Source organism: Algoriphagus marinus, from assembly GCF_001936475.1.
Classification (GTDB): Bacteria; Bacteroidota; Bacteroidia; order Cytophagales; family Cyclobacteriaceae; genus Algoriphagus; species Algoriphagus marinus.
Window position 1 is genome coordinate 1 of the sequence record NZ_MSPQ01000017.1, and the last position, 57,671, is coordinate 57,671.

Below are 57,671 nucleotides of genomic sequence, written 5' to 3' on the forward strand. Positions count from 1 at the left end.
TTTTCAACCACATTGATATTTACTTCTGCAGAAACAGTAGCTGTTCCTTTGTTATCCGTTGCCTTTGCAGTCAAAGTGAAGTTTCCTACCGAAAGGTTTGTCCAGGCAAAGCTGTAAGGAGAAGTGGTATCCGTTCCCAACAAAGTGGTTCCGTTGTAGAATTCAACTTTGGTGATCGTTCCGTCTGAATCTGCTGCAGTTGCAGTAATGCTTGCATTGTCGCCTTGAGTGAACTGAGCATTAGTTTTTGGAGCAGTGATGCTTACAGTTGGTGCTACGTTTGGAGTATCTACTACACTAAAGGTAATAGTTCGAATCGGCCCTTGCTCCCCTCCTCTATTTGATCCTGAGTAAGTAACCGCTGTAAGAGTATAAGCTCCTACAGGAAGATCCATACCAAAGTAGACTCCATTATTATCTCCATAAAGTGCATATGGTGCAGCATTCTCTAATCTAGTTAGGTTGACTTGACCTGACAAAGTAAAATAAACACTTCCTACTACAGATGGATTTGTATTGGCCCTGATGTTCACTTTTTTGTCTGAAACAATGCTTCCTTCCATCTGCATTCCGTTTGTCAGGTTAAACAAATCCAGATTTGTATCTGCATTGATTAGAGTAAAGCTTTCTACCTGTGTCACGTTTGACTTTTCAACCACATTGATATTTACCTGTGCAGAAACAGTAGCCGTTCCTTTGTTGTCCGTTGCCTTTGCGGTCAAAGTGAAGTTTCCTACCGGAAGGTTTGTCCAGGCAAAGCTGTAAGGAGAAGTGGTATCCGTTCCCAACAAAGTAGTTCCGTTGTAGAATTCAACTTTGGTAACCGTTCCGTCCGCATCGGCGGCTATTGCAGTGATGCTTGCATTATCGCCCTGTGTAAACTGAGCATTTGAGTTTGGAGCAGTAAGGCTTACTGTTGGTGCTACATTTGATTTTTCAGCTACATTGATATTTACCTGAGCAGAAACAGTTGCTGTTCCTTTGTCGTCAGTTGCCTTTGCAGTCAAAGTGAAGTTTCCTATTGGAAGGTTTGTCCAGGCAAAGCTGTAAGGAGAAGCGGTATCCGTTCCCAACAAAGTGGTTCCGTTGTAGAATTCAACTTTGGTGATAGTTCCGTCCGCATCGCTAGCTGTTGCAGTGATGTTGGCATTGTCGCCTTGTGTGAACTGTGCATTTGCGTTTGGAGCAGTGATACTTACAGTTGGTGCTACGTTTGGCATTTCAACCACATTGATGTTTGTTTGGGATGAAACAGTAGCTGCTCCTTTGTTATCTGTTGCCTTTGCAGTCAAAGTGAAGTTTCCTACCGGAAGGTTTGTCCAGGCAAAGCTATAAGGAGATGTAGTATCAGTTCCCAACAAAGTGTTTCCGTTGTAGAATTCAACTTTAGTGATCGTTCCGTCTGTATCTGTGGCATTTACGGTAACATTTACATTATCTCCCTTCAAAAACTGAGAATTAGAGTTTGGACTGATAATGCTAATTGTAGGAGCTACGTTGGAATTTTGAATATTAACTATGCTTACTTTCGAGGTAGCCGACTGACCTGTATTGTCGGTTGCAACAGCTTTCAAATTATATTTACCTTCTGAATAATTTTTCAATTCATATTTATAGGGCAACACAAAGGAAGTATAGACAAGATTATCATTTATAAATAATTCTACCTTTTCAACTTGTCCTAAAGTACTATTGGCCTCAATATCAACACTTATGACATCAGAAGTAGTATAAACAGAATTTTCAACAGGGGACTTAATTTGAACAGATGGGACATCAATTTGAATGTAATTAGCTGAAACTAATACATCTTTTTCTGGCATCAAAAATTCATACACAATGTTCTCACTAACAGATTTGCCGTCAATACTCCAATGACTAAACAAATATCCCAAGAAGGGTTCTGCTACAAGCTGAACGAAATTGTTTGATTTAATTTCATAAACCTGGGAATTGAATAAATCTTCATTAAAATCAACAGTATTCAATAATAATTTTGGAACACCTGTTACAAAATCAGTATTCTTAGATACAAAAGGCGTTTTTAATATAATGTCCGAATCTTCAGCTATAAAACTATTCAAATTAGTATTGATTGATAAATGAGATCCAGAAGCTTCCATTAAAGAAATACTAACTCCAAAAAGAGCTATAAGAGACAAGAAGTATTTAGTAAATGTTTTTTTCATCTATATGTATTTTATACTTAGAATACTGCCTATTAAATATTGAATTTTATATTTCATGATTTTAAATATATTTTCATGTTTCAATCAAACAGTAAAATGTATTTCGTCTAAGAGACATCATGTTTTGAAACAAGCAAAATATTTTATTAAAAAACAAAATTACGATTGATGAAAATTATCATGAAAAAATATGAACATTGAATTAAAATACTTCAAACAAACATGTGTGTATTTAATATTCATATTTTTGCCGATGGAATAATTTTTTCTATTTTTTTTTTTTTAAAATAATTTTTAACACTAAAATGGATTAGCCCTAACTAGAGTACAGAAAGGGTAAAATGATAGAATCTCAAAGGATTGCAATTCAAATGGTAAGAATTAGAAAACTCAAATGCACACCATTTGGAATGAAAACATGGATTTTTAGACTACTAAGAGACAGGATTTAAAGGACAGAATCCTATCAATTCTTATAATCCATTACTTAAATGACATTATAAAGCCTTACAGTATTTGACCAAATCAGTGAATTAGATCATCTTGTTTTCATTATCACTAATAAATCGATAACTCAAAAATGAGTTATAAACATACTAAGCCAGAAAACAGATAAAATTCTATTTTTGAATCACGATTGAAGATCAAAATTTAGAATTCAACCTGAAGATGATTGCAATTCCACATTTAATGGGTGATGAAAAAATTATATCCTAGGACTATGCCAATACTAGCCTAAATGGAAATGTTTTAATCCTATATATATTTTTGGATTTCTTAATTAGTAAAATGCATTTTAAAAAGGAATGTTAAATTTAAAATATTGAAGCCTGAATTTGAGTTGCCCAATATGTCAACATTTTGATTAGGAAGTACACACCACAAAAAGTTAAACAGTTAACGTAAAAAAATACCTATCAAACCTAATTTTATAGGTTATAAAAAAGATCATTTAAAAAATTGATATCAGTTTTAAATAAGTAATAAAAATTGAATCAAACTCATTTGATATAGGAAATTATTTCTATTATAAAAAACTACAAACCTCTAGTATCATTAAAAACCAGAAGAGAGCAGAAGTTATCTATTCGTAAAAACTCTAACAAACGTTAAATATGAATGACATAATAAAATGATTAAAAATTAATCATCTAAAAATTAGATTTTAGATAATCAGAATCATAGATTAAAATTTGTTCAACAAACAATTTCGCAATTAAGGATGATATCTCTTTGAAATAAAAAAAATTCGATTAATTACTTTTCATTTCTTATCCCGAATTATACTAATTAGATAAGGATACAGAATTTCATTAACAATATTTTTCCACAAACTCTTCTCCATTTCTTTTTGAATTTGTTTGGAATCGTATGAATCAAGCTTTTTAGAAATCTCAAATATTCCTTTTGAAATAGCTTCCACATTGTCTTCAATTAAAATTCCATTTGATCTATTGACAATTTTTGCATTTGCATGCGTATTAGTAGCTAATACAGGAAGTCCGGACAACAAATACTCATATGTTTTAGTAGGGGGTTGGTTTTGAAAATAGGGGGTAATTGGAACATATGAAACACCACAAGATGCTTTTTCAACGTAATTACACAACTTATCATTTTGAATATACCCAGTTGTAAACACACGATCCTTTAAATCATTATCATTAATATATTGATGTATTATCTGGAGTTCATTATTAAATCCATCACCAATGATCGTAAGTGTAGAAATCCTTTCTAAAGGATAGTTCTGGATATAGGCATGGAAACCAATAACTAAATTCAGAATATTTCTATTCGAAAGAGTTCCTACATAAATGAGGTTAAGATTTTCTAAAGAAATGTCAGATTTAACAAGACTATCTCCACCTAATGGCAAAACAAAAAAATCTCTTATCTTTATTTGCTTACCGGTTTCTTCACTGATTACGGATATATTTTTAAAAATTAGAGATTCAAACTTAAGCAGATTATCAAGTAAATAATTTTTAATTCTACTCTCAGTAACAGCAATAGTTCTAATATCTAAATTAAAACAATAATTTACATTTAATAATTTAAGAAGGCTACACCCAGGAAAATATACAACAAAAACTAGATCAAATTTATTTTGAGTTATTTTCATATTAACACTTTTCAAAAGTATTGAAAATCTGTTAAACAAACTCCCTTGTCTTTTCAAATAAATACAGTTAACTCCCTCAGTAACTATTCTTTTTTTATTCTCATCCCAACATATATATGTAATATTAAATTTATCAGACAAATACGTACAATACTTATAAGTATCGATATGATAGCCGTATTGCTCTTTATTTACAATCAAAATATTATTCATAAAAATTTTCTTAGAATTTATTGTAAAAAATCAAACAACGTAACAACAATTTACTTTCAGGAAAGGATTCATCTGTAATGAATGAATTTTTTTTATTTAAATAAAAAAGAAAAGTTTGGGGCCCGATTGAAGATGATTTTTTACAAACTGAAAAAAACACTGATGCTAATACTTTATCAAATGAATTTTCATCATATATTTTGAATTTTGAATTTTTATTTTTTAGATAAATAAGCCAATCATAAACTTCTTTTAATTTTGAAAAACTTGATATTAATTCAGTAGAAGCACAACTATAATGTAATTCAAAATTTTTTTCTAAATGGGGAATATCAAACTTATCAAAAGCCTTTGAATAAATCATTTTATGAAAATCAAATAATTGTTTCCGGCGATCACTATAGACTTTCATAATACTTGATTCTGAAGCCCTATAATAATAAAGAACCTGATCAAGATTCTTTATAGGAAAATGAAAACTGGCATCAAAAAAAAAGTCGTAATCTTCAGCCACTGCAAGTTTTACATTATAGGTTAGTTTTGCCTCTCTTATCATCTTCATTCGATACATAGTAGTAGCGGACAAAAGCGAATTATAAAATAACAGTGAAGCTTTTATTAATGATGGTTCTAAAAATTTTCTCGAAATATATGGCTTTCCTTCACCAAATCTTTGCAGAGCTGTCCCACAAATTCCTACCTCCAAATTTTCACGCAAATAATTAATTTGGACTTCAAATCTATTTGGCTCGATTAAGTCATCACAATCCATCCAAGCTAGGTACTCTCCTTTTGCCTCTTTCAGACCAACATTTCGAGTATATGCAACGCCTTGATTTTTTTCATTTCTAATTAATCGTATTCTTGAATCTTTTATCGATTGGATAATTTTGACAGAAGAATCTGATGATCCATCATCTATGATCAGTAATTCATAATCAGTAAAAGTCTGACTCAATACGTTAGAAATAGCTTCTTCCAAGTATTTTTCACCATTATAAACTGGCATGATCACTGAGAGTGGTAATAAATTCATCTATTAATTGAATTAAAATACTGTTTCTTTATTATGTTTTTTTCGAAAAATTTATCCCCCCTACCTTTTGAAAAGGAACAGTGTCAAATTTAAAAAATAAAGCGCCAAAATCGAAAATATTCTAAAATTGTAAACTTTGTTACTGTTTTTTAACAAGGATTTTGCTTTGGATTATAAACAACTAACCAACAAAATCAAATTTCAAGAATGCGCATTTTCCTCAAAAAATTACGCCATACTACCCAAAAATCTAAATTTCCTAGCCTTGCTGTTTTCTACTTTCCAGCTAATTTTGAAAAATTCGCCTATCAATGTAGATTTTTAAATACCATAAATCTATCTTTTTGATAGCAATTATTGAAAAAATAATATTTGCTCAGCCCTCAATTTATCACAAAGCCTGTTTGATGGGATTATTACATCATCATAAGTCAATACTTGGTCTTTTGAAATATCATTTTTCAACAAACACCCTTCTGCTAGACCTATTGGCAATAAGTTTTCCTTTATGGAAACCTCATAATTTTCACATAAACCATAAGTCATATAACCCCCAAGATCATCAATTTTTTCACCCTTTTTAAGATCGACTTTTGCGGTAGCGACAACATCTACCATGGGTTTCCCTAGAGGAGCGAGAGCAGCATCATGAAAAAGAACAGCCCGGGCAACAGTTAAAGGAACTTCAAAATGGCAAAGATGATAGGGAGTATAAAAAAGATATAAGGGCCCCTTCCCTAGCTTATATAAATTAAGATAATGCTGTTGCTTGGGATCATCATGTGTACCAAGGACAAAAACTCCTGGCCCTGGATCAGCTCCTACCACATAATCAACTATACCATTGCCTTCTAAAAGTACTTCCAAGGGATATAAATCCTGAAATACATCCTTCAGAGGGGTTCCGCTTGCTACAGTTGGACCAAACATTCCTCTTTTTGCCACCTTCATTCCAGTTCCATTTGCAACGATTGCCTGTTCAAAAGATATTTTAGTTCCATCTGCAAAGGAGGTAACCATTTTAGGGTTTTGTCCCCATTGTTTGGCAAAACCTTCTTGCGTGGTTGGATTTCTATAGGGGTCATGTAGGCCTTTAATATTCCCACATAAAACTGGTTTTACTCCTATAGACTTAACAAATCGATAAAGATTCATTTCAACTCCTGGCTGATCGCCATCAGCATTAGTAAGGATTACCCCCGCCCTATCCGCATATACTTTTAAAATGGGGCCTATTGTACCATCAACTTCAGCATTCATCAAGATGACATGTTTCTTATGATCAAAGGCTTTGAGAATTATACGTGCTGAGAACTCTATAGCTCCCGTAACTTCAATAATAGCATCTATTCCTTTAGCCTCACAGAGGATATCCGCATAATCTGTAATGCTGAATTTCCCATTCCTGATATTATTTTCTAATTCACTTCTATTGTCAGTATACAATGGATCCGGGATTCCAGCCTCAAAAAAAACATCTCTTGCCTTTTCAACATTTCTATTAAAAATTGCAACTAAACGCATTCCGGGGACAGAATTGACAATTTGATTGGCTATTCCCCGAGCCATAAAACCTGCCCCAATCATTGCAACTTTTATAGGGTTATTTTCAGCGTGTCTTTTCTTTAATGCATTATCAATAATTACCATATAGAGTTATTTTAAAAATTAGGGTGATTTCTATCTTTTTCAGATATGATTTCAGGGTTCATTGGCCATTCAATTTTAAATTCAGGATCATTCCACCTAATCCCCGCTTCAGCACCTGGGGTATAAAACTGAGTTACTAAATAAGAAACTTCACAATTGTCCTCCAGCGTGATGAAGCCATGGGCAAAATCCTCAGGAACATAAAGCATTTTATAATTGTCTTGGGTCAATTCAACACCCACCCATTGTTTATAAGTTGGAGAATTCTTCCTGAGATCTATAATTACGTCATAAATTGCTCCTCTTGTACATCGAATTAATTTTGTCTCCTGAAAAGGATCATTTTGATAATGCATGCCTCTTATCGTTCCTTTCTTAAGACTTAAGGAAGTATTTGCTTGTTTGATGTCATGTTTCAAACCATGTGCGGCTAATTCTTTAGCGCACCATGACCTTCCAAAAAATCCTCTTTCATCTTCTAATTTCTTGATTTCAAGAATAAAAGCACCTTTAAGTTTTGTTTCAGTAAATATCATATTTATTAATTTTCACCAATTCCAAGAAAGGTCCTCAATCAGAAAATTTTTACTTTGTAGATTATTTAAAACTTCAAGCCTCATATACTGAGATTTTCTATACTGATGATCATTAAAATTCATTTCAGTAAGGTTGGAGTATAAATCTTTAATAGTTCTATTAAGGTCAAAAACAGGGAGGTAATCCGGTGCCAACTCTGCAAATAAATCAAAATTGACTTTGTATGACCTTTTATCAGGTTGGGCATTCGGATTTACAGATACTTTAACGCCGGGTATCACTTCTGCTACGGCCTCTGCCAGTTCGACAACCTGATAATTCCAAGTATTTGTACCTGTGTTTACTACTAAAAACCCTCCTCCTTTACTTGCATTTCGGCTAATTCCAAAGTCAATCGCCCTAGCCATATCTAATACATTGATTAGAGGTCGCCAAGGAGTACCATCACTCAAAATGGATATTTCCTTTGAAGTGACAGCCCCAGCTACAAAATCATTCAATACCAAATCCAATCTTAGACGGTCAGAATGACCACAGGCTGTTGCAAAACGAAAGCAGGTTACAACAAAGTTTTCACTTGCAAGCGAAATTAATCCATTTTCAGCCTCCACTTTGGATTTAGCATAAGCAGTAAGTGGGTTAAGTCTGTCAGTTTCTACTTTTGGATAGTCATCTGCTTCCCCATAAATACTACAGCTTGAGGCAAATACAAACGATTTTACTCCATTCTTCTTGGCTGATTCCGCCATTCTAATAGCTGACTTACAATTAACATCCATAGTTACTTTTTCAAATTTATTTCCCATTGGATCATTTGAAATCGCTGCCAGATAGACCACAGAATCAATACCTTCAAACAAGCTTTCATGAAAATGTCTTACATCTCCAAAAATCTGCTTATTTAATTGATTATCAGGTAAAAAATTAACATTTGTTAAGCACTTGGCAAAATACCCCATATCATAGCCTATTAGCTCAGCATGGGGATGTGATTGACGTAGTTTACTTATTAATCCGGGACCTACGTATCCCATATTTCCTGTTATTAGAATTTTCATGTGATCTTTTTTCAAGAAGTTGTACAAAATAATTTCAATTTTCAGTTGGAGCTAAATATATCCTAAGTAAAATTCAAATTACCATATTTTCCATGGCGCTTTATTGGCATTGCACAAGTTCTCGAGAACTTGCTTATCTCTTAGAGTATCCATAGGATGCCAAAAACCAAAATGCTTAAAGGCAGAAAGTTGGTCAATTTCTGCAAGTTTCTCAAGAGGATCTTTTTCCCAAACGGTTTGATCATCGGAAATAAAATCCAAAGCTTCAGGCTCCACAACAAAAAAACCTCCATTTATCCATGCATTTTCGGAGCCACCGCCCTTAGGTTTTTCTTTGAAACTTTCAATTCTTGTACTTTCATCTCCTAATGTAAAAATCCCAAATCGACCAGGTTGCTGCACCGCAGTCAGAGTAACTAGAGTCTTTTGCTTTTTGTGAAATGCAATAGAAGCGGAAATATTTACGTCGCTAACTCCATCGCCATAGGTAAGACAAAACGTTTCAGATTTCACATAATTAGCAACCCTTTTGATTCTCCCGCCTGTCATGGTATTTTCACCAGTATCCACCAAAGTCACTTTCCATGGCTCACTATTTTTACGGTGAATCTCCATGGAATTATTTCTGAGGTCAAAAGTCACATCTGACATATGTAAAAAATAATTTGAGAAATATTCTTTAATCATGTGTCCTTTATATCCACAACAAATTACGAAATCATTGATTCCATGAGCAGAGTAGATTTTCATAATGTGCCAAAGGATCGGTTTCCCACCTATTTCAACCATTGGCTTGGGACGAACCCCACTTTCTTCGCTGATCCGAGTACCAAAACCTCCTGCTAAAATTACTGCTTTCATAGTTATTGCTTAAGTTTAGATGTAAAAATTTTATTTAAAGTATTAAAAATATTTCATTAGAAAAACTAGGTTTAATAAAAAGCAAAAATAAATATTCAAAATATGAAATTTTTTGAAAGGCTTATATTTATCCTGCGCAACAAACAACTTTGATAGCTTTTAAATTAGGTTAGTAAAAAAAACAAATAAAAATATGATTTGAAGGGTTTGAAAAAGATACTTAAAATAGAAATTTATTAGATATAAGCCTTGAAAAACAAATGGATTCAAAATTTTTTTATTAAAATATATATGCTAGTCCCATGACAAACCATAATAATCTGTAAATTAAGTAAATACGAATTTTAAAACTATAATAATCATCAATTCCATCAGTTAGTTTCTATACAAAATCCTAAGTATTCAATTTTCCAAAGAGTAAAATTTGTTATGGAATATCTTCAAATCTTGTTCTGAATTTACTCCTTGGAGACTCAAAAAACTTCAAACTCTATTTATTTATATAAAGAATGAACATCAAGAATAAATAGTAATAACTATATGAGACTTCTATTCAGAAAAAATCTATTCTCAAAAAAAAGTCCCTCTTTGGTAAATATCAAAGAGGGACTTTAAACTTTGTTTTAATTCAATTAATAAGCATTTTCGCTTTTAAAGATTAAACTGTAGAATGTCAACAAAATTATTTTAATGTCAAACAAGAAACTCCAATTTTTGATATAAAATAAGTCATATCTCAAACGAGCATTCATATCGAATGAATCATTAATTTCTCCCCGAAAGCCTTTCGCTTGTGCAAGACCTGTAATTCCAGGCTTTACCATGTGTCGAAACATAAAATTCTCGATTTTTTCAGCAAACTCTCTATTCATTGGAATAGCATGAGGTCTTGGTCCCACTATCGCCATTTCTCCCATTAAAACATTCAATAATTGAGGTAACTCATCCAAACTACTCTTTCTTAGAAAAGCACCAACTTTAGTGACTCTATCATCATTTTTCGTAGCCTGCTTGAACTTACTTTCTGGTTCAAATTTCATACTTCTAAACTTGAGACAATAAAAAGGCACATTATTCTGACCATGTCTAAGCTGCTTGTAAAAAACCGGTCCTTTCGATTCCATTTTAATGAGTAATGCAATAATTGGAAACAACCAACTTGCAATTAAGATAAGGAATACACTAACCGAAACAATTTCGAAGATCCTCTTAGCAATAACCTGGGAGTTATCACGAAGATTTACCGAATACCTGTGGAGAATAAAATCGGCACTAATCGAAAAGTTTTCAACGCTGTTAAGATTTGATGTTGTAGTAGCCATGATGATAACTATTTTTTTTTTTTTGAAAAACTGTCCCAAACCAAGTCAGGATAAATACCCCTTTTATTTGTTGATGTAAATTTAGATAATAAATCAGTGAATTTCCAATTGAATTACATTTTTTTTTATTTGAAATACATTTTTTGTAAGTAAAAGAGAATTAATTCGGACAGATTTGAATTAAAAAAAGCTTCCAAATCACCCCAATACTGCCTTGTAAAACCCTGAATTCCTGAATTTTGAGCCGCAACAACCTTGAGTCATTTTTTTCTCAGCGCCAACTTTTGCTGATCAAAATCTTTAAAAAAATTAATCTGAATGAAATGCAACTCCCTTTCCAGAGAAGCAATTCTCTCTTTACTAAGGTGTGTATTAGCAGAAAACTTTGATTATGAGACAAGCAGACTAGGTAGGTAGAAACCAAATGAATTTTAAAAAATCTCATTACCAAAAACTGCTTTCAATCTTATACCCTCATAAAAGTGTGGAAAGATCCATTATTTAAACCTTAGAAATCACCACTATAGACCATATTATACTGCCAAAAATTATTTCCTTCCAATATCTTCCTGGCTCTAACCTAAACTAGACACCTATTAAAAAAACTCTGAGAAATTTCAGGCCTGACATATCCGATCAAACTATCGAAGACCATGAAATCGCAAAACCTTATTGGTTAAACTTGGAAGATAAAAATATTCCCATTCCATCACTAAGGAACCTGACACAATCTGATTTAGGAAAATCTAACCAAAGTAAGTCTAACAAATGCTTCATTAAACCATAGGAAACAGTTCTCCCCCAAAATTACTCTTCTTAGATCCGCGTCTCCTGAGATCATGAATAAAAGCAGCATTGGACGTACAATCTAGGATTAAACACCCAACTAAGAACTGAGGAAAAATTTGGAACATTGACACGAAAAATTTCACTAACTTTAGCTAAGATTTTAAACTTTATTAGTTAATTGATAGGGAGTATATCTATCGAAAAAACAATAATAATAACTGAGAATAGTCAAGATTAGAAGAAAATAAAAACTAAGTTTTCTTAGTATTTTTCAAAAAAGGGCCATTGGGATCTAACCAAAAGGTTTAAAACGATAGGTAAACCTCTCAAATTTCCGCCTAGCTCTATCTATTAATGAACAGTTCTCCTAACAAATAATAAGGCTATGAATGTATTCCCACATTTCAGGATTTCTCAATTTACAGAATTATCAAATTCGCTGAATTTTCGCCCTGAATATCGAATCGAAATTTAAACCGGTCTTTTAGTTTATTTTTGTTTTACATACATTTATTTGCTTTTTAAACATTATTTAAAGTACTTTGCAGTAATTAAGGACGATCACCTCAGTATCAAAAGAATAGATTTTAATAAAAACAATAAAACACACTTGACAACATGGTAAAAGTTGCTTTAATCGGAGCAGGAAAGATGGGGTTGTCTCATCTTTCAATTTTAGGAGCACATCCAAAAGTAGAAATCGTAGGAGTTTGCGATACCTCAAAAATGGTTGTGGAAGTTCTTGAAAGATATAGTGGTTACAAATGTTATTCTGATTATCTCAAAATGGTAGAAGAGTCCCGCCCTGATGCAGTATTTGTTTCAGTGCCCACAAAGTACCATTATCCAATGGTCAAGGAGCTTTTAAATAAAGGAGTCCATGTTTTCACTGAAAAACCATTTTGCCTGAATCCTGAGGAAAGTAATGAATTGACACAGCTGGCTAAGAAAATAGGCGTTGTAAATCAGGTAGGATACCACAATAAATTTGTGGGGACTTTTAGAGAGGTCAAAGACCTTGTGAAAAATGGAGCTATTGGTGAAATAACGCATTTTCAAGGTGAAGCTTATGGTCCGGTGGTGATAAAGAAAAAAAGTGAAACATGGAGATCCGATCCTACTGAGGGAGGTGGATGCTTAATGGACTACGCTTCTCATGTAATCGATCTGATCAATGATATCATCTCTCCTATTGATTCTTGCAAAGGCTCAATGCTTAAATCAATCTATTCAAAAAATGTGGATGATTCCGTTTATGCCTTAGTAGGTTCTAATTCGGGAGCTTCCGGGGTTATTTCTGTAAATTGGAGTGACGAAACTTACCGAAAAATGTCGACCTCTATCACAATTATAGGAACTAAAGGTAAAATTATATCTGATGCAAACGAATTGAAAGTGTATTTTAAAGGTGATGGGTTTCCAAAAGGATACTCAAAAGGATGGAATGTAAAGTATGTGACAGATCTTACCGAGGAGGTAAACTTCTACCTTAGAGGGGAAGAATACTCTGCTCAAATTGATTACTTCATAAAATCCGTTCTCGGAGAAAATAATAGATCCATCAACACCTTTGAAAGTGCCTGGAAAACAGACAAATCAATTTCATTAATTAAAAACCAATCAAGCCTTTAATAGTATGGAAAGAATAATTTTTGGAGACAATCAGTTTTTTGCAGTAAATCATATTTCAGACGAAAAATCTCGTGCCCAGTCAATTAAATTCAAAGATGATTCTGCAATCATCAAAACATTGGACATTGCAATAGCATCAGGCATAAATACATTCATGTGTACGACCCATGATAGAATTGCCAATATTTGCGAAATTATCAGAAAAGACCCTGAAAAATATAAAGACTTTAAGATATACCCTTGCATGCCATATGCACACAAGTACGCTAATGCTGTAACTGACCTTGGTATTGCAGGAACGTTAAAACAATACGTGCCAGGTAATTTTCTGGGATCATTACTAAAAGGTGGCGTCGCATATTTATCCAAAGATTACATTTCTATTATGGAATTGTTGGTTGATGCTGAAATGAAAATGTTTAAGGGAATCAATACGCCTGTAATTTTTCTCCAGAATGTAATCACTGATCTATTATTGGGACTTGGAATGGATGAGTTTCTGGTCGCTTTTGCAAAATACATCAAGGAGAAATACAATGCAGAGCCAGGTTTTATAACAATGAACTTACCAAAACTTTTAGAAGTATTGGAAAAGAACGGTATTAATAATCCTATTATTTGTGCTTCAATAAATAAAGTGAATTTCAGGATGTCAGGTGGTAAAGATTTGTACGAGAAAACTTTAAACGAAGGAAGGTGTAGAATAATAGCAATGCAAGTTCTTGGTGGTGGAGCTATTCCAGCTGGTGAGGCTTTAGAATATGTAAGTAATCTCCCAAATGTAGAATCAATTCTCTTTGGAGCCTCTTCCAAACAGAATATCGAAAACACAGTGGAAACCATAAAATATCACGATCAAAAAAAGAAAGCATCATCAATTATCGGCTAATTAAAACTGATTTGTTAATTAATAACCGAGCTAAAAAATGATCTTTCCAAATTAAAAATGCATAAGTGATCCCTTTTTTCAGAAAAAAATTGGGAACACTCCTGCTAAACAGTCTTAAAAACCTTAAGCTAGAAAGTAATTAAGTAGTTTTTCTACACCTAAAATTTTCCCCTAACCTTATAAATATCAGACACCAATAGTTTACTGTTTAAAAAAAGTAACTACTTGAATCTAATTAACCATTTAAAAACTAGTAGGGAAATAAAATCCCGATCTCCTCTTTCTTGGATTTTGCAATTAATCCCCTTTTTTTTCTCGAAATATGGGGTAACAAAATTTAAACTTATCAAAATGATTTAGTTATTTATTTTGAGTCAAAGGAATTCATCTAAGGGTTTTTAACTATCCAAAGAATAGTAAAGACTCAAACTATTACATAGTCCAAGTTTAGTTGAAAAGAAAACAAATTATTTAAACAAATCTTAAAATCAAAAATTATCCATAAAGATATTAAAAGATATTAAATAACATAAAATTGTATATAAAACACCATATATAGCGTTGAGTTAAAACTGATTTTATTGTAGTTCAGGAATAGCCTTCAAACCTAGTAGTTAGCATCAAGCCATATAACAAAAAGAAATATTGTGATTGAAAGCTTCATTTACGCAAAACCTTCTGATATCCAACCTATTAAATACTCTATTAAACTCATTATCAGACCCTTAAAAAACTATTTTGAAACCTTGATTACAGAGGCAATTGATCATCAAGTAAGAAAGATTTGATACAAATCAATTCATATTGGTTTTTCAACTAATTAATGCTTAAATTATTTTCTGCTATTTATATTTCATCAATTAACAAGAATTATCTTTATCTCACAAAATATCCTGTTAAATTAAGGAACCCGTCAATAAACCTCTTCTTAAATACAATACAATCCTGTATGAAAAATGTAATCTTATCCCTTGTAATTACATCCCTTTTCTTTTTTTCCTGTACAAAAAGAAACCTAGTTTATTTGTCTGATTTAGATCCAGTCAATGGCTATTCCTCAAACATCACCACACTTTCGGAGCCAAGGATACAAGAAGATGATCTGTTAAGCATAACTGTAACGAGCCTCAATCCGGAATCTAATATGCTATTCAATGCAGGAGTGATTATGCCATCACAAGGAAATGTCAACACGGTGGTCTCCTCTCCCATAAATGAGAATTATCTTGTCGACAAGGATGGATTCATTAATTATCCAGTAGTTGGCAAAATAAACCTTCGAGGGCTTACCAAACAGGAAGCAGTTGCAAAAGTCACAGAGGTTTTGGATGAATATGTAAAGGATCCTATCATTAACATTAGGTTTATGAACTTTAAAGTCACTGTCATTGGTGAAGTACAGCAACCCTCCTCTTTTATTATCCCCACTGAAAAAATAACGATCCTCGAGGCCCTTGGACTTGCAGGTGATATGACAGCTTACGGAAAAAGGGAGAATGTCCTAGTAATTAGGGAAAAAGATGGAGTGAGGAGTGCAAACAGGTTGAATCTAAATGAAAAAAACGTGCTTGACTCCCCATTTTATTACCTTCAACAGAATGATATTGTTTACGTTGAGCCGTATAAAACTAAGTCTATCCAAGCAGACAATAACCCAACGACAGTAGCCTTGATAAGTACCGCCCTAACCCTAGCTACTGTTTTGATACTTAATTTCAACAATATCTTTTAAATTTGTTGATAAAACTTCAGCCAAATAATTGACAACTAAGACCAAACATGGAAATTAAAGATCTACTCAAGGAGCTTGAAAAAGAAGAAGAAAAGGAGAATAGTAGTGAGCAGCTTAGTTATAAAATGATTTTCTTCAAATATTCTCAGAAATGGTACTGGTTTGCTATCGGTCTTTTTCTGTGCATGTCTTTAGCTTTTACATACATCTATTTTGCCACCCCTCAATATGAAATAAAAAGCACTTTGCTCCTTAAAGACGAAAACAAAGGTTCCGACTTTAACTCTAATGCAGTGCTTACAAACATTCAAGGGTATGGTTCTACCTCATCTGTTGAGAACGAAGTAGAGGTTCTGAGAGCAGAGCATTTAATGATCAAAGCTTTTGATGAACTTGGGTTTTCAACAGCATACTTTATTCCTAATGGACCATATAGATGGAAAGAGATATATGGAAATGAAGTACCCTTTACTATAACTACTTTGGAAAAAAATGAATTCTTCAAGGTAGATGACAACAACGTCAACATTCTTATCAAAAATGAAGAAGAGTTTCAATTAATCAACCCTTCTGGACAAACTCAAGACTTCAAATTCGGTCAGAAAATTCAAAACTTCTATGGTACTTTTTCAATAAACCGAAACCAAGAATTCATCCCGTCTTCAGATTACGTATCCAGTGAACCTATTAGAATTTCCTTTTTAGACTCCTCAGTGGCAAGAGGTGAAGCACAAAACCTTAAAGTGGAAATAGTAAACAAACTAGCCAGTGTAATTGAACTTTCAATACTTGCAGAACATCCTAAAAAAGGAAGAGATTTAATTGAAAAACTTATAGAAGTTTACAATAGTGAAGCAGACAATGAGAAAAACATAACTGCAAAAAACACAATTGCCTTTATAGATGAACAACTAATTGGACTTACTGAAGAACTTGGTGCCATAGAAAACAAAGCAGAACAATATAAACTAAGTAACTCGATAACAGACGTTGGAGCAGAGGCTCAGCTTTATCTCAATAGCACAACTGCAAACAGGCAACAACTTGCAGATCTATCGATTCAGATTGATGTACTTGAATCAATAGAAGCTTATATGAGTAGAAACGGAAATGAGTACGAAACAGTACCCGGAACACTAACCGTAACAGACCCCACTCTAAACGAGCTAATTTCAGATTTCAATAGACTTTCCCAGGATAGGGAAAGAATGCTTAGGACTACACAACCTAACAATCCAATAGTTGTAAATATTAGCCAGCAGCTTGCAAGTCTCAGGAATAGCATTGTAGAAAATTTAAGACACATTAAAAACGGACTGATCATATCAAAAAATAGTCTAGAATCAACCTCCACCCAATTCCAAAACAGAGCTTCAAAGGTTCCTACTATGGAAAAAGAACTATTGGATATTAACCGCGAACAAAGCATAAAACAACAACATTACCTCCTTCTAGTCCAAAAAAGAGAAGAAGCAATGCTAACACTTGCAGCGGCTTCAGTTGGAAACTCCAAAACCATAGGAGAACCAATTTCATCAGAGTTCCCGGTAAAACCGAATAAAAAAATAATTTTAGCCTTCAGTTTGCTCATGGGAATGGCACTTCCTTTCGGCCTTATTTTTATTAAAGATCAGTGGGAAGAAAAAATACAATTCAAATCAGATGTTGAGAAATTGACAAAGACTCCAATACTAGGGGAAATATCAAAAAACAAACCTACAGAAGGAATTAGAGCAATTTCTAAAAATAAAAGAAATCTCATTTCAGAGCAGTTCAGATTTATAAGAAGTAACTTAGCGTTTTCAACTTACAAGAAGCCAAATAAAACTATACTTGTCACTTCTTCTATCAGTGGGGAAGGAAAAACCTTTTTCAGTTTAAATCTGGCAGTCACTATTGGAATGACTGGCAAATCAGTAGTAGTTTTAGAATTTGATCTAAGAAGACCTGCCTTGATTTCCGCTTTAGGAATGGATGCTACAAAAGGGATCTCAGAATACCTTAATTCGTCCAATATGCAAGTTAAAGATATAATTCATCCATTGGAATCAGCAGAGAATGTAGACATTATAGGTTGTGGTAAAATCCCGGAAAACCCAGCGGAGTTAATGATGGGAGAAAATCTCCAAAAACTATTCAATGAGTTAAGCAAGTCTTATGATCACATAATCATAGATTCTCCTCCTATAGGACTAGTAGCTGACTCGTTTATATTCGGGGAGTTTGCAGATGTGACCATTATGGTACTTAGGTATAATTACTCTAGCAAATTGCAGATCAAAACAATTGAGGATGTACGCAAAAACAAAAAATTCAAGCAGCCCTTGTTAGTTCTTAATGATGCTAAAGCTGAAATAATCTATGGTTATGGAGGAAAAAATTCAGCAAAATATTACCAACAATAAAAACGGTTTTAAAAGAATTGTAAAGTGTCTTTATAATATTCAGATTCAATAAAAACAGATGAAAACAAAATGAAGATATGGATTGATTTTATAAACACACCGCAAGTCAGTTTTTTTGAACCGATTATCGAAGGACTCTCCAAACAGGGTCATACATTTATATTGACCTGTAGAGACTCTTCAAATACTGTTCAAATCCTAAAACAAAAAAAATGGGAGTTCACTATAATTGGTGATAGAGCAGAAAAAGGTTTAGTAAATAAACTCGCCAGTTTCCCAAATAGAATTCGAAAACTAGTTAGTTTCTTGAGAAATAAAAAAATTGATGCTGCTGCAGGCCAAAGTAGTTTTTATCTTCCTTTAGCTGCGAGAATCCTCGGAATACCATCTCTTTATACAAATGACAATGAACATGCGTTGGGCAATATCCCCGCGTTTATTTTTGCTAAAAAAATCATTCTTCCAGAAAACTTCCCTATTCAAAATGCTTTAAAACAAGGGGCATCAAAGAGAAAAACGAGTTTATACCCAGGGATTAAAGAAGGAATTTATCTCTGGGAAAAAGGCGAAGAAATAACCAAACATAGACAACAGTCAGAACCACAAACAATATATATAAGGCCAGAGCCCCAAACTGCTCAATATTACAAAGGTAAAACCAACTTCCTTGACAACTTACTTCTAGATTTAAAGGATAGTTTTAATATAACTTTACTTGTTAGAGAAAAAAGTCAGTTTGAACACTATACAGCTCCACAATTCAAGGGGATTTCAGTACCCGATAAACCCTTAGATTTTACAACAATTGCAAAAGACTGTTTATTATTTGTTGGGGCAGGGGGCTCTATGACTCGAGAAATGGCATTGATTGGGATACCTACTATATCAGTATATCAAGGTGACCTTTTAGGTGTTGACAAATTCTTGATTGATAACGGTTATATGCAGCATATTCCAGATTTAAGTTCCGAAAAACTCTTGTCAGACATATCTGGAAATCAGGAAAAATCCTCTAGAAATTTACTCCTGGAAAAAGGTAAAAATGCATATCAATTACTAATGGAAAACATCATAAATCTTCAACAGTAAGAAAATAAACCTTTTTTTAATTTTCTGAAAAAACTATTCAAGAGTTAAAATTTTCCAAAAAGTAATAAACTCCCAAGAGTAAGAAAATTTGTTTTTCTCTAGGATATCCTTTTTCGTGTTGCATAATAATTTCAGCAACCTTCTTCTGATTAAACACTTTTCCGAAAAGAGTCTTATTATCTAACAAAATATTCTTTATGGAATCCGATTCGGATTTAAACCAATAACTAGTAGGAGAAGAGAAATCTTTTTTCTTCCTATTAATTATTTCATCAGGCAATAATTTTTTGGCAAATGCCTTATGAATTAATTTTCCATTTGAAAAATTCAATTTTGATTGATAAGGAAGTTGCTCTACATAATTTACTAATTCTAAATCAAGAATAGGAACCCGACATTCCAATGCAAAATTCATTGTTATCTTATCAGTATAATTCAAAAGATCATCTGCTAAGTTCATCCTTGTATCAATGGCCATCATTCGTTCAACACTATGCTTTTTATTGCTACATTCAAGGATCTCGTAAAAATATTTGATTCTATCAATACTAGTAGTGTCTTGATGACCTATCAATTCTTTAATCTCGGAATTTGAAAAAACTTCATAAATCTTTAAAAATCTTTGTAATTCATTTGTTATCCCAATGGCATTGACACCTCTATAAATTTTTTCATTTTTGAAATGATAACCAGAGAGAATACTTTTAATCACCTTTTGAATAATTCCTGGGATATTATGCAAAAGAAGTTCTGTTTTATATTTGGGATATCCACCCAATGGTTCGTCTGCCCCTTGACCAGTTAGAACTACCTTTACATGTTTAGAAGCTAATTCTGATAAATAATACATCGGTATTATTGAAGTAGTAGCAAGTGGCTCCTCCACAATCCGAGCACATTCTTTAAATTTTGATAAAAAATCATCAAAACCAATCCTTTTAACATGATGCTCCAAACCTAAGATTTCCGCTGTCCTGAAGGCATCATTAATTTCATCTTCATAATGATCTCCTTCAAACCCAATGGTGAAAGCTTTCAATGGTATATCAGAATGCTTTTGTGCAACTGCTGCTACCATAGCTGAATCTATTCCCCCACTAAGCAAAATCCCAACAGGAACATCAGATAGCAATTGCCTTTTGACTGCCTTTTGGAAAAAATCACCATAAATTAAGACTTCATTACTTTGCTTTGTGTTTGGAAGTTCAGGTGATTTTTTCTCCAAATAAGACGCTTCCGAAATAGAGATATCTTCTAAATTTAAATTAATCTCTATAAAATGACCCGGGTGAATTTTTTTTAAATTTTTATAAAGCGTCTGAGGAGAAGGATTGTAACGAAGTCTTAAAAGACAAGAAAGCGCATCTTTATCAAGCTCTTTAAATTCAATTTGAGATTTAACAGGTCTGATTTCAGAGGAGAAAATAAATTTTTCATCCTTTTCATAATAGTATAATGGTTTAACACCAAATGGATCACGAGCTAAAAATAACAGGCCCTTTTTTAGATCAAGAAAAGCAATAGCAAAAATCCCATTAAATTCCTTAACCCCTCTAATACCATTCTCAATTAAATAGTAGAGTATGCTTTCTGTATCTGAATGACCTTTAAATATTAAATCTTTATTTAATGTATTCCTTAGATCTTGATGGTTATAAATTTCACCATTGAAAATAATTGCATAATTACCACAATTTGAAATCATAGGTTGATGACCTGCAGGAGACAAATCCAAAATAGAAAGTCTTCTTTGGCCAAGCGTAACAGTATGATTTTCAATAGTAAAATTTTCAATACCCCAATCATCTGGACCCCTATGTTTGATTTGATCCAACAATTGTTGCTTAAAAGTTATATTTACAGATCCTAAAATTCCACACATACAAGATTCGAGAAAAGAATTTACTAAATTTATTAAAACAGTTTAATATTAAAATCTATTCTGAGAAGAGAAGATTGTTTTTTTTGATTTGATAATATTCAGCTAACCTAAATGCAATATTATTATTATCATAAATATTTTTGTCCACGAAAGAACTTCTAATCCCATCTTTATTTCCAAGTAAAGCCTTAATAACCAATTTAGTCAGTTCATCAACTTCAAAAGTAGATGAAACATAACAATTAGGAACTCCTTCAATCATTTCACCCACATTCCCAACGGGTACAGAGACAACAGGTAGACCACAGGAAAGAGCCTCTTTAATAACTTGAGGAGATCCCTCAGAAATAGATGTCATTAGCAAGCAACTTGCAGAAGATAATAAATTTCTGATTTCCGATCTTGTCATTTTATCTATACACTTAATAATAACATTATCTTTTAAATCAGTTTCAAGTTGATTAACAATTTTAGAAAATAAAGGATAATTTTTTTCTTCCCTATCTGGATTACTTGGAAATACAATTACCTTTTTGTCAAAAGAAATAGATTTAGCAAGCTCAGAATTAAAAAACTCTGTATCAACACCACAAGTTAGAATCTCAGTATTAGGGTTAATAAGTAATCCCAATTCTTTCATTTCTTGATTTTGAACAAATATTTGGTCTACTTTTTTCGCAATAAGCTTACTAATCCAAACTTGAAATTTATTATCTCCATGATCTTGAAAATCACAACCATGAAGAGTTAAATAAACAGGTATATTAGGTCTAAAAAAAAGCAAAAACAGACCTGATATTCCATAGTGAATATGAATAATATCAGGTTTATTCTTTTTTATTAAATAAGGGACAATAAAAATACTTTTCAGATATTCCAATTTGGACTTATGCAAGCCATTTATTAAATAAATTATTTCTTCAAAAACAAAAGACTTTTTCAAAGCATCAATTTGTTCCTTAATAAAAATACCGAAAAAAGGATTATCCGAAGTAGGATACATGTTAGTGACAAACAATATTTTTTTCATAAAACCTCTAATAAATAATTAAAATAATTCTAGGAATAATAACCTTGAAAATAATAAAATTCTAATTTGACAACTCATTAGAATCTACGACTTTCTTCTCTTGAATTATAGACTTTAATAATTTCTTTATAACAACTTTTCTTTTTGACTCGTCAATACCTTTTTGAAAAATGTATAAGGCAAAGACGGTTGAAATTAAATAATGGTAATGATAGACAGAATACCAAGTGAAACTTGTAAACAAAATGTACCATAAATAATACTTTGCATATTGATATTCAGAAGGCAGAGGAATAAAGAAACTAATTAACCAAATAATTATAAAACCCAAAATTGAAAAAATTCCAAACATAGCATAAACTGCTATAATACCAACATCAGAAAGATAATATCCTCTTTCATCCCCCAATTTTTCATTAAACTTACCATATGAAGATATTCCCCAATAAGGAGCACCATTTCCAAAAACCCCACTGATTTCATTTGGAGAATAATCGTACAAGAAATATTCCCCAGCTAAAACCCTTATATACTTTTTACCCAAACTCGAGTCCCTCTCTTGAGCTTCTATAACACCTTCAACCATTGGAATATCAGCATTAATAGCAAGTCCAACTCCTAAAACAAAAAGTAAGATTATACCAACTTTTTTAGGGATAGAAACACTTTTAAGTAAATGGATTAAATACATTAACAATACCCCAACAATAAATTGTCTTGTAACTTGCATTACAGGGATAATAATACCGAGAGAAGAAAATAATACCCAAAACCAACGATGATTTTTCGAAGAAGTTAACTTATTAATAGAAATAAAAAGTGACAATATAAAAATACCAGCTCCTGGAAAAATAATCCGAATAACCCCTCTATCCTCAGTCCATTCATCCCCATACAAAGGCCTACCAAAAAGCACAACCCCTTGATTTAAATATTGAAAGAAAAACAGGAGCGCATAGGCCAACCCAAAAGATAAAATTATTTTTTCTAAAGTTTTTACAGGGATATTATGATAACGCATGAAAAAAAATAAAGGCCAAATCATATACTGTGTTGTTTCAATGAAACTATGGAAAAAATTTTGGTCCCATGAATAATAGGCCATAACCATGGAAAATAAAACAGAAAAAAATATTAAATAAATAGGTATAGAAAAGACACTTTTAATTTGGAAAAAATAAGGGATTGATAAAAAGATCGTGAGCCATATGAATAAAATAAATGAATAATTTAAAATAGACGCACTTATAAAGGAAGCATCAAAAAACTTGAGGCTAAAAGGAATTAATAAAATAATAAATACAACGTATAGCCTATCTTTCATCTAAAATTTAAAAGAGAAATTTTTAACAACAAGTTTCAAACTAATTAAAACACCCACAATAGCAATCAATATTTTATATATTAAATTTAAATCCTCAACTAGAAAATAGGATACAATAAACAAACCAATTGCTATTGTCCACATAAGAACCTTATCTTTAATATTAATTCCAACTGATTTCTTAAAAACATACCAGATATAGAATTGAAAAATTGAAAACGTGGTTAAATAAGCAATTGATAAACCCATCGCTCCAAATTTACTTCCATAATAAACTATCGGGGTAGAAAAAACCGAATTTATGATTCCCAACTTAAGAATTTTCTTTTCATTATTTGTTGCACCAAGAATTGTCCCAATCATACTATCAATTGAAGATAAAAGTAAAAACCAAATTTGTAATTGACAAACAATGACGGCGGGTAGATAACTTGGAGGGAAAAGAAATCCTAAAATCTCATATGCAAACATCGTAAATAAAAAAGAAAGTAAGATACCAAGAAGCATATAATACTTAAATCCCTCACTTATCACATTTTTAAATTTGGCAATATTCGAAACCCAAAGAGCAGATAGATTGGGAAAAATAGCGATTAAAGCAATATCCAAAATCATTGATATTGGCCCAATAAACTTATCTGACAAATTATAAAAAGCAACCTCTTCAATGGTAGAATTAATATCAAGAAAATTATTTGAAAACTTTCTATATGGAAGCATTACTAAAGTCAAAGCAAAATAAGGCCAACTTTCCAAAACTAGACTCTTTGAGGACAACCAAAAATTCTGAACTTTTCCTATTAAAAGTTTATGACGTTTTAAGGAAAAATAAAAAGTTAAATTCTTAAGTACATTAATAGCCAAAAATGCAAATATCAGATTATTGATAGTTACGAAAGAACTTGGTAATAGAAAGACTAATGCAAACCAAATAAAACCATAAACCAAATTAATTATAGACGGAGGCAACATTTTTTGATTGCCTATATAAACAATTTCAAAAAGCTTACCTACACAAGAAATCAAAGAGAATAAAAAAACTAAAGATAATTCTAATATTGAAAGATTACCCAGGAAGTAATTATAGCCAACGTAAAGGATACCAACCAAAATTAAGGCCAAAGTCCTCAATAAAATTCCATTAACTACTAAGTCATTTGTTTTTTCTGGTTCACGTGCAATTGATCTTACAATAATAGTTTGAACACCTAAGTCAGCAATTGTCAATAATAACGCACCTTGAGCAATGATAAAAGTATATAAACCATAATCATCAGGTAAAAGAATTTTAGTTATTTTTAAAACTGCTAAAAGACTTAGGACTTGTGAAATAGCTGTCCCTAATGTTAAATATGAAAAATTCTTGAATACTTTATGTTGTATTATACTTTTTATCATAACAATTTACTAAAAACAAAATTTATTTAGTTTTTAGATATTTAATTAATTCGGCTTTTAAATCATCTGAAATTGGAGCTTGAATCTTCCTTACGAACAATTTTTCAGAGACCTTAAGTTTCTCTAAATCTGAAACATCCAAATGTGCAGGACTATTACCATTACGGAATTCCCAATCAATATAAAATAGGTGCTCATTAACTAAATCATTTTTGAATGGAGATTGCATCAAAACTGTTTGAAAATAAACCTCTTCGGGAGCAAATGTATTTTCAAGTAAATCCATGAAGTCAAGGTTTTCTTCAGAAAAATTTACTGCATATTCCATACAAGAATAGGATAACGAAAGCCATGTGCTACCGCCATACAAAGGAGGTAATTTTTTTGTACTATTTCTATTAATCCCTAAAATATCTTGTAATTTAAGAAGAGACATAATTAATTTAAAACCAATTTTAGTTTTTGCATTAAATTGATCATAAAAATGATATTTATTAAATCTATCTAAACCTCCATTGGGCCAACGATCATCAGGAAGGCTAAAAATGTCCATAAATTGCTTACCATCATTTTTAATAAAAAATTCTTTAATATATTTAGGCGATTGTAATGGTAAATCAGACTCACTAGCTGTATGTATATATTTTATATTTTTATCTTTCAAGGCCTCTTTTGCTAGGAATAATAACACCTCAATAAACTTTTTCCCTCCCCAATTTACTTTATACAAACTCTCTACAAATTTTACATTTTTATTTTCTCTTAATCTATCAATTCTTTCTTTCGAAATATTCGATTTTTTGTCCACATGGATATAAAAATAAAAATCTTCATCAAGCAGATCTATGTATTCGAGGATTTGTTCAATATTTCTGTAAGCGACCACAAGAATTGCATGTTTATTCATAGGATTTTTTTCTGTTTATTAATACAATATTATTTAACTAAATCTTCCATTTTTGATAATGGAAATCGATCTGAGTTTTTTTTCAAAAAAGTGATTGAAAATTTGATCTATACAACATTTAATCTCTTCTATAGATCATAAGTTTTGGGTTACAGATTGCTTTGACTTGCTACCATTAGCAAAACACTAAAGGAATTCTTTTAAAGAATTTTCTCTTTTTTCCTTCAATACGCTTCTAAGGCGTGAGGTTATTCTTCAAAAATAACTCCTTTCAAAACTAATTTCACATGAATCAAGCTATTTCCAATTAAAACAAGAAGTTCATTCCAAGAATTCTAGACTTATTCAAGAATTATTTCAAAGATTTGATTTAAATCACTGTTGATACAAACTATTAACAAAGTTAATTATCTCCTGTTTTTTGACTAGAATTCCAAAGAACCCGCTACTCTATCCACTTGATTTTTGCTGTCGTAAAAGATCACTTTTTGGCTACTCTCATATATGACAATGCAAATAATAAAGAATTAAAGTAAAAAATAAACCGATTGATACAGAAATTTCAGTCTTTTTAATTTTTATGGAAATAATCTCTCTATCATTCTGCCCTGGCTTTACCATATATCATAAGCTAAATTCCCGAAAAGAATCCGGAAATAGGATTGATGGAAAACTCATCTTAAAAGATTTTATACAAATGATTGGACTTGACTACAACCCATTTTAAAGCTAATAATGAAATTCACAGGAAATCTGCAACGTAAATTTACCAGCCATAAGATCTATTTTTTTTCAATTGATTTTCTCTTTTATCTTAGAATAATCATCGATCAGAAACTCAACTCTTACCTCGAAGAATCCCTTCTATATTCAATTGAACCTAACACTTATTAAGCCCCTTATTTACTTTGGATTAATCTTTCTTTTTCCTTTGGACTCTTTTCCCCAAAGGAAAGTAACCCAAATCTCTCAGCAATGGATACAGTCCTATCATGAGGCAAAACTAAACCAGCGCTGGACTGCATCATTAGATGGTGGATTTCGCTGGAGTGGAGGATTTTTCAATTCTTCCTCCTATATCATCAGAGGAGGAATAGGATATTCAATCCTTCCAAATCTGCGTGTCGCAACTGGCTTCGCTCACTTAGGGTTTTATTCGCATGAAAAAGTAATCCTTCAGGAGTTTCGACCGTATCAAGAAATTCGATACAAATCTCAGCTGGGAAAAATAAACCTCAATCAGCGAATTCGGATTGAGGAAAGATTATTCAAAGATAAATCCAATCAAACGCCTCTTTTAGAATTAGATTTCAATTTTCGATTTCGCTATTCGATTATGTTTGGTATCCCGGTTTTACAAATTTCCTCTAAGAACCTCGATCGAAAAATAATCTTGACCCTTGGGAATGAAATTTTCCTAAATGCAGGCAAGCAAGCATCCCAAGTCTTCGATCAAAATCGATTAATTATTAGTCCCACCATTCAATGGAACAAATCCTTAAGTGTTTCATTGACTTGGAATAGCCAGTTTGCCAGCACTGCCATTAGCGACAGGTATATTTACAGTGATGTATTCTGGCTTCAGATTCGGCATAATCTGGATTTCAGCAAGTCTTCTGATTGAGAGAAGATTCATCCCCACTTCTTTCTTAGACTCAAGAAAGAGTGTTTTTGGCAAAATCAACTTAACTTATCCTAGATGTTCTTAGCAGTAAGTTTTACAAAACCTATTTAGAAATGATATCCTTATACTCCACATGGTGGGTAAAGCCAGACAAAACCCAAGAATTAATTACTCCATTAAATCGGCTGGCGGCAGAAGTAGAAAAGAACGAAAAAGGCACTTTGATGTATCTTATCAATTACCCTAGATTTGATTTTCCGACAGTTAAGCCTGGGAAAAACCCAATTATATCAAATCCAATGGTTAGACCCGGAACAGTGGTTTTTTTTGAGAAATATGAAAACTGGGAAGCTTTTGAAACTCATTTATACGGGCCATACTTCACAAGTTTTGTAGACGAATATAAATCATACTTTGTCGCTGGATTCGATGATAATCCTTTTGTGGAAGTCGTGTTTTTAGACGAACAAATTGGCTTCAGAAGATAAAATCAATTCACTTTGGTTGAAACAAAAGTGTAGGTTAAGAGGCTCTTTCTCCTAACACCGCCCTGTCCTCACTTAAGGAAAACTACACTTGCTCAATTGAGCTTCTTTGAAAAGACTAAAAACCACAAAAAGGCCGATTCCTAATGAAATCGGCCTTTTTTAATCTCTTTCTGTAATCTTTATACTGACTTCTAACAAAAACCTTGAAAGTCAAAAAAAGACCTCAAATGTTGCACTTGCTGATTACCAACTGCTTACTTATCTTTTGGTTTATCCCGCTGCATCTCGATCATATCCACTGGAGGAGGCGTATTGTCACCTAGCAAGTGCTGAACAAAGTAATCTCCCATCTTCCAGAAGAAGTATTCCACCATGTCGCCATAGCCATGACGCTGACCTGGCATAAATACAAACTCGAATCGTTTTCCGGATTTAATTAAAGCATTAGCCATTCGGATAGAATTTGCAGGATGCACATTGTTGTCCACATCACCATGAGAAAGCATCAAATGCCCCTTTAGATTCTTGGCCAAGTCTGGATTTTTTTCGATCTGATAGACAAAAGTGGTGTCACCTTTTGGTGAAATACGCTCTTCTACCCCATGATGCTTCTCTGACCACCAGCGATTATAAATGTTGTTTTCATGGTTACCGGCAGAAGAAACCGCCACTTTGAAGAAATCTGGATAAACAAGCATTGCAGCTGTGGACATAAATCCTCCACCAGAATGCCCATGAATCCCAACTTTCGACTTGTCAATAAAGTCATGGCGATCTGCCAATTGCTCTACTGCAGCCTTTTTATCCGCCAAACCATAATCACGAAGATCCCCATAACCATAATTGTGATACCACTTGGAGCGCGCTGGATGACCTCCTCGGTTACCTAAAGTTACGACAACAAAACCAAACTGAGCTAGACGGTCTGTGCGATCCATACTTCTCCCAAATGATTTATTTACTGCCTCTGTTTGTGGGCCTGGGTACACATATTCGATAATTGGGTATTTTCTCGTAGAGTCAAAATCAAAAGGCTTATACATCACGCCATACAAATCGGTGATTCCATCATCTGCTTTGAATTTGAAAGGCTCAGGGAACTGATAACCTGAAGCAAAAAGCTGCGATAAATCCGCTTTCTCCAAATCCATAACTTTGGTACCAGATCGATCTCTAAGCTCTGACACTGGAATAGTATTTACCCGAGAGTAATTCGTGACAAAATAACTCGCATTGTCATTCATTTCCATATCAAAGTTGTAATCGCCAGCATTGAGCAAGGAAATCGCTCCTCCGTCAAGACTCACGCTGTAGAGATGTTCATAGTAAGGATCCTCTCCTTTTTCTTTTCCATTGGCTGCAAAAAACAATCTTCGGTTTTTATCATCCACTCTTACAGCACCTGCCACATGAAATGCACCTGAAGTCAATTGACGCTTTAGCGAACCGTCCTTTCCATACAAGTAAAAATGTCCCCAACCGTCACGCTCAGACCACCATATGAGCTCATTCCCACCGTTAACCAATTCAATTTTCTCAAAATCGATATATGTATTGCTTCGCTCTGCTATGACTAATTCCCTCTCACCTTTCGCAATATTCCAACGATAGACATCCACATTTTTCAGATCTCTTGAAGTAATTGCAAAATAAAACTCATTCAAATCCCCTAACCAAGTAACCGGACGGAAGTCATCTTCTCGAGTATTTGCTTTTGGAGTAGTAGACCAAAGACTAACAGTCTGATCCTTGAAAGTGCTAATCGGTAGATTGCTTAGAGTTTCAGAATCAAAAGAGTAATGCATCAAATCAGTTCTAGGTTGCTCTTTCTCACCGGGCATCGCATACTTATAGGTCTCAAGGGTAGGACGAGGATTTTTAGTATTGTGAATTACCCAAAGATCTTTCACTGCTCTTGCATCTGTCCGAGTTAGAATAAATTGCTTGGAGTCTGTACTCCACAATACTCCTGCCCGCTTACGGCTATTCTTATTTTTCTCTTCCTCTACATTATCCTCTCCTCTACCGCCAAAGCCATATTCAAAATCTTTCTCTCCGTCAGTAGTCAACTGATACTCGACAATTGTAGAGTCTTTGTCATCTTTCACGGCTTTCAGGAAGTTAGCTTTATCCATCCAGTACAGGTTATATTGCTTCGCAAAAACAACTCTGGATGAATCAGGAGCAATATCTGCCCAAGACATTCGCTTTGGATCTTTTGGAGCATCGAGAATCTCTGTTAGTGTTTGATTGCCTATCGAGTACTTGAACACAAAAGTTTTATTCTCCATGGAGTCTTTGGCTGATTTATCTTTTGCTTTGAGCTCAGCCCAGTCACTTTTTAAGACTTTCTCGGTCCCCTCTACTTTGAATCGGATGGCATTTTCATCTTCCAAAAATTTCACATCTTCGATTTTCAGATGTTGCCCATCATATGGATCTTTTGTGATTTTGGTGATCTCCATTGCCAATTTATCCCGGTCGAAAAGTGGAGATTTTGTCTTTCTCACAGGATCTACCAAATACCAGTTTTTACCGTCACTAGTTTCATATTCATACCAGAAACGATCCGATTTTTTCAACCAGTGTGGATTTACACTAGTGGAAAAAATCATTTTTTTAAGCTGTCCAGGGGAATAGCGTGCAGCAAGCTCATAGTTGCCTTTGTAGATTTTTTCTTGGGCAAAAACTCCTGAAGAAAACAGGAAAATCCCCAAAACGAATAATATTCTTTTCATTTTTGATTTTTTGATTTGGCTTCGAATCTAAATCTAAAGGCTATAAAATCTTGACCATTGGTATAAAATCCCATTTTGAAACTTGAAATACTAGGCCAAAATCAAAAAATACTCATCTGAACGCCCCTTTTAATTTTAAATTAATAGCTAGTTCATTTTAGCCGAATATCATTTCGAATACATAGCGATTTAGTAACAAGCTAAACATATTGGATTGATCTGGATGATATACATTTAGACCAAAACCAATACTGTGAAAACCCACTACAAAACTATCGTCATTTCCGACGTTCACTTGGGCACGAAGGGTTCAAAAGCCAAAGAAGTCGCTCGGTTTCTCAAACAGTTCACCTGCGAAAATCTGATCCTTAATGGAGACATTATTGACGGCTGGCAACTTAAAAAATCAGGTTCCTGGAAGAGAAAACATACGAGATTTTTCAACCGAATCTTGAAAATGATCGAGCAAACAAATACCAAAGTTTACTATTTGAGAGGCAACCATGACGATTTTCTGGATCAGATTTTACCCCTCCAAATCGGAAATTTATCCATACAAACAGATATGATCTATGGGAGTCATGGCAAAAAATACTTTGTGACTCATGGAGATGTCTTTGACAGTATCACTACCAATCTAAGATGGATCGCCTACCTCGGTGATATGGGCTACACCTTTCTGCTATGGCTAAATAGAGTGGTAAATCACTACCGCTACAAACGAGGGATGCCCTATTTTTCCCTTTCAAAATATGTGAAAGACAAAGTGAAATCCGCAGTAGCTTATGTGGATCAATATGAAACCGAGCTCGCAAAAATGGCTCGATCAAAAAACTGCGACGGTATCATCTGTGGACACATCCACAAAGCTGAAAATCGAATTATTGAGGGTATAGAGTATTTAAATTCGGGCGATTGGGTCGAAACCTTAAGTGCACTTTCGGAGGATCATGAGGGTAATTGGCAATTGATCTATTACAATGAAATGGATTTCAAACAGATTAACTCTCCAAAAATAGAAAGCTATTTTCAAGGCCCTAGACCACCTGAAAACTATTCGCTTCGAGAGGTTTCTTTCAATCGAAGTCATGAGGATATGAACCCACCATCAATCCGATAATCAATGAAATTCCTATTTATTGTACAAGGAGAAGGCCGCGGGCATATGACACAGGCAATAGCGTTTTCTAAAATGATTGAAAAACAAGGCCATGAATTAGCCGGAGTAATTCTAGGAAAAAGCAAGCGTAGAGCAATTCCTGAATTTTTTTCAAGAGAAATAACTGCCCCCATCCACTTGGTGGAAAGCCCAAACTTTGCTTCTGATAAGTATGAAAAGAAGATTTTGATAGGAAAAACGATTCGTAAAAACCTCGCAAAAGCTGCCACTTTTTGGCGGAGCCTGAAGGAAATTAATCAAATAGTGAAAGTCGAAAAACCAGACATTATTCTAAATTTCTACGATTTATTAGGTGGGATTTACAATGGGATTTTTCGACCTCAAGCTGAGTATTGGGTAATCGGACATCAGTATTTGATAGATCACCCCAACTTTAAATTTGCTCCCGCGAAAGGTTTGAATAAGTTCTTTTTTAAGTTCAATACCCAGATGACTGCTTTAGGCGCATCGAAAATATTGGCACTTTCTTTCTACGAGTTGAAATCTACAGACAAAATCACTGTAGTTCCTCCACTATTGAGAGAAGAAGTTAAGGAGCTAACTCCAACTTCAGGTGATTTTTTCCTCACCTACATGGTCAATAGCGGCTATGGCAAGGAAGTATTCAGTTTTGCAAGAGCAAATCCTCACCTGAACATACGGGCGTATTGGGATAAAAAAGATGCTGCTGAGACTGAGTACCCTCTGAAAAATTTGAGCTTTCATCGTGTTCATGACCAAAACTTCCTCCGAGATATGGCCGCTTCCAAAGGCTTGGTCAGCACGGCTGGTTTTGAATCGATCTGCGAAGCGATGTATCTCGGCAAGCCTGTGATGGTGATTCCCGTGAAGGGTCAATACGAACAAGCTTGTAATGCACTTGATACGATACATTCCGGAGCAGGTATAGCATCGGACAACTTTGACTTTGCGAAACTGGACAGTTTACAAAAAAAAGATTCCATGGAATCCTTTCAGTACAAAAATTGGGTTGATTCCTGGCCGATCATATTCAAAGCATTGACTTCAGAAGCTTTATTTCAAAAGCAGGAAAACCAAACGGATTTCCCTCAGGAATCTTTGCCTGCTTTGGGTTGAATTATTCCTAGCATCCTAATGTATTCCGCTCTTCCGGGGTCAAGAATTCAAACTTTTTATACCTGATTTGACCATCTTTTTCAATTTTGGCGTAGGGAAAACTCACTCGCTGAACTTTTCTCCGTTCCTCCATAGACAGGTTAAAATAGATCGACTCCAATGCTAGGAATTCCTTGCGAAGCGCTTCAATCTCCTGATTTGAAGGTTGGTTGAAAAGTCCAGCATTAGTGATTTGAAGTTGAAATTCTATGGCTTGCTTATTGAAAGTTCTACTACTGGGTATATATGATTCAGATACCTGAGATATGGAGCTTCCAGACTTATTGCTTTCCCTACCCACACTACCAAAAGTAATTGTGCCACCCATAGGTTTCTTTCCAAAACTTGAATATTTCCCGTACGTGTTTTCAAAACCTGACAGGCTATAAATTTGTACTTGGTATTTCTGAGGAAAACGCTCCGAACGAGCATTGGAATGAACGAAACTAGAGGTATAATGAGCGATTTCAGAGACCTCAAACTCTTCCAAAGATGAATTCGGAACTACCTTTCCATCAATCCAAAGCGCAAATTCATCGCTATTTTTCCAGCTTTCAAAAAGGTCTGCGCTTGGCTTATTTTTTTTCATTTCGCCAGGGGGATTTGGCAAGTCATTTTTATAATTATCCGATAATTCCTCGTAGGTTAATTCTTCGATTGTTCCGTTTGATTGTTTAATCTGAAACTTGGTTTCGCTATAATATTGAGCTTTGGTGAGCATTTGGAACGGCAAACCAAAGGCGATAGTGTAGACATTATCACCTAGTTCTTCGACCTTATTATCTCCATCTGGATCCATCCAAACCAATTTTTTAATTCCATGATCTCGAAAAACTGACTTGGCTTCTTCTACATCACCAAAGGTATTTCCTTCATGAATTACCACTTTGATATGGGGATTCGTCGGAGCATTTTGTTCTATTATTTCAAATAATTTATCCATTTCATAAATTTTGGTACTCCGAACATCATCAAGAATGAACCTACCATCCGAAACCAAATAAACTGTCAGATCATAGACTTTTTCTGACTGCTCTGAATCCAAGGGATAAATATGAACCTCACTTATTTTTTCATCTTCAGATTTTTGAGAAATCACTCTTTCACTGAAAAAATAGACTAACACAGCAAGCACAGGAACCAAGACTAAAATCTTGATCCAACTTTTCGAATTCATTGATTTACGCTTCATCATTTCAAATCGTTTTTTGGTTAAGGAAAAATTCAAACTACTGACTAGGCCATACCTTTGCTCCGAAAGCATCATAGCAAGCAATTGGCTCTCGTACTTTTCCAAAGGAGTGCTTCGCAAAGCCACTTCGTCAGCAATAAATTCATGATTGAGTTTGATCGCTAGCTTTGCCCAATGCAATCCAGGATGAAACCAGAACGGCACAAGTAATGCCTCAATAAATAGATTATCCCAACTGTGCCTTTCAATCACATGGGTACGCTCATGTTCAAAGACAGCCTCCGTGAATTTCCCATTTTCCAGATCTGATTCTGATATAAAAATGTATTTGAGAAAGGAAAAAGGAAGTGAATCTTCTTTGAGTAAAACCAACGTTTGATCCCGATAATTGATTTTAACATTACGCTGAATTTGATTGACCAGGATCGAGATATTCCTTACAAATCGATAGAAAAACAGAAGGGAAATCAATGTGTAAATTCCAAGAAAAAGGTATTTCCAATTAAATTGAGATTCTTGTATTGGAGCAGAAACTTGTTCTTGATTAAAGTCCTGGCTTGCGGCATCAAAGTAAACAGGTTCAGTAACCACTTCAACCGGCATAGTTACTATTTCCTCAGGAACTTCGATCGTATATAGTGGAATAAGAAAAGACACCACTACTGAAAACAAGAGGAAAAATCTATTGAATCGATGCATTGCTTCCTTTTGCAACAGCAGTCGATGCACAAGGAGCAAAACAAGCAAGCAGGCTATGGATTTGAATAGGTAAATCATCATTTTTTCTGATTTAACTGGTCTTCGATAATACTTTTCAGATCTAACAACTCCTCTTCGGAGAGCTCCGTCTTTTTAGTGAAAAAAGATGCGAACTGGGCCGGAGAATTATTAAAGAAGTTTTTGATCAGGCCTTTTAAGTGCTTTGAAAAATAGCTTTCCTTGGTAACTAATGGAAAATATTCTCGAAGCTTGCCATTGGCCTCATATCCCACAAAATCCTTTTCCTGCATCCGTTTTAACAGCGTAGAGATCGTAGTCGTAGCTGGTTTTGGTTCAGGATAGGCATCCAACAAATCTTTCATAAAAGCACGTTTTAGCTTCCATAGATGATTCATCAATTCTTCCTCAGTTTTCGATAATTTCATAGTCCAAAGTGTTATCCTCTTCTACAAATGTAGAGGAAATATTTTTATCTACAACTGTAGATGAAAATAATAATTTTAATTAATGTTAATCCTCTCCCTTCTTTTCATCAAGGAATTTTAAAGAGTGATATTTTTCCAGTAAAAAGATTAAATAGATTGATTTAAAGAACTTTAGCTTTCTTTGCAATCAGTTTAGAATTCGATAAAGTCAAAAAAATCATTCGAGAACCTTAAACTCAAACCCCATATTTGGGAGTTAATTGCAGGAAAGCCTAATTTCGAACCTGCTCAATACCTAGAATATTACATGTCAGCTGAATATATACGATTACAAGAAGACCGCCATTTCAAAAATCATTGGAAAAAATGGGGCCCATACCTCACTGAAAGACAATGGGGTACCGTCCGAGAAGATTACAGTGCCGATGGATCAGCCTGGGAAAATGTCACCCATGATGATGCAAGAAGTAAGGCCTACCGCTGGGGGGAAGAGGGAATCGCAGGAATCTCTGATCACAAGCAAAAGCTTTGCTTAGCATGGGCATTTTGGAATGGTAAAGACCCATTTATCAAAGAGCGCCTTTTTGGTCTGACAGGGAATCAAGGGAATCATGGTGAGGATGTCAAAGAGATCTACTATTACCTAGACTCCACCCCTACACACAGCTATATGAAGATGCTTTATAAGTATCCGCAAGCGGAGTTTCCATACCAGTCCCTTATCCAAGAAAACGGTCGTAGAGATAAAACCAAACCGGAGTACGAGCTGATTGATACCGGAATTTTTGACGAGGATCGCTACTTTGACATTTTCATTGAATATGCTAAAAAAGATGTCGAGGATATTATAGCTGTCGCCACAGTACACAACAGAGGTCCTGAAGAAGCTACCATTTGGGTGATGCCTACGCTTTGGTTTCGAAAAACCTGGTATACTGGTCATGAGCCTTTTATGCCAAAACTCAGCAAGAGAACTGATAATTCAATCAAAGCTTTCAACCCCAAATCAGGAAATTACAGCATCTCCTTTGATGGAAACCCAGAACTTAAATTTTGCAATAACGAAACAAACCGGGAGCGCTTATATGGCATAGCCAATGAGCGTAATTACCTGAAAGACGGGATCAATGACTATGTGATATCAGGCGATGATTCTCACGTTAACCCGGATGAATTTGGGACAAAGGCAGCAGCTATCTATAAAATAACCATTCCTGCCGGAGAAAGTCATCAAATAAAACTACGTCTGCAACACCAATTTGAGGATGAGCCACTCGAGATTTGTAACGAATGCCTAGCCAACAGAATTACTGAAGCAGATGAATTCTACAACGAGCTTCAGGAAAGAGTTACTGATCCAGATCTTAAAAGGATACAACGGCAGGCTTGGGCGGGAATGCTATGGTCCAAACAATTTTATTATTACGATGTGGAACGCTGGCTGGAAGGAGACCCTGGTAGGTATGTGCCGCCTTTAGCGAGAAAGAAGGGTCGAAATGCAAATTGGAAGCACCTCCAGAATTACGATATCATTTCGATGCCTGATAAATGGGAATATCCCTGGTATGCTGCTTGGGATTTGGCATTCCATACAATTCCTTTGGCAAGGCTGGATCCTGAGTTTGCTAAGAATCAGCTCTTGATCCTGCTAAACGAATGGTACATGCATCCAAATGGGCAAATCCCTGCATACGAGTGGAACTTCTCGGATGTCAACCCGCCCGTCCATGCCTATGCAGTACAGCGAGTCTATCAGATCGATAAGAAAGCAAATAATGGAGTTGGGGATCATGAATTTCTAGAGCGAGCGCTCCACAAACTCATGCTCAATTTTACCTGGTGGGTCAATCAGAAGGATTCAGATGGGCAAAATATCTTCGAAGGTGGATTCTTAGGACTTGATAATATTTCGCTTTTCGATCGGAGTCATGCCAATTATTACAAAGGCAAGCTAGAGCAAGCCGATGGTACTTCCTGGATGGCAATGTTCTCCTTGAACCTTTTAAGGATTTCACTCGATTTATGTGAATTCAATACGGTTTATCAATTCACAGCAACCAAATTTCTAGAGCACTTCCTCTACATAGCAGGAGCTATGAATAATATCTCGAAAGAGGGAATCTCACTTTGGGATGATGAGGATAATTTCTTTTATGATGTATTTCATCTCGAAGGAAAAGAGCCTCATAAATTGAAAGTAAGGTCAATTGTAGGACTCATTCCTCTTTTTGCGGTTGAACCTATTCGGGAGGAACTTTTTGATAAGCTACCCGAATTCAAAAAGCGGTTAGATTTCTTTCTTAGAGAAAAACCAAAACTAGCTGCTTTAGTGTCTAGTTGGATTCAGCCAGGGTATCACAAAAGACGTTTGTTTTCATTATTGAGAGGACATCGAATGAAATCGGTATTACATAAAATGCTGGATTCCGAAGAATTCCTAAGTGAGTTTGGAATCAGGTCTTTGTCTAAATACCACGAAAAAAATCCGTACGCGATGAAAATCAACGGAGACATTCTTTCGATCAAATATACTCCTGGAGAATCAGATACAAGAATGTTTGGTGGAAACTCAAACTGGAGGGGACCCATCTGGTTCCCTATCAATTATTTGATCATTGAGTCCCTGAAAAAATTTGATTTCTACTACGGAGGTGACTTTTCAATCGAATACCCAACAGGCTCAGGAAATTTTCTAACCATGGATATAATTGCAAAAGAGCTTTCAATGCGCTGCATGAAAATCTTTATGCGAGATGAAAATGGGAATCGACCTGTCTTTGGCGCCAATGAAAAATTTCAAACAGACCCACATTTCAAGGATTACATTCTCTTCTATGAGTATTTCCATGGTGACTCCGGCAAAGGTTTAGGGGCATCTCATCAAACTGGCTGGACAGGCTTGGTATCTGAGATGATCCATAAATATTATAAGGAAAGCGAACATTTACCCAATGCCTCTACTACCCTATTTAGAAGCTAATCGACTCGAAGCGGGATGTGACGAAGTAGGTCGCGGCTGTCTTGCTGGGCCAGTTGTTGCTGCAGCCGTAATCCTGCCTTCTGACTATTCGAATCATTGGATCAATGACTCTAAAAAGCTTGGAAAAAAGCAAAGAGAAGATCTGATTTCAGAAATCAAGGAAAAGGCCGTTGCTTGGGAAATCGCTGAAGCATCTGTTGCTGAGATTGATAAAATCAACATTTTAAATGCCTCATTTTTGGCGATGACTCGCGCAGTAGAAAATCTCGGAAAAAAGCCGGAACACTTGCTCATTGACGGAAACAGGTTTAGATCTCAATTGACTATTCCATACACCTGTGTGATCAAAGGAGATGGGAAATATGCAAACATCGCGGCGGCTTCTATCCTTGCAAAAGTTTATCGAGACAAGATGATGGAAAAGCTCGCTGAAGAATTTCCTTTTTACGCCTGGGAAAGAAATGCTGGCTACCCCACTCTAGAACATCGAGCAGGTATCAAAAAACATGGAGATTGTATCTGGCACCGAAAGAGCTTTAAACTTTTGAGCCTATCACCTGAACTAGAATTCTAGCAAAAGTTTAAAAAAGCTAATTTTTCCCATTGGAAGTGGATAAAAACGTTGCATTTGAAAAATGAGTCTCTTAGAAAGATTTCTAAAAATATCTGTAAAAAAAAGACCGCAAACAGATGATGCTTGCGGTCTTTTTTGAGCAAGAGAACTTACTCTTTATTTTTTTCAACAACTCTTTCAAAAATTAATTTCCCCCCACCATTTGGATTAGAGGAAACAGGCTCTAGCACCATTCTATCCGCACTAAGTTCCAGAATTTTGGCTTCACGCATTTCTTTTCCATCGAAGATCGTCAAGACATTATCTTTCTTCAGCTCTACTTTAGCCTTTTTCATCACGATTATACTATTTTCATAATCAGTATAAATCAGACTATCGCCAGGAATAAAATCATAGACGGTATTTTCCAATCTCGACTTGATCTTGTATTCAATATTGGCTCGCATGGCCGAATCAGAGGATTGGTATTGAGGAGATTTTTTAACTCTTTCAATTCCATCAAAGTAAACAAGCTGCCATTTTCCAAGAAGTTGTTGCAATTGGATCTCAGCAGTACCAAAAGTTACTGCGAAAAGAAGCGAGAAGATAAAAGATAGATTCATATTTCTAACAGGGACAATTACTCTGCCAAAAAAACATAATTATTTGATATTCAAACAAAATCGAAATACGTAACAAATTCTAATAGATGAAATACAAAAAATTCATCACTGAACTACCTTACTATCCAAAAATGGCAACCATTCCTCAGCTTGACGTTCTGCATATTCTGCTAAAAAATAGGACAGCGTAGGTTTAAAAGGTATCGTTTTAAGCTGAAGCCCTGCCTGTTCGGGTGATTTATCCCCTTTGATCACATTACACCGGTGGCAAGCTGTCACCAAATTAACCCAATTGGATTTGCCTCCCTTGGATCTTGGTATTACATGATCTATGGTAAGTTGTTTTTTACTTCCACAATATTGGCATTCCCCTTTATCTCTTCGAAAAAGATTATTTCTATTTAAAAGGACTCCACGAAAAGGAATGTTTTTATAGTGATTCAGGCAAATTACAGCAGGATAATCAAAGCTTTTTGTCACTGTACGAATCTGAAGTAATTCATAATTGGAAAGGCAGCTGGCTTTTTCTAAAAGTAAAAGCACGATAGCCTTTTGTGGTGTGATGACTGCCACTGGGGAGTGATCTAGATTAAGTACCAATACCCGCTTTTCCATGCTAATCAAATATGCTTCGAGATTCCAAAACGAGCTGTTTACCGGGAATGTTTTTTGCAAAAGATAGCCATTCGTCAAAATCTGAAACCCGCATTCGATTATCCATCCAAAGGACTTCCTCGGCTCCAAGGTAGATTGCAAAGCGTTGTTTTTCGGTATTCGACTCAGTCAAAATCATAATATCTCCCGGCAAGACTTCCTCTGCAGCCACCAATTTACCAGGCAATTTTCCGGCTTTCCAAGTATAGCCTGCTATCATGAAAATAAGCGGAAAGGCCTGCAGTTCGTCTAACCCAAAAATACTTCTCCCTCCGGGTTGAAAAGGGGAGTTGATATATTTTGTAGCAATTTCAATCAGCTGATCTCTGTCCGCACGAAAAGCATGACTTCGAACCGAGCCGGTAAATCCGATATGATCCCGCCAATTGAAAAGTTCTAAATCTGAAAAATGAAGACGGCTGCCTGGAAGTAAATAGAGGTTAGTACCAATATATTCTATTGCAGCTATGGGGCTGGTGACAATCTGAAAATCATTTGTCAAGTACATTTGATAATCATTTGAGGGAATTTCCTTAAGCAACTTCGAAGGAATATACCCACTAAACCCTGTATCCTCATGGAGAATTTTGAACCATAGCTGATCATTACTCACAGTGATGACTTGGTAGCATTCCCCAAACAAAAGCTGCGTCACCAATGCAGAATCAAATGTCGGTTGGCGGTAAATTGGAAGGATCGTCTGACGGCAGATCCCAAAAACATCAGTTAAGGGCCATTCGCTGAATTTCTCTTTTTGCATCTTTTTCCTTCAAATCCTGTCGCTTGTCATGAGTTTTCTTTCCTCGACCTAGCGCAATTTCCATTTTTGCTAGGCCTCGGTCGTTGATAAATATACGAACTGGAATGATTGTAAGCCCCTTTTCCTGAGACTTAGTTTGGAGTTTTTCAAGTTCACGCTTGCTCAGAAGTAGCTTCCGATCCCGAATCGCAACATGATTATAGCTTGCCGCCATGGAATAGGGTGCAATATGCATCTGCCTTACGTAAAGTTCGTCGTCTAGAAAAATACAAAAAGACTCGGTAAGAGAGACTTTACCTTCCCGGATTGATTTAATTTCGGTTCCCTTCAAGACCATTCCGGCCACATAGGTGTCCACAAACTCAAACTGAAAGCTAGCTTTCTTATTCTTGATGTTAACGATTTTATCAAATTTTGAATCCTTAGCCATGGATCAGAGTTTCATTTTGGCAAGTGGAGTTACATCAAGTGATGAAAACTCTCCCTTGAGATATTTGTAATGAGCGGCTATGGCTATCATGGCCGCATTGTCTGTACAGTATTCGAATTTTGGAATGTACAGGTTCCATCCTTTTTTTAGCGCAAGAGCTGAAAGTGTCTCCCTCAAACCAGAATTCGCCGACACTCCACCTGCTATAGCAATTTCTTTTACTCCATATTCCTTTACTGCTGCCGTCAATTTGATAAGCAGCATTTCAATTAGAGAATATTGAATGCTTGCGCAAAGATCAGCCAAATTTTCATCAATGAAATTTGGATTCACTTTCAATTGATCCCGTAAGAAATATAAAACTGCGGTTTTGATCCCGCTAAAAGAATAATTCAATCCAGGCATTCTGGTGATAGGAAATACAAATGCTTTTGGGTTTCCCTGTTTGGCATAGCGGTCAATCAAAGGACCACCCGGATAGGGCAAACCGAGTAATTTTGCGGTTTTGTCAAAAGCCTCACCTACTGCATCATCTTGCGTCTCACCGATTACTGTCATTTCAAGATGATCTTTCACGAGTACCAACTGCGTATGTCCTCCGCTTACTGTCAAACAGATGAAAGGAAATTTAGGATTTGGTTCATCGATGAAATGAGCCAAAATATGCGCTTGCATATGATTTACTTCTATCAAAGGAATCCCTCGGGCATAAGCCAAAGCTTTTGCAAAACTAACTCCCACCAACAGCGAACCCATCAAACCAGGCCCACGGGTAAAAGCTATCGCACTGAGTTCATCTTTACTGATTCCTGAGGAAAAAATCGCCTCCTGAACCACTGGAACAAGGTTTTCCTGATGAGCACGTGAAGCCAACTCGGGAACTACGCCTCCGTATTTTTCATGTACTGATTGTGTCGCGACAATATTATTAAGTACTTTGCCGTCTTTAATAATTGAGGCTGAAGTCTCATCACAGGAAGACTCGATTGCTAGAATAACGATATTGTTGGTACCCATTGGAAAAGAACTCGAAAGTTACGGATTTTTTGCATAAAGCATTTCGGGTGATCGCGTGGACGATCTTTTCTCTTGTCATGCTTTTGATCAGCATTGCCCTCTGCCTGCAACTCACTTCCGTGCAGAATTGGGCTATTGACCGATTAACAAATTTTCTCAATAATAATTCTGAATTCCATACTGAGATTGGAAGAATAAAACTGAATTGGTGGGACTCCATTGAACTCAAAGGAGTGGAAATCACGGACCATCGTGATAGTACCATGATCTCAGCAGATGCGATTATCGCTGATTTCCAGATTACAACCTTACTTCCACCCGGATTCCCTAGCTTGGATTATGTTAGGATCGAAGCTGCCAAAATACACTTACTGACTCATTCCGGTGATTCTTCGATGAACATAAACAGGTGGATCGATGAACTCAACAATCGCTTTGGAGGAGGGGCTGCCGGAGGTGGAACTAGATTCGAAATTGGAGGAGTTGAATTGAGACGATCAGAGTTTTTCTTAGTCGATTACAATACAGAACCGATAACTGACGGTCTGGACTACAACAGGCTTAGATTTAAAGAAATAACCGCAAATGCTCAAAATTTCAGGATAAACGGAGATGAAATTGGGATTGATATCAAAATCCTGACAGGTATTGAAAGTAGTTCTGATTTTCAGATTCAAGAGCTCAAAACAAATTTCGTTTATGCGTCAGAGTTTATGGAGTTTGATCAACTCAGCCTAAAAACTAAGAATAGCTACCTCAAAGATTACCTGAGATTTCAATATGCTTCTCCTGCTTCTTTATCTAACTTTATAGATGATGTAGTCATTATAGCCAATCTGGAAGAATCAAAACTTGATTTGAGGGATCTCAAGCTATTTGCGCCAAGCCTTCCGAACATTAATGATGAGATTTTCCTTTCAGGCAAAATCACTGGACCAATCTCTGACATCAAATCCAATGAGTTTTTAATTCGTTTCGGAGCAAAGACAGCCATATTTGGAACTTTTGAACTTGATGGTCTACCGGATATTAAAAATACGTACATCAACCTTTCCTTAAAAAACTCAACAATACTTGCACGGGATCTTGCACCCTATTTACCGGCAGACATTGAGAAAGAGATCAATAAATTCAATAACATAAGAATCACTGCAGACTTTATTGGCTATTTAAACAGGTTTACCACAAATGGCGAATTCAAAACCAGTATAGGCGATATTTCAGGAAGAATAAATTATGATCTGATAAATGAGTTGCCCAGTATCGTATCAAAGATTTCTGTAGACAATCTGGACCTTGGGATAATATCTGAAAATCGCGATCTCCTTCAAAAGATAAGTCTCAGCGGAAATGTAAATGCAAATGGAAACACTCTAGAAAACCTCCTGCTCGATATCGATGCACAGATTTCGCAAATTGGGATCAAAAATTACAATTATACGGGTATCAATACGGATGCAACCTATGGCTTGGATCTCTTTAAAGGAAACTTGAGTATTGCCGATCCCAACTTGAAGCTCACGGCCACCGGGGAGGCAAATTTGAAAGGCGCAAACGACTCTATCAGATTAAATCTCAACATTGATACTGCTTTGGTCAGTAATCTCAACCTTTCTTCAAAATTAAACTTCATCAGTGGAAACCTGAACATCGATAGTAGGGGAATTAAAATTGATGATATCCAAGGAATAGCTAAAGTTCAAAATCTGAAAATCGGGTATGAGGACCGTTTTCTGGATATAGGAGATTTTTTCTTTCAATCCCTTTTTGCAGGTGGAACTCGAACACTCTCGCTCAACTCCGATTACATTGTTGCGGCCGCATCGGGTCAGTTTAACCTGGAGCAAATGGGAAGTGATCTCCAGATCTTATTTGACCAATATGCCTCCATTATTCTTAATGAGGAACAACCTATCGCTGACCTCGAGAAAAATTTCTCAGAAACATATAATCTGGATCTGAATTTAAAACTGATCGACATGAACCCGATCATCCAGTTATTTCAGCCGGATTGGAGCCTCTCCAAAAATACAATCTTAGAAGGTGCCTTTTATCAAACACCTGAAAACACAATTTTCAACTTATTCACCAGTATTGACACTTTAAGCTATCAGGGAAAGACAGCTTTTGCTACAAATATTGATTTCAACACTTCCAAATTGATCAATAGTGAGGATATTCTTGCCTCATTCTATGTTTTTTCAAAAAAACAACAACTCACCAATACTCTGGAATTTACCGATCTTGGTTTTGAGGGAATTTGGAATGAAAATCAAATGGAATTGGATTTTTCTTTGGATCAAGATTCTACCCAAAGTGCTGCGAGAATCAACGCAACTGCACAGTTTTCGACCGAAAACACCAAACTGACTTTTGCTCCTTCTTCATTGAAGGTATTAAATCAAGTCTGGCAGTTTGATTCTGAAAACCTTATTACGGTAGTTCCCGGCAAATTAACTTTTGAGAATGTCAAAGTATTAAGCGAAGATCAATTCATAGCCATTGAAGGCAAAATTGGAGAATCTCCTGATGATCAATTAAACCTAAGCATCCATAATGTAAATATTGATTTGCTCAACACACTTTTACCTCAAGATTTTGGGGGTCAGGCAAATGGAATCATGACCTTTGAACAATTGTACGCAGATCCACTTATTTCAGGAAATCTGACTTTGGATGACTTTTCCATCAATAAATTTCCAATCGGAAATCTAGAGGCAGATCTCAATATGGGACCGGAAGAGATTTTAATATCTCTAACCAACACTCTAAATGGGGCCAAATCAATCGATATTGACGGCTCCATCGGCTTAGCCGAACAAGATTTGGATATGAATGCCCGATTGACAGAAGCCAATTTGGTGATTTTTGAACCCTTCCTGTCCAATTATATTTCCGAACTGGGAGGTACCGTCACAGGCAATATTAAAATCGGAGGAACCACCGCCATTCCCGAACTTGATGGACGCGGTCGCATTAGTGATGGATTGGTAAAAGTAAACTACCTGAATACTTCCTATACCTTAAACGGAAGCATACTCTTCAAACCAACCCAAATCAGCTTACAAGAAGTCAGCTTACGAGATGAATTCAATAATATCGCAACTCTACAGGGAGGGCTGAACCATAAAGGGTTCCGGAATATTGTGCTAGATATAAGTTCCAGACTTACAGATTTTCACATTCTCAATACTACTGAGAAAAACTCGGATACATTCTATGGCTCAGCATTCGTGACAGGTACCGTGGATGTAAAAGGTACTACCTCTAACCTTGACATCAATGCAAATGCTGTCAGCAAGCCAAATACCCGTATTTATATTCCTTTGGGAAGTAGTTCTTCTCAAAGTCAGGAGGACTTTATTAACCTCATCAATATTCAAGACACAGTCCGAATTCAGAAAATCGCAGAAGATATCAATCGGTTAGACATTGAGAATATTCGAATGAACTTTGTCTTGGATATTAATCCAGATGCTTATGCTGAAATCATAATTGATCCGAAAACTGGTGAAGGCATTAGCGGTAGAGGATCTGGAGTACTGACTATGAATATCGATACTCAGGGCAATTTCAGTCTTACAGGTACTTATGAGATTTCAGAGGGAGAGTATAATTTCTCACTTTATAATGTGGTGAAGAAAAAATTCACAATTAGGCCTGGGGGAAGAATTACTTGGTATGGAGATCCTTATCAAGGCATTATGAATCTAACTGCAGAGTATACTGAAAATGTCTCCATACAGCCACTGCTCGCCTCCTCATCTGTCACAGATAACGAAACCACCTCGAGTAGACGATACCCCGTAGATGTAATCATGAACTTGAATGGAGAATTACTTTCTCCTGATATCACTTTCGGCTTTGATTTCTCTGAGTTCCCTCCGAGCGGAGATGTACAAACAACCATCTCTGCATTCCAAAACCGAATTGCTAACGATGAGCAAGAAATGAATCGGCAGGTATTCTCAGTTATTATGACCCGTGGTTTTTCGCCAGAGGGTCAGTTTAGCGGCACATCCACGATCACTTCCAGCTTGGGTCAATTACTTTCTTCCCAACTGAACAATTTTCTTGGACAGGTGGACAAAAACTTGGAGGTCAATTTTGATCTTGCCTCATTGGATCAGAGTACGTTAGAGACCTTCCAGCTAAGTGTAGCTTACACGTTTCTCGATGGCAGGCTACGCGTTTCTAGAGACGGGGGATTTACAGATAATCGAGGAAACGCTCAAGCGGCATCCATTATAGGGGACTGGCAGGCAGAATACCTGCTTACAGAAGATGGAGTTTATCGCATCAGGATTTTCAACCGAAACAATTTCAATACCTTCACCTCGCTTTCGCTCTCTAAAAATGTTGCGACTTATGGTGTTTCTTTATCCCAGAATATTTCTTTCAATTCTTTTTCAGAGCTTTTCAAAAAAATCACACAAGGAAAACAGGAGAGACTTCGAATCAACGATACCGATGACTTCTTGAGGTATAATTATGAAAATGGGGAAAAATGGAATCCAATTGATTTGGAACCGATCGAAAATCGGATGGATTCCCTTAACCGGATTCCTCCACCACCAATAGCAAAACCCGACTCTCTATCAAGAAAGAAAAACTTGAAACAATTCTGATGATTTCATCTTTTTTATAAAAAAAGTCAATGCAAAAAATTACACTATTCTGGTTTAGAAGAGACTTGAGACTGGAAGACAATACAGGTCTTTTTTATGCCCTACAGCAGGAGAATAATGTTCTTCCACTTTTTATTTTCGACAAAAATATTCTGGACAAACTGGAAGACAAAGCAGATGCTCGAGTAGAGTTTATCCATGATCAAATCAGAAATCTAAGCGAGAAGCTGAAATCAAAAGGCAGTTCCATTCTGGTGCGGTATGGTGATCCGGTAGAGGTTTATAAATCTTTGAGCAAAGAATACGAGCTTCAAGCTGTTTACACCAATAGAGATTACGAACCCTATGCTAAAGAACGAGACCAAGCTGTAGATAAACTATTGGGAGAGAAAGGAATCCCATTCCTCACTTTCAAAGATCAAATGATCTATGAACCTGGAGAGATCTTCAACGGTTCTGGAGAATTTTACAAAGTTTTCACTCCATTTAGCAGGGTTTGGCTCAGCAAGTTTAAGGAGGATAAAATCGAGCCGCTTCCTTCACTTAATTGGAAGAATCTGTACCAATGTGATCCGATGCCAATTATTTCCCTGCAAGAAATGGCTTTTGAAAATACGGATATTATAATTCCATCAAATACTGCAGATGAAGAGCTAATCAGGCACTACGATCAAAATCGGAATTTCCCGGCAATTAAAGGTACCTCTCGGCTTGGGATCCATCTGAGATTTGGAACAATTTCGATCCGAAAACTTGCACTAAAAGCAGCCCAACTCAATGATACTTATTTAAACGAATTGATCTGGCGCGAATTCTACATGATGATTCTGGCATTCAATCCACAGGTAGTAGATCAAGCTTTTAAGCCAGCTTATGATCAGATTCCATGGAGAAATAACGAAGCGGAATTTGAGGCATGGTGCAAAGGTGAAACAGGATATCCTATTGTCGACGCTGGGATGCGGGAATTAAATACCACTGGATTCATGCACAATCGAGTGAGAATGATCGTGGCTTCTTTTCTTACTAAACATTTATTGATCGATTGGAGATGGGGAGAAGCCTACTTTGCAAAAAAATTATTGGACTACGAATTGGCTTCCAATAATGGAGGCTGGCAATGGGCTGCAGGTACCGGTACAGACGCTCAGCCCTATTTTCGGGTCTTTAACCCTGAGTCACAGACCGAGAAATTTGACAAAGAACTTCGATACATCAAGCGATGGATTCCGGAATTTGGAAGCAATAAGTACCCAAAACCGATTGTAGATCATAAATTTGCAAGGCAGCGCGCAATCGACACCTATAAATCAGCACTTAACTCATGAATATCGGCGACCGAGTACGGCTTCTTCACGGAAATGAGGAAGGAATCATTCGAAAAATCAACTCCAGCGGAAGAATCGAAGTAGAGATCGAGGATGGATTTATTATTCCTGTTTTAAAATACGAGTTGGTTTTGGTGCATGAGACTGAAAAAAAGCACTTTGGATCAAAACCATTGGAAGATTTGCCCGTGGAAACTCCAGTTCCGATTTCGGCCCCGAAGGATCAAGGGCTTTACCTCGCTTTTCTCCCGATAAATGACCAAAGTCTGAGCCTTTATCTTATCAATGATAGCCATCAAGCTTATCTCGCACACGTATCTGAAGTATTTGGAAGCAATCACCGAACTCTTTTCGCGGATAAACTCCAAGCTGGCGATGCCAAAAAATTCGATGATCGACTCTTAAAAGAAATGGATGAATGGCCCGCCTTTCTCCTTAGGTTTATTCCGATTCAGTCCAAATTGGAAAAAGCAATACCTCCGTTTGAGCGCCAAATGCGAATGAAACCGACACAGTTTTTCAAGCATCTCAGCAAAGCTCCTCGATTGGATAAAAACACTTATCTATTTGCACTGGAGCAGACTACAAAGGAATTGGACATTCGCGCATTGAATGCTGACCTAAAGGAAATCGGAAGCAAATCAACTCCACTAGAAACCAAAAGACCTCCAAAATCTATCGACTTGCATATCGAACAATTGGTCTCTGATGCATCCAAAATGAGTAATTCCGAAATACTGAGAATACAGCTTGGCGTCTTCGAGAAAAACCTTGATCAAGCGATTGCTTCCGGAATGGACCAAATCACATTTATTCACGGTGTCGGAAACGGAGTGCTTCGAAAAGAAATCCACAGCCGCCTGAGTCAAGTCCAAAATATTAAGTACTTTCAGGATACACAAAAAGATAATTGGGGCTACGGTGCCACTCTTGTAAGAATCTCTTAATCCATGCGAGGAACTCTTTCTCCAGTTTTCCAGGTATTTGAGCAGCAGTTTTTTGAGGCGAAAGATCTATTTCTGATTTTGAGTAAACAGATCAAGTCAAAAAAGGCAATTGCCCTTTCCGGGAAAATGATTTTTTTGGAAATCTATGCAGAGCTTCTAGCCAAAGTACATTATCAAAAGGAAGGACTAGAGTTCGACATCTATTCCGATTTCAAAAAACTGAAAAAAAATCTTCAAAAAATTCACCATTTTAAACTGGTGGAAAAAAGGCTTAACGAACAAGAACTTCGGTCTGGACTTGTCTATGCTGGCTACCGCGACTTTCTTGATCGGCAAAAAAAACAGCTTTATATCCAAACCTTTGATATGGTAGTTAGCAGTACCTTGAAATCTTGGGAAGACTTCTACCTAAAATCAGAAAAGGCAAGTCGAGGCATCAAGCCACTGATGGTTAATACTGCTATCAATCAGATTATTCAAGAAGAACTGGAATATTTCACGATCGATGCCAAAGGTAAAATGGACAGCATGGTATTACGTGATATTTTTGAAGGCTTACGCAAGATTATCATTTTTGAAAATCTGTTAATCCATCTGGGTTTTAATCCCATTTTTATCTCCTCTATCCATATTGAAATCGAGGAATTAAAAGACAACCTCAAACCTTGGTACTCCAATCACCTTACGTTGCAATCCTTGTCTGGCTTTTTGGCTGAAAAACAGGATGTCTCCAAAAAGTATCTCAAATGGGCCAAGGATCTCAAAGAGGAAAAGAAAATGCTCTCGGTCCAAGCGGAGAACCAAGCTAAGTCTCTTTTCAGAAAAATCTTAAACTGACTCAGCAGTCACTAGCCAATAAAAAAACCGTTCGCTAATCACGAACGGTTTCATACTTATTTCTGGAAATTATTTAGATTTTTCCCAATGCATTTGCCAAATCCTTTTTCAAATCTTCAGCATCCTCCACTCCTACACTAAGACGGATCAAGGAGTCAACCAAGCCTACTTTTTCACGATCTTCTTTTGGAATACTTGCATGAGTCATAGTTGCAGGATGTCCACAGAGCGATTCCACTCCACCAAGAGATTCTGCCAAAGCGAAAAGTTCAAAACTCCCCAATACCTTCTTGGCATCTTCCAAACGATTCCCTACCAAAGAAAAAGAAATCATTCCTCCAAAATCACGCATTTGCTTCTTAGCTATCTCATGGTTTGGATGATCTTCGAATCCAGGCCAATAGACTTTAGCTACTTTAGGATGGTTTTTCAGATATGCTGCAATAGTTTTTCCATTTTGAGAATGACGTTCCATTCTTAAGTGAAGGGTTTTGATACCGCGAAGAACTAAGAAACAATCCTGAGGTCCTGGAACAGCACCACAAGCATTTTGAAGGAATACCAAACGGGAAGCAAGCTCATCATCATTCACAATCAATGCTCCCATGACTACATCTGAGTGACCTCCAAGATATTTTGTCACCGAATGCATCACAATATCAGCCCCAAGATCCAAGGGGTTTTGAAGATAAGGTGAAGCAAAAGTATTGTCCACCGCCAAAAGCAAGTTATGCACTTTGCTGATTTTTGCCATTCCGTCGAGGTCAATGATATTCATCATCGGATTGGTTGGCGTTTCCACCCAAATCATCTTTGTATTAGCATTGATATAAGGCTCGACACCAGAAGGATCACTCATTGGCACAAAGTGAAATTTAATCCCATAGCGCTCAAAAACCTTTGTGAAAAGCCGATAAGTCCCTCCGTAAAGGTCATTCGTAGTGATAATCTCATCTCCAGGATTAAATAATTTAACAACTGCATCGATTGCGCCTAGGCCTGAAGAAAAGCAAATCCCATGTTTACCATTTTCAATTGCCGCCAAGTTATTTTGAAGAGCGGTTCGAGTAGGGTTATGAGTTCTTGAATATTCATATCCTAAGTTATTCCCCGGAGATTTCTGTACATAGGTGGAAGTTTGAAAGATCGGAGTCATGATCGCACCAGTAGAAGCATCTGGCTCGACACCAGCATGAATGGCTTTAGTACCAAATTTCATTAGAATTGATTTTTAAGGTTATTTAAAGCTAGAGTTCTTGCTTTGGAGTTTTAAGCGGGTGTTAAAAGCAAGTCAACTCACCTATTAAGATCATAAGGATAAAAATCCTTTATTATTCAAAGATGACAAAAAAGGGAGGGATATTCAAAGATTTTAAAATGTTGGAAGTTAGCCTTTCTAAACTACCTCTCAGAAGAGTTGAGCGGCAAAGTAAAAGATGAATTCAAAATTCTCACACGATTATGTGCTTTGTTTACAATATCTGTAAATCACTCTTTCCTTACCTAAGCAAATACATCTTCCCATATCCCTTTTTGAATGCCTTGTCACCAGCAGTCGGTCTATGCTCCATGAATTGGCCATTTTTCCGAATAAGTACTCGATAGATATAAACTCCATTGGCAAGTTGGTCTCCATATTCATCCCTTCCATCCCAAGCATATTCGGTGATATTATTTCCGATTCGGATTGGTCCAAGTTCGTTTTGAAGAATCTCTCGTACCACTTTTCCAGTCACAGTCATAATCTGAATCTTAATTTCGTCAGGCACTTCCATCCCCGTCACTGTAAATACAAATCTCACACTGGTACTGAATGGATTGGGATAGGGATAGAAATTGGTAATCTGAGACTCATTGACAACTTCAAACTGGATCTCATAAGGCTGCTGAGAATCCTCATTAGTGATTCTCAAGGTATAAATCCCATCTTCCAATGGTCCTGGAATCAGTGAAACTTTAAAATCAGAATCCTCTGATGCAGGGGTCCATGTCAGATTAGGATTAGAAAAGTTGATTTTGGAGAAGTTGCAACTCTCACAGTTTTGCTTCAGAAAAATCTCCATTCCGAGTGTATCCTTTTTATAGATTAGAGTTTGATCATTTTTCAATAATGCTGTGATCAGCACATTTGGAGAGACAATGTCTCCATCCATAATGTAAACACCATCAAAATTCACATCCAGAAGCGAGGTCGAATTATCTCCTTCCACTATGAAATACGCCCCCATGTCCACTTGATTATTCCGGAAAGTCTGTTCCATTTGAATTCTTGGATTGGCAAAAATTTCCAACTCATTTTCACCCACTTTGCCTATGGAATTAAATTCTATGGTAAAATCAAATGATTCGCCGGCTTTCAGAGCTGGGAATTTCTTTGAAAAGCTTTCTACCTTTCGGCTAGTCACATTTGTCAATTCCCAATCCACCTGAATCGAATCCAGGAAATTATATCTGGAGACATTTTTGAACTGCAATTCTACTCTTCCATTTTGCCCCTCCTTCAATGCTACTTGCTCCCGAGCTGACTTCAAGATCAAAGCGCCTTCCGGAACCCCGTCAAAATTCACTTGCCATTTGTCTAATTGCGAAGGGGCGGTAGAATTAGGATCATCCATCGAATAGCGCAATCGCAAATAAGGATACATATTAGGAGCAATGAAAGAAAGATCAACCTCCGAATCCAAAACTTGTGGAATCAAAACATCTTCTTCCCCATTCTCCTTGACACCGATAATATCAAACCGAGTGTTCTCTTCCTCATTGATCCAAGTTCTTGCATTGACATTTTGGAAAAAACGCTCCCAGTTGGAAGCAGGTCCCACTCTTGGTGTCAAAATAGTGCCTGAAGTAAGATATCCAGTTAGATCGGTATTAAAGGAAAGTGTCTGCTGACGAGGTGGAGCTTCCAGATTTAAATTCCCCACGATCTCAATCGCCTCACCCGGTCGCATTCCTTTTCGACCGTAAAGAATATACGGATCACCATTTTTTAGAGCTCTTAATGTAGTTTCTGTCGCACCAAATTCTTTTAACTTCTCAATAGCTATGTCTGGCCAAGATTCGAAAGTGACGTTGCCCACAGAAAAAATCACTACATAATCTCCCTGTTTCACATTATTTACATAATCAATTAAAATCGTCTGACCCGGAGTGGTAATCCAGGAATTTTGAATGCTTTGAATCATCTGTGGAACACGACCGCAGGCTCTAGAATCAAGAATATCAAAACCTGGAACCGGAATCGCCAAGTATGGCAACAGGCTTTTCTGCTCGATCGCGACCAATCCTAAAGAACCATTTGGACAAAGTCTACTATTGGCATTGTTCACATTATCCAAAATCTGAGGAATCTGATTAAGATAAAATTGAGTGTTTCTAAAAGAAAGAGAATCTACCCCAGCACCCACTGTAAAAACCTCAACTCCAATTTTTTCTTCCAAATATTCCCATGATTTCTTTGCAGAATTGTATTCCAAATTTGTCAGCTGGCTTTTCTCCAATTGAGGTACTGTACGTTGAGTCCAACCGTTTGGAGCATTCGGGATTAAGGAGAACGAAGAGTTAGTCCAAGCATCTGTTTCACCCGGATTTGCTTCTTGAAATCTGGATCTCCAGTAAATCGTCAAACTATCACTTGTACTTGGGAGTGACACCAGCCATTCTGCAAGGCCTCTTGTGGTAATTCGAATCTCTTTCCGGAAAGCAGTATTAAAGGAGGCAGCACTATCCAACTGGAGAATAACCGTCCGATCCTCTATCGTTTTACCCGGAACTTGAGCCACTAAAGTCACCTCAGGTTGACTCACGATTCCGAAATCAGAGGGAGCTAAATTTAAAGTACCACTTAGAGGAATAAACTTGGTATAGCTAACTGCATTGTTTGCAAATGTCATTTCCTCCACTTCCTTTTCAGGGTTGACTTCTAGAAAAAAGATGTTTTCCCCTGCCGAATTCAAGCCATTGTTTGGAATGCTGAATTGAAGCGTATCTGCACGGGAGATGTATGGGATTCTCACCTCAGGATATGGAATCGAGGTTCCGTCAGGAAGCTGGCGGCTGATTTTATAAGAAATGGAATCCAAATCCACTCGGCCGATATTTCGAACTATAAATGATAATTTCAAACTATCTGAAAGCACAGACAATGGATCATCATCAAAACTATCTACAAAAACTTCTGTAGCATTCAGGCTATAATCTGCTTTGTCTGCCGGGAAAATCCGTAATCCAGGATCTCCAAACGTAATCATTTGCTCCATATGGGAGACATTCAGAGCTCCAGTACCAAAACGGTCAATATATTTCTTCTCTGCTTCCTTTTTCACTTCACCAAGTGTGCGATAGATCAAGGTGCTATCCGCAAAAGCAGTCTGATAAAAAATCTCAGAGTATCTTCTCAGATAAACATCCACGCCTATAGCAGAATTGGCAATCACGGCTGCCGCTCCCTTTTGTGGAGTAATCACCCAATCTTCTCCTTGGGAATAAGCTGACCCAAAAGCACTTCCGTAGTCACAGCCGTTGAAGAGCATTACAGGATATTTACTTCGGTTTTGATAATTCAATGTTGGATCTGAAGCAAAGCCAATTTCAATATCAATAATAGTCGGAGAGCCATGCCCAAAAAAAGTCACCATCGATCTACCTTCATTCAGATCACCTGTAATGTCAATCACCTCAATAGAAGAGTTAGACCGCTTTCGATAAGTTGTCACATTTGCACCAAAAAACGGAGCTTCTGCAATACTTTTAAACCCATTCAGCCAGTTGAAATATCGCTCCAGTTCAAACTCAGACACCCCTCCTCCCAAATGAATCATTTCCTTTTGCCAAGGTTCAGAAACTCCTACCGCATCCTTTTCGATTGCTTTTTCTAAGTAATCGGCAAGCTGCTGGGCATTTTTAGCGGGAATTCTCCCTACTCCCATTGCAGGTGAATCCGGATAAGCAGGATCCAGCCCAAGGGTATAAATATTATCAGAAAAAGGATATCCTCCAGGCGGAATCAGATCTTGAAAACCAAAAGCTGAAGGATTATTTCGATAAAAATAGGTCACGCCTCCGGCTCTGGCAGTGGAGTAAATTGCTAAAGATCGCCCAGCCAATAGCAAGTGCGTAGGCTTATGGACTGGATAATAAGATCTTAAAAATTCAAAAATCGCAACAGGCGAATTCTCTCCATAAGCAAACTGATTTACCAGATCCTCCATTCGCACAACCAAGGTGTCAAAACCTCCACCATTTGGAGAGGCACGGTGAGCTGCATAGGAAAGAATGGGATTTGGGTATTGAGTGCTTGGTTTTTCCAATTCGCGGTGACTGATGATGATGTAATTGGAAGGCTGAGCAAGTACATTTCTAAACTGTACAGATTCTGCAGCTTCAACAGTCACAATTGATTCCTGATTTTGAATCCAGATTTTACTTGAATCATTTTGCACTGCTGCCCGAAAAGCCAAATTCTGTCCTGAAGCAGTAAATCCTACTCGTATTGGATTTGTAGGATCCGAAATCTCCAACCCAAAATAACTACCAGTTAAGCTATTCAATTGAATTCGCTGATTCCCTGGAGGGAGAATAAATAATTCATCAGTGAAATTACCTGAGCGGACATTTTTTGGAAAAGTGATTTTGGCATATGCCACTGATACATTGTCCACATTTTCCGTACCTGAAGACTGAATCCCTATGACAATACTGCCATTTGGATTGAAATCTGAAATCGCAAGATCTATACTTAATGTAGGATAGCTATATCCTGAATAGGTAACCGAGGAAACCTGTCTTTGACTTGTAGCAGTCCTCCCCGCAAGAATCCGAGTGGTATGAACATTTGCCGATCTACCAACCAGACCTATTTCCAGTTTAGCTGTCCCTGAGTTTGGAAAAGCTCCTAATCCTGAAAAAGTAACCTGTCTTGTGGATCCTTTGGTAATAATGCTACTTACCCAGCCTTGTCCTTGGTCATATCTAGATAGCCTAAAATCAAATGCATAACCTATTCCAAGTGAATATTGCTCCGAAAAAACCTGGAGTTTTTCAGTCCTATATTGATTTAAAAGCGGTAAGTTATTTTCTGGCGAAGCACGTTCTGCCATTCTTTTTCCTGCCTGACCTGGAGTTACAGTTAAGAAAAAAGCAGTGGTATCGGTATGTGTATTGAAATAGGGATTTGGTAGGGAATCAAACTCAGTGTAAAGTAATTTATCAAGTGTCCCATCATTTCTAATTCCATAAAAATCGATATAATCTGCTGCATCAAATCTTCCGTCATTTCCTCCTTCGATATGGATCGCTACTTCTTTCCCCCTGTGGAAAAGCCGAAGTGAGGCTGGGTCTATCGTATTCAAATTCAACCCTGAGTTGGTCAATACTGAAGCAGGAATCCGGTGTATCCCGTTTGTGGCAGTTGGGATCTTGTAATAGGTTTGGTTATAGTTATACCATGGGGTCTGCTGTGCAACCGAAAGCCCAATCAGGAAAGTGAAAAAAGACAGAAAGAAAAATAGTTTTTTGTTCATTGACTTTCCCAACTTTTAAATTTCCTAAAGTCAGGAGCCAACCTCTCCAAACTTACTTTAACACTAAATACATGTGAATAAGGTGTTTCCGACACATTCCCAATATCAGACAAGGCATAATCAATCTGAAATCGCTCACTCAAGAAAACTCCAATTCCCATACTGGGCTGAAAATTCAAACTTTTTGTCCCATCAAAATCTTTGATGTACTGAAAATTCCCAACTCCGGCGCGGAGAAATGCGATATTCTGGAAACCAGCTTCTAATCCGAATTTAGGGTCAATACTTACAAACTCGGAACTGATCAAGGTATTTCGATTACCGTCAAAAGTCATATCCAAGTCTAGGGCTGTAAGCAAGCTAAAATCTGAGCCCAATTTCCAATTATAAGAAATACTTGAAATGGCTCTCGGCAAGGTGAGCTCCACCGAATTAATAGGAATCTCATTATTCGTCTGAGCATAAATGTCACGGACTAGCTCGGCATTATGAGACCAAGCATTGAATGTCGTAGTTATATCTCGCACCATCAACCCAACAGTCAGTTTCTTATGGATATACAATCCACCAAGATCGAGTCCAAAACCCCATGCTTGGGCAAATTTCCCAACATTTCGGTGAATCACTTTTACATTGGCTCCAACCTTGAAATGATCTGAGAGATCTCGTGCATAGCTTAAAAGCAAAGCATAATCAGCAGCATTGAAAAACTGAATATTATTATAATTCAATGCACCATTGGCATCGTAAAGGAATCGGGTATCCGGAATATCATCCACTCCAAATCGAATCAGCGAAACCGCAACCTGACTTTCTCCTTTGATGGGAGTAGAAAATCCCAA

The 57,671-nt window shown here is 36.2% G+C and carries 39 protein-coding genes (1 of these 39 running past the window's edge); 15 read left to right on the top strand and 24 right to left on the bottom strand.

Translation table 11 applies throughout. The features are described 5' to 3' along the window. The 8 genes from BVC88_RS19640 to BVC88_RS19680 all read right to left on the bottom strand — a co-directional run. Window positions 1-2,189, bottom strand: a 2,189-nt coding sequence (locus BVC88_RS19640; RefSeq protein WP_175574457.1) for an Ig-like domain-containing protein, incomplete at its 3' end; no start/stop codon positions are given. Between the two features lie 1,264 nt (window positions 2,190-3,453). Further along, window positions 3,454-4,527, bottom strand: a complete 1,074-nt coding sequence (locus BVC88_RS19645; RefSeq protein ID WP_075352443.1) for a glycosyltransferase — start codon at window positions 4,525-4,527, stop codon at window positions 3,454-3,456. Window positions 4,528-4,537: 10 nt separating this feature from the next. After that, window positions 4,538-5,563, bottom strand: coding sequence for a glycosyltransferase family 2 protein (locus BVC88_RS19650; protein WP_075352444.1), 1,026 nt, complete (start codon window positions 5,561-5,563; stop codon window positions 4,538-4,540). A gap of 354 nt (window positions 5,564-5,917) precedes the next feature. Beyond that, window positions 5,918-7,213, bottom strand: coding sequence for an NAD(P)H-dependent oxidoreductase (locus BVC88_RS19660; RefSeq protein WP_075352446.1), 1,296 nt, complete (start codon window positions 7,211-7,213; stop codon window positions 5,918-5,920). Window positions 7,214-7,224: 11 nt separating this feature from the next. Beyond that, window positions 7,225-7,749: a dTDP-4-dehydrorhamnose 3,5-epimerase gene (gene rfbC / locus BVC88_RS19665; RefSeq protein WP_075352447.1), complete on the bottom strand. Its 525-nt coding sequence runs from the start codon at window positions 7,747-7,749 to the stop codon at window positions 7,225-7,227. 12 nt (window positions 7,750-7,761) lie between these two features. After that, window positions 7,762-8,808 carry an NAD-dependent epimerase/dehydratase family protein gene (locus BVC88_RS19670; RefSeq protein ID WP_075352448.1) on the bottom strand — a complete coding sequence of 349 codons (1,047 nt, stop codon included), beginning with the start codon at window positions 8,806-8,808 and terminating at the stop codon, window positions 7,762-7,764. Window positions 8,809-8,886: 78 nt separating this feature from the next. Further along, window positions 8,887-9,669: a glucose-1-phosphate cytidylyltransferase gene (rfbF, locus tag BVC88_RS19675; protein WP_075352449.1), complete on the bottom strand. Its 783-nt coding sequence runs from the start codon at window positions 9,667-9,669 to the stop codon at window positions 8,887-8,889. Between the two features lie 632 nt (window positions 9,670-10,301). Further along, entirely contained in the window at window positions 10,302-10,991 is a 690-nt protein-coding gene (locus BVC88_RS19680; protein ID WP_075352495.1) for a sugar transferase, read from the bottom strand. Between the two features lie 1,407 nt (window positions 10,992-12,398). On the opposite strand from BVC88_RS19680, the gene BVC88_RS19685 reads away from it, so the two are divergent. From BVC88_RS19685 to BVC88_RS19705, 5 genes are all read left to right on the top strand, one after another. Beyond that, window positions 12,399-13,412, top strand: a complete 1,014-nt coding sequence (locus BVC88_RS19685; protein ID WP_075352450.1) for a Gfo/Idh/MocA family protein — start codon at window positions 12,399-12,401, stop codon at window positions 13,410-13,412. A 4-nt stretch (window positions 13,413-13,416) separates the two neighbouring features. Beyond that, window positions 13,417-14,301, top strand: coding sequence for an aldo-keto reductase family protein (locus BVC88_RS19690; RefSeq protein ID WP_075352451.1), 885 nt, complete (start codon window positions 13,417-13,419; stop codon window positions 14,299-14,301). Window positions 14,302-15,250: 949 nt separating this feature from the next. Further along, complete coding sequence (locus BVC88_RS19695) at window positions 15,251-16,033, top strand: polysaccharide biosynthesis/export family protein (RefSeq protein WP_075352452.1); 783 nt, start codon at window positions 15,251-15,253, stop codon at window positions 16,031-16,033. Between the two features lie 47 nt (window positions 16,034-16,080). Then, complete coding sequence (locus tag BVC88_RS19700; protein WP_075352453.1) at window positions 16,081-18,438, top strand: GumC family protein; 2,358 nt, start codon at window positions 16,081-16,083, stop codon at window positions 18,436-18,438. Between the two features lie 69 nt (window positions 18,439-18,507). Next, entirely contained in the window at window positions 18,508-19,527 is a 1,020-nt protein-coding gene (locus tag BVC88_RS19705) for a DUF354 domain-containing protein (protein WP_075352454.1), read from the top strand. Between the two features lie 37 nt (window positions 19,528-19,564). Here BVC88_RS19705 and asnB read toward each other — a convergent pair whose 3' ends face one another. The 5 genes from asnB to BVC88_RS19730 form a co-directional block, all read right to left on the bottom strand. Further along, complete coding sequence (asnB, locus tag BVC88_RS19710; RefSeq protein ID WP_075352455.1) at window positions 19,565-21,409, bottom strand: asparagine synthase (glutamine-hydrolyzing); 1,845 nt, start codon at window positions 21,407-21,409, stop codon at window positions 19,565-19,567. 55 nt (window positions 21,410-21,464) lie between these two features. Beyond that, window positions 21,465-22,439, bottom strand: coding sequence for a glycosyltransferase family 4 protein (locus BVC88_RS19715; RefSeq protein ID WP_075352456.1), 975 nt, complete (start codon window positions 22,437-22,439; stop codon window positions 21,465-21,467). A 61-nt stretch (window positions 22,440-22,500) separates the two neighbouring features. Continuing rightward, window positions 22,501-23,763, bottom strand: coding sequence for a hypothetical protein (locus BVC88_RS19720; protein ID WP_075352457.1), 1,263 nt, complete (start codon window positions 23,761-23,763; stop codon window positions 22,501-22,503). Further along, the gene (locus BVC88_RS19725) at window positions 23,764-25,161 is read right to left on the bottom strand and encodes an oligosaccharide flippase family protein (protein WP_075352458.1); all 1,398 of its coding nucleotides are present in this window, start codon (window positions 25,159-25,161) and stop codon (window positions 23,764-23,766) included. It lies immediately after the preceding gene. 22 nt (window positions 25,162-25,183) lie between these two features. Then, on the bottom strand, window positions 25,184-26,068 hold the full coding sequence (locus BVC88_RS19730; RefSeq protein ID WP_075352459.1) for a beta-1,6-N-acetylglucosaminyltransferase: 885 nt from the start codon (window positions 26,066-26,068) through the stop codon (window positions 25,184-25,186). A gap of 931 nt (window positions 26,069-26,999) precedes the next feature. On the opposite strand from BVC88_RS19730, the gene BVC88_RS19735 reads away from it, so the two are divergent. Further along, window positions 27,000-27,692 carry a DUF2490 domain-containing protein gene (locus tag BVC88_RS19735; protein WP_175574458.1) on the top strand — a complete coding sequence of 231 codons (693 nt, stop codon included), beginning with the start codon at window positions 27,000-27,002 and terminating at the stop codon, window positions 27,690-27,692. 113 nt (window positions 27,693-27,805) lie between these two features. Then, on the top strand, window positions 27,806-28,180 hold the full coding sequence (locus BVC88_RS19740; RefSeq protein ID WP_075352461.1) for a putative quinol monooxygenase: 375 nt from the start codon (window positions 27,806-27,808) through the stop codon (window positions 28,178-28,180). 254 nt (window positions 28,181-28,434) lie between these two features. On the opposite strand, the gene BVC88_RS19745 is transcribed toward BVC88_RS19740, so the two are convergent. Beyond that, window positions 28,435-30,918, bottom strand: a complete 2,484-nt coding sequence (locus tag BVC88_RS19745) for a S9 family peptidase (RefSeq protein ID WP_075352462.1) — start codon at window positions 30,916-30,918, stop codon at window positions 28,435-28,437. A 253-nt stretch (window positions 30,919-31,171) separates the two neighbouring features. Here BVC88_RS19745 and BVC88_RS19750 point away from each other — a divergent pair, with 253 nt between their 5' ends. Together BVC88_RS19750 and BVC88_RS19755 are read left to right on the top strand one after the other, a co-directional pair. Then, window positions 31,172-32,038, top strand: coding sequence for a UDP-2,3-diacylglucosamine diphosphatase (locus tag BVC88_RS19750; protein ID WP_075352463.1), 867 nt, complete (start codon window positions 31,172-31,174; stop codon window positions 32,036-32,038). Between the two features lie 3 nt (window positions 32,039-32,041). Beyond that, complete coding sequence (locus BVC88_RS19755) at window positions 32,042-33,175, top strand: glycosyltransferase family protein (protein ID WP_075352464.1); 1,134 nt, start codon at window positions 32,042-32,044, stop codon at window positions 33,173-33,175. Window positions 33,176-33,182: 7 nt separating this feature from the next. Here BVC88_RS19755 and BVC88_RS19760 read toward each other — a convergent pair whose 3' ends face one another. Both BVC88_RS19760 and BVC88_RS19765 read right to left on the bottom strand, forming a co-directional pair. Next, on the bottom strand, window positions 33,183-35,186 hold the full coding sequence (locus tag BVC88_RS19760; RefSeq protein WP_075352465.1) for a M56 family metallopeptidase: 2,004 nt from the start codon (window positions 35,184-35,186) through the stop codon (window positions 33,183-33,185). Beyond that, window positions 35,183-35,551 (bottom strand): BlaI/MecI/CopY family transcriptional regulator, encoded by a 369-nt coding sequence (locus BVC88_RS19765; RefSeq protein WP_075352466.1) that lies wholly within the window; start codon window positions 35,549-35,551, stop codon window positions 35,183-35,185. The genes BVC88_RS19760 and BVC88_RS19765 overlap by 4 nt, the downstream gene beginning before the upstream one ends. A 307-nt stretch (window positions 35,552-35,858) precedes the next feature. Between BVC88_RS19765 and BVC88_RS19770 the strand changes: the two genes are divergently transcribed. Both BVC88_RS19770 and BVC88_RS19775 read left to right on the top strand, forming a co-directional pair. Beyond that, window positions 35,859-38,531 (top strand): MGH1-like glycoside hydrolase domain-containing protein, encoded by a 2,673-nt coding sequence (locus tag BVC88_RS19770; protein WP_075352467.1) that lies wholly within the window; start codon window positions 35,859-35,861, stop codon window positions 38,529-38,531. Then, entirely contained in the window at window positions 38,503-39,105 is a 603-nt protein-coding gene (locus tag BVC88_RS19775; protein WP_075352468.1) for a ribonuclease HII, read from the top strand. The genes BVC88_RS19770 and BVC88_RS19775 overlap by 29 nt, the downstream gene beginning before the upstream one ends. 149 nt (window positions 39,106-39,254) lie before the next feature. Here BVC88_RS19775 and BVC88_RS19780 read toward each other — a convergent pair whose 3' ends face one another. From BVC88_RS19780 to tsaD, 5 genes are all read right to left on the bottom strand, one after another. Beyond that, window positions 39,255-39,707, bottom strand: a complete 453-nt coding sequence (locus tag BVC88_RS19780; protein ID WP_075352469.1) for a hypothetical protein — start codon at window positions 39,705-39,707, stop codon at window positions 39,255-39,257. A gap of 105 nt (window positions 39,708-39,812) precedes the next feature. Beyond that, window positions 39,813-40,322, bottom strand: coding sequence for an HNH endonuclease (locus BVC88_RS19785; protein ID WP_075352470.1), 510 nt, complete (start codon window positions 40,320-40,322; stop codon window positions 39,813-39,815). 1 nt (window position 40,323) lies between these two features. Beyond that, on the bottom strand, window positions 40,324-41,121 hold the full coding sequence (locus tag BVC88_RS19790; protein ID WP_075352471.1) for an SH3 domain-containing protein: 798 nt from the start codon (window positions 41,119-41,121) through the stop codon (window positions 40,324-40,326). Then, a complete protein-coding gene (smpB, locus tag BVC88_RS19795; protein ID WP_075352472.1) occupies window positions 41,084-41,551 on the bottom strand; it encodes an SsrA-binding protein SmpB in 468 nt (155 codons plus the stop codon). The genes BVC88_RS19790 and smpB overlap by 38 nt, the downstream gene beginning before the upstream one ends. Before the next feature lie 3 nt (window positions 41,552-41,554). Further along, window positions 41,555-42,568: a tRNA (adenosine(37)-N6)-threonylcarbamoyltransferase complex transferase subunit TsaD gene (gene tsaD / locus BVC88_RS19800; RefSeq protein ID WP_075352473.1), complete on the bottom strand. Its 1,014-nt coding sequence runs from the start codon at window positions 42,566-42,568 to the stop codon at window positions 41,555-41,557. Window positions 42,569-42,597: 29 nt separating this feature from the next. Between tsaD and BVC88_RS19805 the strand changes: the two genes are divergently transcribed. From BVC88_RS19805 to BVC88_RS19820, 4 genes are read left to right on the top strand one after another with little or no spacing between them, the layout of a single operon-like run. Further along, window positions 42,598-47,196, top strand: a complete 4,599-nt coding sequence (locus BVC88_RS19805) for a translocation/assembly module TamB domain-containing protein (protein WP_245803689.1) — start codon at window positions 42,598-42,600, stop codon at window positions 47,194-47,196. A 29-nt stretch (window positions 47,197-47,225) separates the two neighbouring features. After that, complete coding sequence (locus BVC88_RS19810; protein WP_075352475.1) at window positions 47,226-48,524, top strand: cryptochrome/photolyase family protein; 1,299 nt, start codon at window positions 47,226-47,228, stop codon at window positions 48,522-48,524. After that, on the top strand, window positions 48,521-49,471 hold the full coding sequence (locus BVC88_RS19815) for a Smr/MutS family protein (protein WP_075352476.1): 951 nt from the start codon (window positions 48,521-48,523) through the stop codon (window positions 49,469-49,471). Before BVC88_RS19810 ends, BVC88_RS19815 begins: the two co-directional genes overlap by 4 nt. Before the next feature lie 3 nt (window positions 49,472-49,474). After that, window positions 49,475-50,308 (top strand): hypothetical protein, encoded by an 834-nt coding sequence (locus tag BVC88_RS19820; protein WP_075352477.1) that lies wholly within the window; start codon window positions 49,475-49,477, stop codon window positions 50,306-50,308. A 73-nt stretch (window positions 50,309-50,381) separates the two neighbouring features. Here BVC88_RS19820 and BVC88_RS19825 read toward each other — a convergent pair whose 3' ends face one another. The 3 genes from BVC88_RS19825 to BVC88_RS19835 form a co-directional block, all read right to left on the bottom strand. After that, window positions 50,382-51,527: a cystathionine gamma-synthase gene (locus BVC88_RS19825; protein WP_075352478.1), complete on the bottom strand. Its 1,146-nt coding sequence runs from the start codon at window positions 51,525-51,527 to the stop codon at window positions 50,382-50,384. Window positions 51,528-51,807: 280 nt separating this feature from the next. Further along, on the bottom strand, window positions 51,808-56,829 hold the full coding sequence (porU2, locus tag BVC88_RS19830) for a putative type IX secretion system sortase PorU2 (protein ID WP_075352479.1): 5,022 nt from the start codon (window positions 56,827-56,829) through the stop codon (window positions 51,808-51,810). Beyond that, window positions 56,826-57,671, bottom strand: partial view of a putative type IX sorting system protein PorV2 gene (locus BVC88_RS19835; protein ID WP_075352480.1) — the 3' portion only. Its footprint extends 312 nt past the window's final position; the window shows 846 of its 1,158 coding nt (coding positions 313-1,158); its start codon lies off the right edge, out of view; the stop codon is at window positions 56,826-56,828. The genes porU2 and BVC88_RS19835 overlap by 4 nt, the downstream gene beginning before the upstream one ends.

Excerpts from the sequence above, each read along its gene's own strand:
- BVC88_RS19685 (WP_075352450.1), top strand. The coding sequence starts at position 12,399 with ATGGTAAAAGTTGCTTTAATCGGAGCAGGAAAGATGGGGTTGTCTCAT.
- BVC88_RS19670 (WP_075352448.1), bottom strand. The coding sequence starts at position 8,808 with ATGAAAATTCTAATAACAGGAAATATGGGATACGTAGGTCCCGGATTA.
- BVC88_RS19775 (WP_075352468.1), top strand. The coding sequence starts at position 38,503 with ATGCCTCTACTACCCTATTTAGAAGCTAATCGACTCGAAGCGGGATGT.
- BVC88_RS19730 (WP_075352459.1), bottom strand. The coding sequence starts at position 26,068 with ATGAATAAACATGCAATTCTTGTGGTCGCTTACAGAAATATTGAACAA.
- BVC88_RS19645 (WP_075352443.1), bottom strand. The coding sequence starts at position 4,527 with ATGAATAATATTTTGATTGTAAATAAAGAGCAATACGGCTATCATATC.
- smpB (WP_075352472.1), bottom strand. The coding sequence starts at position 41,551 with ATGGCTAAGGATTCAAAATTTGATAAAATCGTTAACATCAAGAATAAG.
- asnB (WP_075352455.1), bottom strand. The coding sequence starts at position 21,409 with ATGTGTGGAATTTTAGGATCTGTAAATATAACTTTTAAGCAACAATTG.
- porU2 (WP_075352479.1), bottom strand. The coding sequence starts at position 56,829 with ATGAACAAAAAACTATTTTTCTTTCTGTCTTTTTTCACTTTCCTGATT.
- tsaD (WP_075352473.1), bottom strand. The coding sequence starts at position 42,568 with ATGGGTACCAACAATATCGTTATTCTAGCAATCGAGTCTTCCTGTGAT.
- BVC88_RS19820 (WP_075352477.1), top strand. The coding sequence starts at position 49,475 with ATGCGAGGAACTCTTTCTCCAGTTTTCCAGGTATTTGAGCAGCAGTTT.
- BVC88_RS19780 (WP_075352469.1), bottom strand. The coding sequence starts at position 39,707 with ATGAATCTATCTTTTATCTTCTCGCTTCTTTTCGCAGTAACTTTTGGT.
- BVC88_RS19760 (WP_075352465.1), bottom strand. The coding sequence starts at position 35,186 with ATGATGATTTACCTATTCAAATCCATAGCCTGCTTGCTTGTTTTGCTC.
- BVC88_RS19680 (WP_075352495.1), bottom strand. The coding sequence starts at position 10,991 with ATGGCTACTACAACATCAAATCTTAACAGCGTTGAAAACTTTTCGATT.
- BVC88_RS19700 (WP_075352453.1), top strand. The coding sequence starts at position 16,081 with ATGGAAATTAAAGATCTACTCAAGGAGCTTGAAAAAGAAGAAGAAAAG.
- BVC88_RS19650 (WP_075352444.1), bottom strand. The coding sequence starts at position 5,563 with ATGAATTTATTACCACTCTCAGTGATCATGCCAGTTTATAATGGTGAA.
- BVC88_RS19825 (WP_075352478.1), bottom strand. The coding sequence starts at position 51,527 with ATGAAATTTGGTACTAAAGCCATTCATGCTGGTGTCGAGCCAGATGCT.
- BVC88_RS19755 (WP_075352464.1), top strand. The coding sequence starts at position 32,042 with ATGAAATTCCTATTTATTGTACAAGGAGAAGGCCGCGGGCATATGACA.
- BVC88_RS19690 (WP_075352451.1), top strand. The coding sequence starts at position 13,417 with ATGGAAAGAATAATTTTTGGAGACAATCAGTTTTTTGCAGTAAATCAT.
- BVC88_RS19705 (WP_075352454.1), top strand. The coding sequence starts at position 18,508 with ATGAAGATATGGATTGATTTTATAAACACACCGCAAGTCAGTTTTTTT.
- BVC88_RS19715 (WP_075352456.1), bottom strand. The coding sequence starts at position 22,439 with ATGAAAAAAATATTGTTTGTCACTAACATGTATCCTACTTCGGATAAT.
- rfbF (WP_075352449.1), bottom strand. The coding sequence starts at position 9,669 with ATGAAAGCAGTAATTTTAGCAGGAGGTTTTGGTACTCGGATCAGCGAA.
- BVC88_RS19765 (WP_075352466.1), bottom strand. The coding sequence starts at position 35,551 with ATGAAATTATCGAAAACTGAGGAAGAATTGATGAATCATCTATGGAAG.
- BVC88_RS19790 (WP_075352471.1), bottom strand. The coding sequence starts at position 41,121 with ATGCAAAAAGAGAAATTCAGCGAATGGCCCTTAACTGATGTTTTTGGG.
- BVC88_RS19695 (WP_075352452.1), top strand. The coding sequence starts at position 15,251 with ATGAAAAATGTAATCTTATCCCTTGTAATTACATCCCTTTTCTTTTTT.
- rfbC (WP_075352447.1), bottom strand. The coding sequence starts at position 7,749 with ATGATATTTACTGAAACAAAACTTAAAGGTGCTTTTATTCTTGAAATC.
- BVC88_RS19770 (WP_075352467.1), top strand. The coding sequence starts at position 35,859 with ATGTCAGCTGAATATATACGATTACAAGAAGACCGCCATTTCAAAAAT.
- BVC88_RS19815 (WP_075352476.1), top strand. The coding sequence starts at position 48,521 with ATGAATATCGGCGACCGAGTACGGCTTCTTCACGGAAATGAGGAAGGA.
- BVC88_RS19720 (WP_075352457.1), bottom strand. The coding sequence starts at position 23,763 with ATGAAAGATAGGCTATACGTTGTATTTATTATTTTATTAATTCCTTTT.
- BVC88_RS19810 (WP_075352475.1), top strand. The coding sequence starts at position 47,226 with ATGCAAAAAATTACACTATTCTGGTTTAGAAGAGACTTGAGACTGGAA.
- BVC88_RS19660 (WP_075352446.1), bottom strand. The coding sequence starts at position 7,213 with ATGGTAATTATTGATAATGCATTAAAGAAAAGACACGCTGAAAATAAC.
- BVC88_RS19725 (WP_075352458.1), bottom strand. The coding sequence starts at position 25,161 with ATGATAAAAAGTATAATACAACATAAAGTATTCAAGAATTTTTCATAT.
- BVC88_RS19785 (WP_075352470.1), bottom strand. The coding sequence starts at position 40,322 with ATGGAAAAGCGGGTATTGGTACTTAATCTAGATCACTCCCCAGTGGCA.
- BVC88_RS19745 (WP_075352462.1), bottom strand. The coding sequence starts at position 30,918 with ATGAAAAGAATATTATTCGTTTTGGGGATTTTCCTGTTTTCTTCAGGA.
- BVC88_RS19740 (WP_075352461.1), top strand. The coding sequence starts at position 27,806 with ATGATATCCTTATACTCCACATGGTGGGTAAAGCCAGACAAAACCCAA.